Here is a 57,281-nt window from a genome sequence, read left to right as displayed (position 1 = left end):
CGTTAGAGTCGACGCATGAGCACTTCACCCGCCCACCTCGTCCGGGAGTTCCACCGCGCCTTCGGTCTCGACGCCCGCAGTACGCCGACGGAGGTGGACCCCGAACTGGCCGCGCACCGTGGCGAACTGCTCGCCGAGGAGGCCGCGGAGGTCGCCGAGGTCGCGGTCGACGGCCCGCTGGACAAGCTCGCGCACGAACTGGCGGACGTGGTCTACGTGGCGTACGGCACGGCGCTGGTCCACGGCATCGACCTCGATCAGGTGATCGCCGAGATCCACCGGGCCAACATGAGCAAGGCCGGCCCGGACGGGCAGGTCGCCCGCCGGGCCGACGGCAAGGTCCTGAAGGGGGAGCACTACCGAGCACCGGACGTGTCGTCCGTGCTGCGCGGCCAGGGCTGGATACCGGCGGCGCAGCCCTCTGCTTCGGAGCCGAGCGCCTAGGCGCGCCGAGCTGGAGCCGGGCGCCGAGGCGCGCTGCGCCGGAGCCGGGTGCCCGGCCGGCGTGCCCAGGTGAGTTGTCCCAGGACGTTGGTGAGGAGCCGTCGTTTTCCTTCGACCTGATCCGCCGGACGGTCCCTAGCCTGCCCGGAGGGTGCCGCCCGCCAGTTTCCACTCGCGGTTCAGGGTGCCGAGCGGGATGCTCCGCTGGACGATCGGTGTGCCGAAGACGGACAGCTGGAGCCGCAGGGTCCCGGACAGATCGACCCCGCCGTACACGCCCCAGGCGCCCCTGGTCTTCGCCCCGGCGCCGTCGGAGGAGGCGTTGACCGTGCCGGAGGCCTCGCCGCGCAGATAGGGAGCCAGGTCGGCGCTGACGCCCACGGTGCCGTAGAGGCCGACCGAGGCCTCGGCGCCGAGCGCCGTCTTGAGGTTGCCGGCGGCGGTGACGGAGGTGTGCACGGGTGTGCTCGTCATGTCCGCGGAGCTGACCGGCGTCCAGCCCTTCGCCGGGCCGAAGGCGCCGCCCGCCTTGAAGCCGCCCTTGAGGTGCTGCTCGACATCGACGGTGACCCGCCCGTCGCCGCTGATCTGCACATAGGCGGTCAGGTCGAGGTTGACGACGACGGGGACGGGGCCGACCTGCAGGACGGGGTCGGCGTGCAGCTTGGCGAACGGGATCCGCAGCGGCGTGCCGGTGGCCGCGGCGGCCCGGCCCTCGACCGCCCAGCCGGAGGTCCAGTCGCCGGACACGCCGAGGTAGGCGGAGCCGGGCGGCGCGTCGGTACCGGTGCCGCCGTAGGCGAAGTCGACCTGCGGGGCGACCTGGACGAAGCCGTGCACCGAGGCGGAGGCCGAGGCAGGGGCGCCCTGGGCCGTCGGGATACCGGCGCTCACATCGAGCCGCAGGCTGCCGAGCGGCAGCGTCGCGCCCTTCGGGCCCGCGTGCACGTCACCCGCCTTCGACCAGGACACCTTCACATCGGGCAGCAGCTTGTCGACGGCGAAGGACGACGGGTCGACCGGTACGGCGCCCTTCGCTGTGTCGTCGCCGAGCAGCGCGTTGAGTGTGGCCGGTTCCGTCTGCACCGCGGTGCCGCTGTCCGTCTCGCCGATCACCTTGGTGACCTTGGCGAGCAGCCCATGCGGAGCCCCGGGCGCGGGCGCACTGGCGATCACATCGCCGACGGCGGCGCGATGCGGGGTGCCGGTGGGGGCGGGTGAGGGGGAGGGGGCGGGGGAGGGGAGGTCGTCGGGGAGGCGGATGAACTCCCTTGGCGGGCGGGCTTGTCGGAGAGGACGGCCCGCCGGGTGTGGCTGTCGTATGCGCTGACGGCGAGCGCCGTTCGGCGCGCCCGCTGTCCGGAACCGGCCGGTCCCGCCGTGGCGGTCGCGGTGGTGGCGGGAGCGGCGGCGACGGCGAGCGAGTGGTCCGTGCCGTCGGCGGGCCGGTCGGCGACCTCGACGTGCCGGCCGTGCCCGGCGGTCGCCGACGGTTCGGCGTGCGGTGCGGACGAGGAACAGGCCGCGGCGAGGAAGACGGTGGCAACGGCGAAGGCGGGCAGCAGGGCACGTCTGTGCCGCATGCGTCTGTGCATGATCGGTCCCGTGTGAGGTGGGGGGTGGCAGAGAGGTACCGGGCGTACGGGCTACTCAGAGGTAGTACCGGCTGGTAACTCGATGTGATCCATGAGCATGCCACGCCCCTGTGCATGGTTCCCTCACAATCCGGCCACATCTCAACGTGAGCTGTGCCACGGCGAGTTCAGGTCGGCGGAAGGCTGAAACCGCCTGTGCGGGACGGGTGTTGAGGGCCGGCGCACAGGAGCAGGGAGGGAATGGGAGAAGGGGAGCCGATGCACCGCGGCAGGCTCAGTGACCGGCCAGGCCGGTGCCGCCGAGGCGGGTCAGCAGAGTCGACAGCAGCCCGGTGTCCTCGGCCTTCCACGCCGGTGCGGCGAAGACCTCTGCGGCGGTCTCCTCGGCCGTGGCGCGCATCTCCTTGAGCCGCTGTCTGCCCGTCGCGGTCAGGGACGCGTACGCCACGCGCGCGTCCCGGGCATCCGCTTCGCGGGTCACCAGCCCGATCCGCTCCAGCGGAGCCAGCCCGCGGGTGACCCCGGACGCCGTCAGGCCCAGTGCCTCGGCGAGGTCCACCCGGCGCATCCGGCCGCCGGGCGCCTCGCTCAGCCTGAGCAGCAGGGTGAAGTCGGCGAGACTGACGCCGTGCAGGCCGCTCAGCCGGGAGTCGAAGCGTCGTACGAGCGCGGCCTGGGCACGCACCAGCCGCAGTGCCGCGTCCAGGGTGTCACTCATCGCCGCCGCTCACCTCCCGCCCCGGGCGTGCCACTCGGTCACTCATTGCTCTCTCCTTGAGTGCGCAAGTTTATCCGCTGTCGGAACGCCTCGCTTCATGAGCCGATGGAGCGTGCCGCGCGTCGCTGCCGCTTGCCCATCGGCGCCTGGGAGAGGTCCTCGGCGGTGGAGCGGAGGTTCTTGAAGCCGTAGCCGCGCTCGGTGAGCCAGGCCTGCGCCGCCGCCTCGGCCCGCTCGGTCGCCTCCAGGATGTCCTCCTCTTCCGCACCGGTGTCGGAGAAACGGAAGACGAAGGCCGGCCGGGCGGCGATGTCGTAGGTGAGGGTGCCCTCGGGCGTGAACGCGGAGCGCAGCACGTCGTGTTCGGCGGCCTCGGCCAGCAGCGCGGCCCGTTGAGCGTCGGTGAGGTTGTCGAAGGTGCCGCGGACGGTGATCCGGAAAGTGCGAGTACTCATTGCCCGACCATAGGCGCAGCGGAGCCGGCGTCTCCAGCGGGTTTCTCCCGACGGGCGCCTACGCTTGAACCATGACCAACGGCAGCGAACGGTGCCCCACCGTGGACCTGCGCAGCTAGCCGACCGACTGCTCGGGCCCGTACGGGAAGGCGGTGGCGTTCCATGCGGTACGTGACGGTGAGCGCGCTGAGCCATCCCGGGCTGCTCCGCGAGCGGAACGAGGACAGCCTCGTCGTCGGGCCGTGGACGCTGTGCGCCACGGTGACGGAGAGTCCGCAGACCCTGGTCTTCCCGATCGGCACGCCCCTGGTCGTCGCCGTCGCCGACGGGCTCGGCGGGCATCCCGGCGGCGAGGTGGCCAGCGCCCTGGTGGCTCGCCGGATCGCGTCCCTCGGACCGGCCCTGAGCAGCGAGGATGCCGTCCTCGACGCCTTGAGCGCCTGCAACCGCGCCGTGTACGAGGCCGCCGGCGGCGACGCGGGAGGCGAGCTGGCGGCCATGGGGACGACGATCGCCGGCATCGTCGTACAAGCCGGCTCCCTGCTGGTGTTCAACGTGGGCGACAGCCGGGTCTTCGCAGCCTCCACCGACGGGCTGCGCCAGGTGAGCGTCGACGACAGTCCTCCGCTCGAACCCGGGCGGCGCACCACGTCGATCGTCACCCAGTGCCTGGGCGGCAGCCGCTCGTACCGCGCCGTCCGCCCCCATGTGAGAGCGGAGTCCCTGTCTCCCGGCGACCGCTATCTCATCTGCACCGACGGTCTGACCGACCCCGTGCCGCAGGATGAACTCGACGAGCTGATGCGGGAGCACGACGACGGCCGGGCGGCTTTCGAGCTGTGGAAGGCCGCGATCGCGGCGGGCGGCCCCGACAACATCACGCTGGCGGTCGTACGCGTCGCGGACGCATAGGGGGCGACGGGCCGACGGGCCGACGGGAGGAGGCGGAACTCCGTGCCGCCCCCAACTCCGCCTCACTCCGCCTCGTCCGGCGGGAAATCGGCCGGCGGGAAATCGTCTGGCGGGATTTCGTCCGGCGGGAAGTCGTCTGACGGAAAGCCGTATCGCCCCTGCAGCCGGACGAAGCAGGCCGGGGTCAGCACCCGCAGCCATGCCAGCCCCGACGCGGTGCGCTCGAAGCACACCACCTGCTCGTGCCCGCCCGGCCCGATCGGCTGCACCAGGCGGCCGCCCGGCCTCACCTGGGCGACCAGCGGCGAGGGCACCTCCGGGAACGCGGCCGACACGAGAACGGCGTCGTACGGAGCACGGTCCGGCACCCCGCCGCTGCCGTCGCCGACCCGCAGCTCCACGTTCCGCACGCCCTGACGTGCGAGGTTCACCCGTGCCTGGCGGGCTATGTCCGGCCGTATCTCGATGCTGACCACGTCCGCGGCCAGCCCGGCGAGCAGCGCGGTCTGGAAGCCGAGACCCGTACCGACCTCCAGCACGTGCTCGGATCCGCCCAGACCCAGGCCCTCGATCATCATGGCGGACAGCGAAGGCTGCGTGGTGACCTGCCCCTGCCCGATCGCGACGGGTACGTCCCGGTAGGCGGCAGCCGCCTGACCTGCCGGGACGAACCCCGCCCTGGGCGTCGTCCGCACGGCCGCGAGCAGCCGTTCGTCCCGGACCCCGGCGGCTATGAGCGCCCGCACGAGATCATCCGGTTCACCGGGTACGACGTTCACGGCACGCGCCGTTCGGTCTCGTGACCGCCTACCGTGGAGACATGCCCGAGATCGTCGTCTACGAAGTCGACAAGCCCGTGGCGGCGCGTTCCTCCCCGGGACCGCCGGGTGGGGCGGAACAGCGCGTCCGCAAGGTGCACGCGGCCCCCGCAGCGCCGGGGTCGCGCACCACCGCGGGACCGCGGACCCTCTGCGGCAAGGACACCTTCGCCATGCAGACGGCCCGCTGGAAGCCCTCCGAGGACCCCGGAGCGCCCTGGTACCCCGCCGAGTACGCCTCCGTGGTCTGCCCGGATTGCGACGCAGTGCTGGAGATCTGAGCGGTGTACCGACTGCTCGGCAGCGTTGATCCCGCCGTGTGCTGAGCCTGCCGCGTTTATGCCGCTCAGCCCCGTTCCACGTACTCCTTGAAGTGCTCCAGATCGCTGCGTACGAGCCGTTGGATCGCGTTCGTCTGGGCGAAGCCCTTCGGCCCGCCGAAGGCGTCCCGGACCGTGCTCGGGTCGTACTCCAGCCGTGCCTGGATCCGGGTGTGGTTCTGGTCGATCGGCTGGACCGAGAAGGAACCCGTCAGCTCGGGAGCGCTCGTGGTGAGCCACTCCATCACGCGCTCGCCGCGGTCGCTGACCTCGGCCTCGACCTCGCGGGCCCGGCCCCCCGCCTCGACGTCCAGATGCGCTCGGCCCCCCGCCTCCGTACGCGCGCCCCGCACTCCCTCCACGAAGCGCGGATAGTTCTCCACTCGGTGCAGCGTCTCCCAGGCCTTGTCGACCGGAACCCCGACGTCGACGTGTAGCTCGAGGGTGCTCATGGCTCACCTCCAGGTGCGGCTCATGGTGCATGCCCTTCCACTTCCAGTGTGCGCCCGACGGGAGGGGAGACGAGCCGAGCGGCCACTTCTACGGCTTCTACGGTGGCACGGGCGGAGCCAATCAGCCGCGTTTCTCGCCGAGTTCAGGCACCGTAACCTGCAATCTTCATGCAGCTGAGGTCGGCGTACGGACGGAGGAGCTCACTTGTTACGACTTCAAGCAGTGAGTAAGCGCTATGGCCGTGGCGATTGGATCCTGAGTGACGTCGACGTGGAGGTCCCGGCGGGAGAGGTCGTGGCATTCACAGGCGGGAACGGTTCCGGAAAGTCGACGCTGTTGCGGATCGCGGTGGGCCTGTCCCGGCCGACCCGCGGCCGGGTGAGCGCGCGGCCACCGGTCGTGGGCTACGTGCCCGACCGATTCGCCCCCAACGAACGCATGTCGGCGGTGGCCTACCTGACCCATGTGGGACGCGTGCGCGGGCTGACCACCTCGGTTGCCTCGTCGCGGGCGGACAAGCTGCTGGACAGGCTGGCGCTGGTGGGCGGCAAGCAGGCCCCGCTGCGGAGCCTGTCCAAGGGCAACGCCCAGAAGGTCGCGGTGGCCCAGGCCCTGTTGGTGGAGCCCGGGCTGCTCGTCCTCGACGAGCCGTGGTCGGGGCTGGACGCCGACGCCCACGGCGTCCTGGCCGAGATCATCACCGAGGTCGCCGGCGCCGGAGGAACGGTGATCTTCACAGACCACCGCGAGTCGGTGACGCGGGCCCGCGCCACCCGCACCTACAGCGTCAGCGAGGGCCGGGTCTCGCTCCGCGCACCGGAGTCCCGGCCGGACGGGCACCGGCCCTCCTCCGACGTCGTCCTGACCGGGTACCTGGGCGGCCGCGTGCCTCAGGACCTCGTCTGGGAGGAGCTGGACGGCGTGCTGGCGGTGAGCCGCACGGCCTCGGGGGTCCGGGTGAGAGTGACCCGCGAGACCACCGACGCCCTGCTGTTCACCGCGCTTCAGCACGGCTGGTCCGTGGAACGGGTGGAAGGGCCGGCCGCGGACCTCCTTGCGCGGGACGCCGCCGCGAACGGAGGCATGCGGTGCACGAACGAAGGCATGCGGTGCACGAACGGAGGCATGCAGTGATCGCCCTCATCCGCTACACGTTCGCCACCGTGCTGCACACCCAGCGTTACGTCGCCCCATTGCTCCTGTTCATGGGCCTGCTGGGCGTGCTGACCGTGAACGGCAGCGGCCCCCTGCCTCCTGCCTACGCCTCCTCCGGCGGTGCGCTGTTCGTCTGCTCGACATGGCTGACCGTCGCGCTGATGAGCCTGGACGAACCGACACAGCGGGCCATCGTCGTCGTCGCGTCCGGCGGCCGGTCGCTGAAGGTTCTGCTCGCGGCGATCGGCACGGCTGTGCTGAGCTGTCTGGCGCTGATGGTCTTCGGCTTGCTCTTCCCGCTGTGGATGGGCCGCTACACCGTCACCATGGACGATCTTCTGCTGGGCATCGAGGCCCAGCTCACCTGCGCGTTCGTGGGTATCGCCATCGGCGTGCTGTGCTCGCGGCTGGTCTTCAGACGGCAGGGATACGCGGTGGTGTCCGCCGTCGCGCTGGTGATGGCAGCCCTCTTCGCCAAGGGCATGCCCCCGGTCAATCGGCTGCTCACCCTGATGTCGACGACGCCCCACGCGACGAAGCTGCTGGCTCCCACGGGGGGCATGCTGGCGATCGCGGCCGCGATCCTGGTCGCGTTCACGGCGGTCACCCAGTTCGTCGCCGTGCGGCGAGAGTGACCCGGGACAGGGCTCTCCCGACAGCAGCCGGGGCATGGGCAGACGGGGCGCGGCGCCTCATGGACGACGTCCCCCGCCTGGCATGCCGCATCCGCGCGGAAGCGCTCTCGGTGCGTCATGGCCAAAACCGGATACCTCCCCATTGTGGCGAAACGCTTCTGCTGGCACCATCTGGTCGCTGGCGGCACGCCATAGCGCGCCTTCTCGTGTCCGCGATCGAATCACGAGTGATAGATGAGAACGGCAATCCTCTTTCTCACGCACACCTTCGACGGCGAAACTGTCCACGCATTCGACAAGTTGGCAAGGGAAGCCGGGGTATTCGGTGATGTGAGGATTCTGGCCGATTCCCCGACCGCACCACCGGACAGGCTCGTGCACTGCTCCCAGTCCTTCGACTTCGAAGACCTCAAAGCGGGGTACCCGAGAACGCTCGCGCGGGACATCGTCCCCGGCAGCTGCCACCTGCCAGTCCTCGACTTCGCGCGAAACCACCCGTACGACGATTACTGGCTCATCGAATATGACGTTCGCTTCACGGGTGACTGGGCCGTCTTCTTCTCCGCCACCGCGGGCAAGCCGTGGAAGAGCATCTCCTGAGAGGCTGGTCCGGGCACTGCGAGTGCGTGATCCCGACGGTCAGACACCACGTTGGAATGGAGGTCGCCGACATCGGCGGTATCGGGCGGTTCGTACCGCCGGGGATGACCAACCGGTTCTATTCGAGCCTTTCCCGGCCGGACGGAAAGCTGGAGCACCTTGGCACGATGCGGTGGCGTCTCCGCCACACTCTCTGGCCGAAAAGGCCCAACACGCTCTACCACCCCGTCAAGCCCGAACCAGTGTCCTGGGCCTCATGGCTCAGTCTGCTCAGCACCAAGGCGGCGTTCGTTGCGAGCCAGTGGAGTTCTCGAAAGCGCTGCGGCGCATGCATACGAGGTCTGCGGTACGCCCGGTCTCCCATCCGTGACGGCAAGCTCCAGGCTCTCACCCAAAGCGACGCACCGCTGTGGGCAGGACCTGCACCCGACCATCACTATCGAGACGTCGGCTGTCCGAGACCAACAGGGAGTACCGCTGGCCCGTTTACGGGTGGACGATCAGCGTCGGCGGTTGCCGGCATGGAGGTATGAGGGTGCGTCAGTCGAGGCGTCTGCTCAGCACGGAGGACTACCTGTTCTCGTTCATTGACAGGACGCGGGCGCTGGCGGAACAGGACGGGCTGGCGCCGATCGTGCTGGGCGTGGGCGACTGCGATCTGCCGACACCGGAGCACATCGTCGCAGCGGTGCGTGAGGCGGTTGGGGACCCGCTGTACCACCGGTATCCGCCGTACGACGGCACACAGGAGCTGCGGGAGGCTGCCGCCGCGTTCCTGGCACGCCGCTTCGGGGTCCGGGCAGATGCCGAGACACAGGTGGTGGCGACGCTGGGCAGCAAGGAGGCGATGGCGCATCTGGCGCTGGGACTCGTCGACCCGGGCGACGTGGTGCTGGTGCCCGATCCGGCATACCCGGTGTACGCGACCTGGGCGCGCTGGTGCGGCGCCGACGTCGTACGTGTCCCGCTGTGCGAGAGCAACGGCTTCCTGCCGGACCTGGACGCCATCGGGCACGAGGTGGCCCGGCGGGCGAAGCTGTTCTGGGTCTGCTACCCGAACAACCCGACCGCCGCCCTCGCGACCACCGAATTCTTCGACCGGCTGGCCCAGTTCGCCTTGGAGCATGACATCCTCGTCGCCTCGGACCTCGCCTACAGCGAGATCTACTACGACTGCGCGCCACCACCCTCCTTCCTGGCTTCTCCCGGGGCGATGGACTGCGGCATCGAGTTCCATTCCCTGTCCAAGACGTACAACATGCCCGGCTGGCGCGTCGGATTCGCCGCAGGTGATTCCACCGCCATCACTGCCCTGCGCGCCATCAAGACGCAGACTGACTCAGGTACCTTCGGCGCGATCCAGCATGCCGCTGCCCGCGCCCTGACCGATCACACCGGCTATCCGGACCGCCTGCGCGCCACCTACCGTGACCGGATGCGGCTGCTGTGCGACGGTCTGGAGGCCGCCGGCCTCGACGTGCTCCGCCCGAAAGCCACCTTCTACTGCCTGGTGCGCACGCCCTACGGCCTGACCAGCGAGGGGTTCGCCAAGAAACTGCTCGAGGACGCCCGAGTGCTGGGCATTCCCGCTACCGGGTTCGGCCCCGGCGGCGAGGGTTACCTGCGGTTGACCGTCTGCGCCGACTCCTCACAAATCGTCGAGGCCGTCCGCCGGATCCAAGCCGTCCGCTGGCGCTGACGACGATGCTTCAAGGGACACCGCGGCAGGATGGACTTACCGGCGCGCACTTGCAGCGGTAGGACCCGCCGACATGCCCTGACTCACGACCGGAGCTGGAGTCGGATCGAGACGCTCACTCGCAGTGGCATGAGGCTCAACGCCTGAGATCTGTCACAGGACCTCGACGCGGCGCGTGCAGGCCCCTGCGCAGGGCGCGGACCAGCACCGACGGCTTCGGCCGACAGGGCTGCGCGGCTTGCGCGGGCCAGTTGATACGCCAGGATCCCGGCGTCCGGCAGTGCCGCCGGTCGCGGCTCGGCGAGCGTCCTGGCCGACCAGTGGTACAGCAGGTCGAGGCGCGGTGTGATGACGCCGTGGTCGAGCGGACGGCCGGGGCCGTCCTCGCGTGCGGCGCAGGTCCGACGCCCGGGCAGCTCCACCAACCCTCACGTGACGCTCGTCCGGGAGTACCTCCTGGCCGCCGCGAAGACATGGTGATCCACCAGCACGACCCCCCACAGGCCGCCTGAAACCGGAGGCACGGCTTCAGCCGGCAGGTGCCCGGTCTGCCGCGTCAGCGATGGTGACCGGCCCCTTCGTCGTCCTCGTGGGCATCGTGATCGCGGCCGACGGGGGTGCCCACCCGCGGCAATCTTCCTCATCGCCGGCGAGACGGCAGGCGTCGCGCCGCCCGTACAGCGTTCCTCGGGAGCCGTTGCAGGCCGTCTCCAAGGCGTGTCCGATGGGTCAGCTGAGACTCGCCAGCGAGATCATCCAACCGAGGGTCAGGACCCGGCTGATCGCAGAGAGGCCGGAACGCTCATATCGGCCGATTCCGGGTGGACGTCGGCCCCCGGCTCTGCCTGGGGGCCTCGTCGGCGGCCGTGAACTTGTCGAATATCGATATGCTCCTCTAGCCTTGGGCATATCGAAAATCGATAGGAAGGGGTGCGATGAACACACGACTCACAAGAACCCTGGCCTCGGTGACCTTTGCGCTGGCGGTTCTCTGCGGTCTCGCCTTCATCGGTACGGCGGTCACGCATATGCTCGACGACGGAGCGGTCTGCGTGCAGACGGACTTCTGGCACAATGCCTCGCTGGCGGACAACTTGCCGGTCGGCAAGGGCGTAAAGGGGTCCAGCAGTGCCACGCGCCTCTGCCAGGACAACCCCTCCGTGGGGCAGCGCGCCGCAGACCTCGGGGGCGAACTGCCCTGGCTGCTGTTCGGTTCCCTCGCGCTGCTGCTCTTCTCCCAGCTGCTCAAGGCCGTCCTGTCGCAGGGGCCGTTCACCGACGCGGTGTCGCGACGGCTCTCCGTACTCGGCTGGTTCGTTGCCGTGGGCACGCCGTTGGCCGGCCTCGTCGTCGGCTGGTCGCGGTCCTGGCTCGTCGGGAGCATGGCGCCGGTCGTGGGTTCCGGGCCGACGGTCTCCGGTCCGCTGGTGCTCGTCCTCGCCGGCCTCGCCGCAGTGATCATGGGGAAGATCATGCGCGAGGGCGTGCGCATGCGAGAGGACCTCGAAGGGACCATCTGATGCCCGAAGAGGAACTCCACGCGATCCAGATCCACCTCGACCGGCTCCTTGCCGAGCGTGGCATGACGCTCACCGAGCTGTCCGCACAAGTGGGCATCACCGTCGTCAACCTCTCCGTACTCAAGAACGGGCGGGCCAAGGCGATCCGCTTCTCAACCTTGTCGAGGATCTGCGATGTCCTCCGGTGTCAGCCGGGAGACCTGATCACCCACGACCCCGCCGAGCCGGCCTAGCCAGTCATCCTCAGCGGGGTCGTGGCGTCCTGGCCCGCGCGAGACGCTCCTGCTCGGCAGCGCGGTAAGGCTCGTCAGTGGTAGGTGCGGGGCTTCCGCTTCGGCGGGGTGGTGCCGGAGCCCTCGGCGGAAGAGTGTTCGGCGGGCCCGCGGCAGGCATGGTGGCTTTTGCGGCGGCGGTGGACCGCGCCGGCAACGGTGGCGGAGGCCAGTGCGGCGGCAGCTGTGGTCCACCACGGGCTGGACAGCCAGGCGCCGAGACCGGTGAGGGCGCCGGAGGCGATGAGCGCTGGGCCGGCGCAGCAGAGGGCCGTCAGTATGGCGATGCCGAGGCCGGCGATGTCGGTGCGGTTGCCGGAGCTGCCGGGATTCCGACGTGTGGGCGGGGCCGTGGGCATGGCTGATCAGCTCTGGTGGTCGGGGATGCGGGCGCAGCAGTCCAGGGCGGCGGCGTTGTCGGCGGCCAGGGAGCGGGCCAGGACGATCAGGTCGATCACACGCGGGTCGCCGACCGAGTACCGCAGTTTGCGGCCGTCGCGGCGGGCGGTGACATAGCCGCAGTCGACCAGGCAGGACAGGTGCACCGACACACGCGGCTGGGAGATGCCGATGTGCTCGACGCACTCGGCGGAGGTGCGCTCCCCGGCCAGGATGAACTCCAGCAGCTTCAGCCGGGTCGGGTCGCCGAGGGCGCGGAAGAAGCGGGCGGTCGTGTCCAGGTGGGTGCAGGGGGCGGCGGTCTGCGCGATGGCGGAAGGGGTGGCGGGGCGGGTCTGGCTCACGGGGTGCCTCCTCCACTGGACCTATTCGCCTATCCGCATAATATGGGAGCTGGACCTATTCGGCAATCCGTATAGGTCGCAGGGGTGGCTCATGTGGAGGTGGCTCCGTGACCACGAGGGACTCCGACGTCGACCTGGCGATCATCGGCTCGGGTTCTGCGGCGTTCGCCGCTGCCATTGCTGCCGCAGGCCAGGGCCGTCGGGTGGTGATGGTGGAGCGCGGCACGCTCGGCGGCACGTGCGTGAACGCCGGGTGTGTGCCGTCGAAGGCGCTGCTGGCCGCCGCCGATGCCCGGCACAGCGCAGCCGTGGCCGGTCGTTTCCCCGGCCTGGCAGCGGCGCGGCTGCCGCTGGATTTCCCGGACCTGATCGACGGCAAGGACACGCTGGTCTCCCAGCTGCGCGCCGAGAAGTACCTCGATCTCGCGGCCGACTACGGCTGGGAGGTCGTGCATGGCACCGCTGCCTTCGTCGGTGACGGCGACGATCCCCTCCTGGAGGTGGCAGGGGCCGATGGCGGCACCCGCCGTATCGAGGCCGCCCACTACCTGGTCGCCACCGGCTCCGTCCCCTGGGCACCGCCCGTCAACGGGCTGGCCGAGACCGGCTACCTGACCTCCACGACCGCGATGGAGCTGGACGCGCTGCCGGAGTCCCTGCTTGTGGTCGGCGGCAATGCGGTCGGCCTGGAGCAGGCCCAGCTCTTCGCCCGGCTCGGCACGAAGGTCACGATCGTGGAAGCCCTGGAGCGGCTGGCCCCGTTCGAGGAGCCGGAGGTGTCCGCTGCCCTCAAGGGCGTCTTCCGGGACGAGGGCATCGCCGTGCGCACCGGTGCGACACTGCGCGCCGTCGGCACCGGCGACGGCGCCAGAGCGGCGGTCCTGCGTGCGGCGGACGGCGCCGAGACCGAGGTGCAGGCCGACCAGCTGCTGATCGCGACCGGCCGCCGACCCGTCACCGCCGGTCTTGGCCTGGACAGGGTCGGGGTCATGACAGGGGCGCGCGGCGAGGTTGTCGTGGACGGCCATCTGCGCAGCACCAACCCGCGGATCTGGGCCGCGGGGGACGTCACCGGCGGGCCGCAGTTCGTGTACGTGGCCGCCGCGCAGGGCACACTGGCCGCCGACAACGCCCTGAACGGCGCCCGGCGCACCTTGGACTACACCGCGGTGCCGCGGGTCACCTTCACCAGCCCGGCGCTGGCAGCCGTCGGCCTGACCGAGGCGGAGGCGGTCGCGGCCGGGCTGCGGTGCGACTGCCGCACCCTGGACCTGGCGTACGTGCCTCGGGCGCTGGTGAGACGGGACACCCGCGGCCTGGTCAGGATCGTGGCGGAGGCGGGCACCGGACGCCTGCTCGGCGTGCACGCCGTCGCCGACGGCGCGGGCGATCTGATCACCGCCGCCACCTACGCCCTCACCGCCCAGATGACCGTCGGACAACTCGCCCGCACCTGGGCGCCGTACCTGACGACCGCCGAGGCGCTCAGGCTGGCCGCCCAGATGTACACCGGCGATGTTGCGAGGCTGTCCTGCTGCGCCGGCTGACACGCCGAGTGGCCGGGGAAGGGAGTTCGCGAGGTGTCGATGCGTAAGGACCGGGTCCGGCCGATGACGGTCGGGGACCTGGGACTGATCTGCACCCTTGGCCGCAGCCCGGCGAACTACCGGCTGTTGTACGCGCCCGAGGCCCTGTGGCGCGTGCGACGGATCGGCGAACTGCGCGGCCTCGGCCTCACGGAACGAGCACGAACTCGGGGCGATCATCGAGTACGGCATCGGCCACCCCGCCGTACGGTCCACGGCGTTCCAGCCCGTCACCCACTCCGGCCGGCACGTGCCGTTCGATCCGCTGAACCGGCTCACCGACACCCCGTACGGCTCCAAGACCGCACGCCCCACGCAGGACAGGTGACCCGCCGCCTCGCCGGCCCCTGGACCCGGCCGAGGACGGTCGTGTGCTCGAAGTGGCCTCCGGTCCCGGCACCACCGCCGTGCTCCTCGCCGGCGCCTACGGTGTGCGCGAGTTCGCCGACCGCCGCCTGCTCCGCCTGGCCGGCGGCCGCATCACTGTCCTCGACCCGGCCAGTCTCCTGGGCGAAGCCGGATAACCCGTCATAGGGGAGCAACGGGCGAGCAGCCCTCAGGGAGACGAGGACGATGACCGGACAGCTATTGACCGAGGTCAGCGCCGTCGTGTCGCCCGAGCGTGAAGCCGGCCTTGTCGCGGCCTACCGCGTCCTGGTCGCAGGCCCCCTCCCGCCGAGCTGGGCCCTGGCCATGAGGGCGGCTGTGGCCACCAGCGCCTGGCAGACCGCGCACCGGGGCGCGACGCTGGGGCGCTGGCTGGCATGACTCGACCGGGCCGTGCCGTCATGTCCCGGCATTGAACACGTCGGTGCCGAAGCGGCTGAGGCCCTTCTGTCCGGCGTAGCCCAGATACGGCAGTCCGAACCGGTCCTCGATGCTGGCGAGCAGCGAGTAGTGGTTGTACGGCGTCGTGCTCCAGGTGCCGCCCTTGGTGAAGGGGGAGAGCAGGAGTGCCCCCGTACGGCCGCCGCCGAGGCCGGTGATACCGGGCAGCGGAGTGTTCGGGGCCGGGCCCTCGCCGCAGCAGGCACTGGCGTCCTCCTGCGGACCGTCGGACTCGTCGAAGGTGATCATCAGCATGCCGTCCTTCTTGAAGGCCGGGGAGGAGGTGATGACCGGGACCCATTGCTTCAGCCAGGCGTCGGCGGAGACCAGCCCGCCCGGACGGCCGTCCACGCACGGGGAGTCATGGCCGTCGTCGCACAGGTCGGGGGTGATGTAGCTCAGCTCGGGGGTGGTCGCGGTGCTGTGCAGGTCGGTGGTGAGCGCGGAGAGGTCGACGACGTGCCGGGCGCAGCTGTCCTGCTGGTCGATGATCGAGTGGAAGTACATGAACGGGTTGTGGCGGGTGGCGTACTCGTCGCCGACCTTCGCCTTCTGGGTGTCGTCCACCGCGCCGAGGGCAGGGTGGCGGCACGGCGTGCCCATGTCCTCCATGTATCCCTTCCAGGTGTGCCCCGAGGCGTCCATCTGGTCGGCCAGCGTCTGCACGCCGGAGGGGTAGACGCAGCCCTGGCCGACGGCCTGGCCGGGGTCGACGGTTCCGGTCCGGACGAACGGCGCGAAGGTCTGGCAGTCGGACTGGGTGTCCGGGTTCGGGGCCTGTCCGGAGATCTGCGCGAGGTAGTTGTCCAGGCTGTTGTGGCCGATGCCGTAGTACTGCGACAGCAGCACGCCCTGGGACCGCAGCGTCCGGCTCAGATACGGCGCCTTGGAGCCGGCTCCCCAGGTCTCGTCGTACCCCTTGTTCTCCAGGTTGATCACGAAGACGTGGTGCGGGTCCGCGGTGGGTGCGGCCTCGGCCTGCATCGCCGTCAGGGTGCCGCCTCCGCCCGCCACGAGGGCGGTGAACGCGGCGGCGATGGTCAGCAGGCGGCGCCTGCCGCGCAGGAGACGGTGCTTCATGGGTTCGGGAGCTTCCATCCGAGGGACAGGGCGAGGTCGCGCAGGGCGTGCCACTGCTCGTAGTCGGGCAGTACGGCGGGCGGGCAGGGCGTGCCGAGGACGGGCGGCACGGACCACTGCGGGGCGTCGGTGTTGGGCGGGTTGGTGAAGTCGAGCACTTCGACGATGTTGTTCGCCGCGGCGTCCCGGGGGGTGAGGGCGGGCAGGTTCCAGCGCCACTCCATGGCCTTGAGGACCGAGGTGTGGTCGTACACACCGTGCGCGACGTGGCCGCGCTTCGCGCGCGGGGAGATCACCAGGCAGGGCGTGCGGAAGCCGCGCAGGCCCCAGTCGGGGTGGGCGTCGGGGGCGGTGGTGGGGGCCACGTGGTCGAAGAAGCCGCCCCATTCGTCGTAGTTGATCACCAGCAGGGTCCGTTCCCAGGCGGGGCTGGTGGTGACGGCGCGGTAGACCTCGTCGAGGAAGTGCTGGCCGGCGCGGATGTCGGCGTGCGGGTGGTCGTCGGCGGAGGTGCCGCTGCCCTCGTCGAGGAACTTGGGGTCCACGAAGGAGACCTGGGGCAGGGTGCCGGCGGCGCAGTCGGCGAGGAACTCGGTGTACGGGTGCGAGATGTCGAGGTGCTTGGTGCCCCACAGCGCGGTGAACGGCACGTCGTAGAAGTAGTACTTGCCCTGCAGGCCCGCGTCGGCGAGACGGTCCCAGATGGTGGGGAGCGTGGATATGGCGGTGGAGTTGTGGATGCGGTCGGTCTGCGCGGCGTGCTGGTAGAAGCGGTTCGGGTACGTCTCGGCCATGATCGCCGAGAAGTAGCGGTCGCAGACGGTCCAGGCGGGTGCGGCCTTGCCGTAGAAGTCGAGGTCCTCCGGCAGGTAGTAGCCGATGGAGAACGCGTCGTTGGTCCCGGCGCGCAGCCAGCCGTCGCAGGCGCCGCCGTTGTACTCGATCCGGCCGCCCTCGTAGCTGTGGTCGGGGTCGTTGTACTGGCAGCCCTGGGAGGTGTCCAGGCGGTGGGTGGGGTGGGCGACGCCGTCGCGGTCGGTGTAGGTCAGCCCGGCCTGCTTGCCGTCGGCGCCGGGCAGCCAGCCCAGGTAGTGGTCGAAGGAGCGGTTCTCCATCATCACGACCACGATGTGGTCGATGCCCGAGTCCTGCGGTGCCGGGAGGGAGGGGGTCTGCTGTGCGGAGGGGAAGGTCTGACCGGCGTCGGCCAGACCTTCCGTGACGAGGGGGGCGGTTGCCGTCGCGGCCGCGGCCCCGATGATCAGTCTTCTGCGGGAGATGCTCACAGGGTTCTTATAGCGGCTTCATATACCGGAGAGTAACAATCCGGTTCATGCTTCCACGGAAGTTCATCGCGCGTTCCGAGGGCCGCCGCAAGGTCTCCGTCAGGTATCCCGGTCCGTGGCCGGAATGTCCCCTCTGGGCGTGGCCGCGGCCCCGGCCACGGCTCGGGCTTCGATGCCCTTGCGTCTCCGGCTCGGTAGCGGGGCGGCTGCCGGTGCCTGCACGGTCGCGGCGCCGGATGCGCGGTGGCAGGGAGGTTCCTGCCCGGATCGCCGGTCCCGCCGGCAGTGCCGGCATCGGCTGCGACCTGCTGACGGAGAACGCAGGGGCTCCGGTGGCCATGGGGGTGAGGGAGGTGCTGAGCTCGGGTCTCTCAGGAGCACCTACCCTTGAGGCATGACCAGCAGCAGCCACCGGAGCCAGGCAGTGGACCTTCGTTCATCTATGACGTATGAGATCCGTACCTATGGGTGCCAGATGAACGTCCACGATTCCGAGCGCCTGGCCGGGCTGCTCGAAGAGGCCGGGTACGTGCGGGCGCCCGAGGGGGCGGACGGGGACGCCGACGTGGTCGTGTTCAACACCTGCGCCGTACGGGAGAACGCCGACAACCGGCTGTACGGCAACCTCGGCCGGCTCGCGCCGAAGAAGGCCTCGCGGCCCGGTATGCAGATCGCGGTCGGCGGCTGTCTCGCGCAGAAGGACCGCGACACCATCGTGAAGAAGGCGCCCTGGGTGGACGTCGTCTTCGGTACGCACAACATCGGCAAGCTGCCGGTCCTGCTGGAGCGCGCCCGCGTGCAGCAGGAGGCGCAGGTCGAGATCGCCGAGTCGCTGGAGGCGTTCCCCTCCACGCTGCCGACCCGGCGCGAGAGCGCCTACGCGGCCTGGGTGTCGATCTCCGTCGGCTGCAACAACACCTGCACCTTCTGCATCGTCCCGGCCCTGCGCGGCAAGGAGAAGGACCGCCGGCCCGGTGACATCCTCGCCGAGGTCGAGGCGCTGGTCGCCGAAGGCGTCTCCGAGATCACGCTGCTCGGCCAGAACGTCAACGCCTACGGCTCCGACATCGGCGACCGCGAGGCGTTCAGCAAACTGCTGCGCGCCTGCGGGAACATCGAGGGCCTGGAGCGGGTGCGCTTCACGTCCCCGCACCCCCGTGACTTCACCGACGACGTCATCGCCGCCATGGCCGAGACCCCGAACGTGATGCCGCAGCTGCACATGCCGCTGCAGTCCGGGTCGGACACGGTCCTGAAGTCGATGCGCCGGTCGTACCGGCAGGAGCGCTACCTCGGGATCATCGAGAAGGTCCGGGCCGCCATCCCGCACGCCGCGATCACCACCGACATCATCGTGGGCTTCCCGGGAGAGACGGAAGCGGACTTCGAGCAGACCCTGCACGTCGTCCGCGAGGCGCGCTTCGCGCAGGCCTTCACCTTCCAGTACTCCAAGCGCCCGGGCACCCCGGCCGCGACGATGGAGAACCAGATCCCCAAGGAGGTCGTCCAGGCGCGCTACGAGCGGCTCGTCGCCCTCCAGGAGGAGATCTCCTGGGAGGAGAACAAGAAGCAGGTCGGCCGCACGCTGGAGCTGATGGTCGCCGAGGGCGAGGGCCGCAAGGACGGTGCCACGCACCGGCTCTCCGGTCGCGCCCCCGACAACCGGCTCGTCCACTTCACCAAGCCTGAGCAGGAGGTCCGCCCCGGTGACGTGGTCACCGTCGAGGTGACCTACGCCGCCCCGCACCACCTCCTCGCCGAGGGCCCCGTCCTCGATGTGCGCCGTACGCGCGCGGGGGACGCCTGGGAGAAGCGCACCGCCGCCGAGTCCGCCAAGCCCGCGGGTGTCCTGCTGGGTCTGCCGAAGATCGGCGTCCCGGAGCCGCTGCCGGCCGCGACCGGCTGCGGCTGCGACTGACGGCGCGCAACGTGCCCGACGCCATCGAGAGCTGAGCCGGGCGTCGAACGGCGTTACCCTGCCGATCATGCTTGTCTCCGCCGCTGTCTGTCCCTGCCCTCCGCTGCTCGTGCCCGAGGTCGCCGCGGGCGCCGCGCCCGAAATGGACGCCGCGCGCGCGGCGTGCTCGGACGCGCTCGGTGTGCTCGCGGCCGCCCGCCCGGACCTCCTGGTCGTGGTCGGGCCCGCCGAGCAGAGCGGGCGCGGATCGTTTCCGCAAGGCGCCCGGGGATCCTTCCGCGGGTTCGGGGTCGACCTCGACGTACGCCTCGGGCCCGCGACGGACGCCCCGGGCGAGCGCGAGCTGCCGCCCTCGCTCGCCGTGGGTGCGTGGCTGCTGGAGCGGACCGGCTGGGCGGATGCCCCGATCGAGGGACTCGGGATCGGGGAAGCGCTCGCGCCCGAGCGGTGCGGCGACGTCGGACGGGAGACCGGCGCGCGAGCCGGGCGGGTGGCGCTGCTCGTGATGGGAGACGCCAGCGCGTGCCGCACGGTCAAGGCGCCGGGCTACCTGGACGAGCGGGCGGCACCCTTCGACGCGGAGGTCGCACGGGCGCTGGGCACGGCGGACCTGCCGGCCATCCGTGCGCTGGACCCCGAGCTGGCCCAAGAACTGAAGGCCTCCGGCCGGGCCCCCTGGCAGGTCCTGGCCGGCGCGGCCGAGAACACGGCCCTCAGCGGCTCACTGCTGTACGAGGCCGCGCCGTACGGCGTGGGGTACGTGGTGGCCGCCTGGTCGTAGCGTCGTAGCGGGGTGCGTGGCCGCCGGTCCCTGGTGGTCCTGGTGCGGGGCTGGGCTGGGCTATGCGGATGCGGCGGACGGGACGCTCTCACGCACGCGCCTACGCCGGCGCACGCGCATACGGCGGACGGCCGGGAGCCGGTGTCTGTACGACCGTCCCCGTGACCGTCCGCCGATCCGCATGCCGTTGAGGAGGCTCAGGAAGCCGGTGGCGGGCCCTCCGGCCTGGTGGGGGTCGTCGGGTCGCCGCTGGCCGTGTCCGGGCCGGGACCTTCCTTGTGCGCAAGGCGGTCCATCGCCTCCTTGGCCTTTCCGGTCCCTGCCTGGATCTTGTCGCTGTACTTGCCCTTGGTCCGCTCGTCCACGGCCTTCGCGGCCTTGTCGATGCCGTGCTGGACCTTGTCCCCGTGCTGCCGCGCGAGGTCCGACACCTTGTCCTTGGCCGGACCGAGCTTGGCCTTCATGTTGTCCAACAGACCCATGGTCCACCTTCCCTCACGGGGCAGTTACCTGCGGGCGCCCTCGCCGGCCTCGTTGTCGGCGGCCTCCTCGGCGGACTGCTGCTTGGGGATGCCGGAACCCTCGGACGCGTCGTCTGTGCCGGTGTCCGACGATACCGCCACGTCCTCGCTCCCGTCCCCGGCCGAACCCTTCGCCTCCGCCGACCCGGTCGCCTTCGCCTCCGCCGACTCCGCTTCCGCCGCCTCGGCCGCTTCCGGCTCCGCGCCGGCCTGCGCCTCGGCGGCCGACGCCTCCGGAGCCGGCTTCGACTTACGGAGGAGTCGTGCAAAAACGCCCATATCCACTCCATACGGTACTCGTGCGGGCGAATTCCCGCGTTACCCGGTGCGTACGGTTGCGCCGCCCGGGTCACCGCCTCCAATCTGCAGGAGGGCGGCATCTCGCCTCGGGCAACGACCCGGGACCCCACCCGTCACGTAACTCGTTCGAGGCATGGCCTGGAGGTTTGCGAGACTGGTGCGGTGAGCAGCGCACCCTCCACCCCCCGCGTCATCGCCGTCGTCGGACCCACCGCGGCCGGAAAGTCCGATCTTGGCGTCTTCCTGGCCCAGCAGCTCGGTGGGGAGGTCGTCAACGCCGACTCCATGCAGCTGTACCGAGGGATGGACATCGGCACCGCGAAGCTGACGCCTGAAGAGCGCGGCGGCATACCGCATCACCTGCTCGACATCTGGGACGTGACGATCACCGCCTCCGTCGCCGAGTACCAGAAACTGGCCCGCGCCCGGATCGACGCCCTGCTCGCCGAGGGCCGCTGGCCCATCCTGGTCGGCGGCTCCGGCCTGTACGTCCGCGGAGCCGTCGACAACCTTGAGTTCCCCGGCACCGACCCCGAGGTCCGGGCCCGCCTGGAGGAGGAGCTGGCCCTGCGCGGCTCGGGCGCGCTGCACGCCCGGCTGGCCGCCGCCGACCCCGAGGCCGCCCGCGCGATCCTGCCGAGCAACGGCCGCCGTATCGTCCGGGCGCTCGAAGTGATCGAGATCACCGGTCGGCCCTTCACCGCGAACCTGCCGGGACACGACTCCGTCTACGACACCGTCCAGATCGGCGTCGACGTGGCGCGCCCGGAGCTGGACGAGCGCATCGCGCTGCGCGTCGACCGCATGTGGGAGGCGGGCCTCGTGGACGAGGTGCGCGCACTGGAAGCGCAAGGGTTGCGCGAGGGGCGCACGGCGTCGCGTGCGCTGGGTTACCAGCAGGTGCTCGCCGCGCTCGCCGGGGAGTGCACCGAAGCGGAAGCGCGGGCCGAGACCGTACGTGCGACCAAGCGCTTCGCGCGCCGCCAGGATTCGTGGTTCAGGCGCGATCCCCGGGTGCACTGGCTGAGTGGGGCCGTCGCGGACCGGGGGGAACTTCCGCACCTGGCCCTGGCGTTGGTCGAACGACCGGTTACAGCCTGATCACGTCATGGCATCGGGATGCGCCGCCGGTCATCCCGGCCTTCGGGGCCGTGCCATCATCGAGCTTCGATCGACCAAGTGGAGCCTAGTTGGGAGGGCGCGTGGCGATGGAGGCCGGCCCTCGCGACACCGCACAAAGCGCCGAGCACGTCACCACCGACAGTGACGAACCGAACCGGGGCCAGGACCGTCTGACCGAGGACTGCCTGGGCGAGGACCGTCTGTCCGACGGCCGTGCGCCGGAGGGCCGACTGGTCCAGGACCGGTGGGTCGAGGACCGTATGCCCGAAGGCCGGGTAGTCGAGCAGCGGCTGCCCGAGGGACCCCTACCGGAAGGCCGGCTGGTCGAGGACCCGCTCACCGAGGACCCGCTCACCGAGGCCCGGCTGACCGACGACGGCCCCGATGAGATCCCCGGCGGCGTGACGGCCGACGGGCCGGAGCCCGAGGAGATGTACCCGGGCGGTCCGGAGGTCGAGGTCGAGCTGCGCCCGCAGCGCCGGCTGCGCATCTGGCAGCTCGCTCCGATCGTGGGCCTGTCCGCCGTCGGCTCCCTGATGTTCGCCTTCCCGCTCGCCTTCGACTTCGGTGACAGCGGCGCCGTCATCGCCATGCTGGGCCTGCTGATCTGCTCCTGCGCCGCCGGCTGGGGCATGATGGCCGCCCGCAAGGTGGGCTACACCTGGCCCGGCCTCCCGCCCCGAGGCTCGGCCCGCCGCCCCGACTGGAGGGTCGTACTCGGCTACGCCCTGCTGGTGGCCGTGGTCGTGATCCTGGCGGTGTGGCGGGTGGCAAGGCTCCGCTGAAGCCAACTCTTTCAGGGGCGCCGCGAACTGTGCGATCAGCCATGGACGACCCGCACCGCCCTCACCATCCGCACAGCCCCCACCATCCGCACCGCACCACCACCACCACCGCACCACCACCACCGTCGGCCGAACCCGGCGGAGCGCTCCCGTTACGATCGAGGCATGCGCACCCCCATCCCCTTCCTCAAGGGCCACGGCACCGAGAACGACTTCGTGATCGTCCCGGACCCGGAGAACGCCCTCGACCTGCCCCCGGCCGCCGTCGCCGCCCTGTGCGACCGCCGGGCCGGCATCGGCGGCGACGGGGTGCTGCACGTGGTGCGCTCGGCCGCGCACCCGGAGGCGACGACGATGGCGGCCGAGGCCGAGTGGTTCATGGACTACCGCAACGGCGACGGCTCGGTCGCCGAGATGTGCGGCAACGGAGTCCGTGTGTTCGCGCGCTACCTCCAGCACGCCGGACATGTGGGCGAAGGCGACCTCACGATCGCCACGCGCGCGGGCGTGAAGACCGTCCACCTCGCGAAGGACGGCGGCATCGCCGTCGGCATGGGCCGCGCCCGTCTGCCGGAGGGCGAGGTCACGGTGAGCGTCGGTGAGCACAGCTGGCCCGCCCGCAACGTGAACATGGGCAACCCGCACGCGGTCGCGTTCGTCGACGACCTCGCGCAGGCCGGCAACCTGTACGACCCGCCGCCGTTCAGCCCGGCAGCGGCCTACCCCGAAGGGGTCAACGTCGAGTTCGTCGTCGACCGCGGCCCCCGCCACGTCGCCATGCGCGTGCACGAGCGCGGCTCCGGTGAGACCCGCTCGTGCGGCACGGGCGCGTGCGCCGTCGCCGTGGCCGCCGCCCGGCGCGACGGCGCCGACCCGGCCGTCACCGGTACGCCGGCCACGTACACCGTCGACCTGCCCGGCGGCCGCCTCGTCATCACCGAACGGCCCGACGGCGAGATCGAGATGACCGGACCTGCCGTGATCGTCGCCGAGGGCGAGATCGACGGCGAATGGCTGGAAAACGCGCTTCGCTGACCAGGCGCGACCACGAACACAACGTCACTTGGCGCCCGGAGCAGCGGATTCCGGTGGCCGGAGGTGTTCGAAACCGCGGACGACCCCAGGGCATGTGGCGCAAACCCTAAACCTCTTTTGCATCGCTCGAATGGGTGATCCGTTTCACGCTCGGCGAGAGGCGGTCTGTCGGGCGTGGTGGGCTCGATAGCATCAAGCACCGGCACGGACGGGGGAACGTCGCCATCCCTGAGCCGCGTACGCCCTGGGGCCCCGTCCGCCGGTCCACGAGCCGGAGGTGCCCATGAGTGCGGAGGCCACGAACCCTGCGTCCCCTGGCCCGGTAGCCCCCACGGCGTCCGCGGCGGCCACCGCCCCCGCGGTGCCCAGGGCGGACCGCAGGAAGTCCCGGCCCCGGATCGATCTGCGCAGGCTCGGCCGGGCCGCGCTGCTCGGCCCCGCCGTCCGCGGCAAGTTGCCCGACGCGATCGGCCATGTCGTGGAGGCGCACCGCGCCCATCACCCCGACGCGGACCTCGACCCGCTGCGCCGCGCCTACGTCCTCGCGGAGTCCTCGCACCGCGGCCAGATGCGCAAGAGCGGCGAGCCGTACATCACTCACCCGCTCGCCGTGACCCTGATCCTCGCCGAACTCGGCGCCGAGACCACGACGTTGACGGCATCCCTGCTCCACGACACCGTCGAGGACACCGATGTGACGCTGGATCAGGTGCGGGAACAGTTCGGCGAGGAGGTTCGTTATCTGGTCGACGGGGTGACGAAACTGGAGAAGGTCGACTACGGAGCCGCCGCCGAGCCGGAGACCTTCCGCAAGATGCTCGTCGCCACCGGCAGCGACGTGCGCGTGATGTCGATCAAACTCGCCGACCGCCTGCACAACATGCGCACCCTCGGCGTGATGCGCCCGGAGAAACAGGCCCGGATCGCCAAGGTCACCCGCGACGTCCTCATCCCGCTCGCCGAGCGCCTCGGCGTGCAGGCCCTGAAGACCGAGATGGAGGACCTGGTCTTCGCCATCCTCCACCCCGAGGAGTACGAGCACACCCGCGAGCTCATCGCCGACAATGCCGCCCGCCCGGACGACCCGCTCGCCGAAGTCGCCGACGAGATGCGCAGGGTGCTGCGCGAGGCCGGCATCCAGGCCGAAGTCCTCATCCGCCCCCGGCACTTCGTCTCCGTCCACCGCGTGGCCCGCAAGCGCGGACAGCTGCGCGGCACCGACTTCGGCCGCCTGCTCGTGCTGGTGCACGAGGACGCCGACTGTTACGGCGTCCTCGGCGAACTGCACACCTGTATGACACCGGTCGTCTCGGAGTTCAAGGACTTCATCGCCGTACCGAAGTTCAACCTGTACCAGTCGCTGCACACCGCCGTCGCCGTCCCCCAGGCTCGAACCGACTCGCCCGGGGGCACCCCCATCGCCGCCCAGGTCGTCGAAGTCCTCATCCGCACCCACCAGATGCACAAGGTCGCGGAGGCGGGCGTCATCGCCCTCGGCAACCCGTACGCCCCGGCGCCCGATGCCACCGCTTCCGATGCCACCGCTTCCGGTGCCACCGTCTCCGATGCCAGCGCTTCCGACGCCCCCGCCGACGGCGAGCGCGCCGACCCCACCCGCCCCGGCTGGCTCTCCCGCCTCCTCGACTGGCAGGAGGCCGCGCCCGATCCCGACACCTTCTGGTCCACCCTGCGCGAGGACCTCGCGCAGGACCGCGAGATCACGGTCTTCCGTCCGGACGGCGGCACGCTCGGCCTGCCCGAGGGCGCCACGTGCGTGGACGCCGCCTACGCCCAGTACGGCGAGGACGCGCACGCCTGCATCGGCGCCCGCGTCAACAGCCGTCTGGCCACCCTCAGTACCGTCCTGAAGGACGGAGACACCGTCCAGCTCCTGATGGGCCAGGACCCCGCCTCCGAGCCCTCCCGTGAATGGCTGGAGCACGCCCACACCCCGGCCGCCCGCATCGCCATCCAGCGCTGGCTCGCGACGCATCCGAGCGGCGGCAGCGGGACGGACGACGGGAGCGGCCCCCGCAGCGAACCCGCCGAGGCCACCGCCTCCCAGCGCTCCGCGGGCGGCTCGCGCGCCGATGCCGCCGGGGCCACCGCCTCCGCCGATGCCCCGGGGGGAGCCGCCCCTGCCGAGCGCACCTCCGCAGCCCGCCCCAGAGGAGCCGACGTCCTGGTGGACCGGCCCGGAGCCGCCGTGCGGCTCGCCGGGTGCTGTACGCCCGTACCGCCGGACGAGATCACCGGCTTCGCGGTACGCGGGGGAGTGGTGACCGTGCACCGGCTGGAGTGCGCCTCGGTGGCGCACATGAAGGGCCGAGGGCGCACCGAGCTGGGCGTGCGCTGGGGGGACACCAGCGAGTGCCGGGTCACGCTGGTCGCTGAATCGTTCGGCCGCCCCCATCTGCTCGCCGACCTCACCGAGGCGATCTCCTCCACGGGTGTCGACATCGTCTCGGCCACCGTCGAACCGCCCAGCCAGCAGCGGGTGCGGCACACGTACACCCTCCAACTCCCGGACGCGGCCCACCTCCCGGCCCTCATGCGTGCCATGCGGGACGTCCCGGGCGTGTACGACGTGTCCCGCGCCCAGCACCAGGCCCCGCCCTCCTGAGCGACGCGGTGTGAGACATGGGTGTGAGACGGGCTGCGGCGGGTCCCTGCCTCGTACTGCTGGATCTGAGGCCACCCGACTTGATCCGGGGCCGCCCGACTTGGTGGGAAGCCCGTCCGACCGTGTACAGAAGGCCGTGGAGCCGAACCCGTTCGGGTGGGCCGGGCGCGCGTCGCCGTCGTAGCACGGGAGGGCACTGGTAGCGGTGGTCCATGCTGCTCACCCCCCGCGCCACGCGCCGCACCCGCACCCAGTCCCCGTCCCGGACCCGGCCGCGGATCTCCCGGCACCGGAAGGCGGCCCTGCTCGCCTCCGCCGTCTCCGTCTGCCTCCTCGCCGCCTCGTCCCCGGCCCAGCCCCTCGGCATCGGCGACCGGCTCTTCCCGTACCTGGGCAACCCGGGCTACGACGTGGCGTCGTACGACGTGTCCTTCACCTATCCCGGCACCAACGACAAGCCGCTCCAGGCCGTCACCACCATCTCCGCCAAGACCACCGCCGACCTGGAGCGGATCAACCTCGACTTCGCGCACGGCACCGTGCAGTCGGTCGAGGTCGACGGGCATCCCGCGGAATTCACCAGCGCCGGCGAGGATCTGGTCGTCACCCCGGAGCACCCCCTCTCCGAGGGCAGCTGGACCCGGATCACGGTGAAGCACACCAGCGATCCCGTCGCCGCCAAGGGTCAGGAAGGCGGCTGGGTGCGCACCACCGACGGCCTCGCCATGGCCAATCAGGCCGACGCCGCCCACCTGGTCTTCCCGTGCAACGACCATCCGTCCGACAAGGCGATGTTCACCTTCCACGTCACCGCCCCGAAGGGCTACACGGTCGTGGCCAACGGCGTGCCCACCGGAACGGAGCAGGCCGGCTCCGCCACCACCTGGACCTACCGCACCCGGCACCCCATGGCCACCGAACTCGCCCAGGTCTCCATCGGCCACTCCGCCGTGCTGCACCGTGCGGGCCCGCGCGGGCTGGCGGTCCGCGACGTCGTGCCCAGCGCCGACCGCAAGGCCCTCCAGCCGTGGCTCGACAAGACGCCCGCCCAGATCGCCTGGATGGAGAGCAAGGTCGGTACGTACCCCTTCGAGACGTACGGCGTGCTCATGGCCCAGGCCTCGACCGGGTTCGAGCTGGAGACGCAGACCCTCTCGCTCTTCGAGAAGGACCTCTTCACCGAGCCCGCCTACCCCAAGTGGTACATCGAGTCGATCATGGTGCACGAGCTGTCCCACCAGTGGTTCGGCGACAGCGTCAGCCCCCGGACCTGGTCCGACGTCTGGCTGAACGAGGGGCACGCCACCTGGTACGAGGCCCTGTACGCCGAGGAGACCGCGCACCGCCCCATGGTGGACCGGATGAAGGCCGCGTACACCGCATCCGACGGCTGGCGTGCGGCCGGCGGCCCGCCCGCCCTGCCCAAGGCGGCCGCCCCCGGCCAGAAGATCTCCATCTTCCGGCCCAACATCTACGACGGCGCGGCCCTCGTCCTCTACGCCCTGCGGCAGGAGATCGGCAAGCCGGCCTTCGAGCAGCTGGAGCGCGCGTGGGTCCAGGAACACCGGGACTCCACGGCCTCCACCGCCGACTTCATCCGGCTGGCCTCGACGGTCTCCGGCCGCGACCTGAGCGGCTTCCTCAAGGGCTGGCTGTACGACGAGAAGACCCCGCCGATGCCCGGCCACCCGGACTGGAAGTCGGCGGATCCCACGAAGGCGCCGAAAGCGGGCCGGCAGCCGTCGGGACCGGGCGCGTCGCCGAGAGCGGGCCGGAAATCACCGGGCCCGGTCACGTCGCCGAAATCGAGCCGGAAGGTCTCGGACCCGGTCGCGTCGCCGGGAGCGGCCGAGCCGCAGACCCGGTGATAACACGGTGACGAGACGTGCCGCCTCGTGCGACCATCTTCGGGTCGGCACGAGACGGCACACGGGAATCTCCCGGGGTGCTCGTGCGTTGAACCTCTGAGCGGTCCGGCAGGACCGCGGTACCGACGCCCTGACGGCATCCCATCGACGTAAGGATCCAATGACCTCCTCTTCTTCCCCTTCCCAGGACACCAAGCGCCTCGCGCACGCCTATCCCGAGGGTCTTCGGGCCGATGCCCTGATGGAAGAGGACGTCGCCTGGAGCTACGAGATCGACGGCGAGCGGGACGGCGACCAGTTCGACCGCTCCGAGCGCGCGGCCCTGCGCCGCGTGGCGGGCCTGTCCACCGAGCTGGAGGACGTCACCGAGGTCGAGTACCGCCAGCTCCGCCTGGAGCGGGTCGTGCTCGTCGGCGTGTGGACCACCGGCACCGTGCAGGACGCGGACAACTCCCTCGCGGAGCTGGCCGCCCTCGCCGAGACCGCGGGCGCGCTCGTGCTCGACGGCGTCATCCAGCGCCGCGACAAGCCCGACCCGGCCACCTACATCGGTTCCGGCAAGGCCCAGGAGCTGCGCGACATCGTCATCGAAACGGGCGCGGACACCGTCATCTGCGACGGTGAGCTGAGCCCCGGCCAGCTGATCCAGCTGGAGGACGTCGTCAAGGTCAAGGTCATCGACCGTACGGCCCTGATCCTGGACATCTTCGCCCAGCACGCCAAGTCCCGCGAGGGCAAGGCGCAGGTCGCGCTCGCGCAGATGCAGTACATGCTGCCGAGACTGCGCGGCTGGGGTCAGTCGCTGTCCCGTCAGATGGGCGGCGGCAAGGGCGGCGGCCTCGCCACCCGTGGCCCCGGTGAGACCAAGATCGAGACGGACCGGCGGCGGATCCGCGAGAAGATGGCGAAGATGCGCCGGGAGATCGCGGAGATGAAGACCGGCCGCGAGATCAAGCGCCAGGAGCGCCGGCGACACAAGGTGCCGTCCGTCGCCATCGCGGGCTACACCAACGCCGGCAAGTCCTCCCTGCTCAACCGCCTCACGGGCGCCGGCGTCCTGGTCGAGAACGCCCTGTTCGCGACCCTGGACCCGACCGTCCGCCGCGCGGAGACACCGAGCGGCCGGCTGTACACCCTGGCCGACACGGTCGGCTTCGTCCGGCATCTGCCGCACCACCTGGTCGAGGCGTTCCGCTCCACCATGGAGGAGGTCGGTGACGCCGACCTGATCCTGCACGTGGTGGACGGCTCGCACCCGGTGCCGGAGGAGCAGCTGGCCGCCGTGCGCGAGGTGATCCGGGACGTCGGCGCCACCGACGTGCCCGAGATCGTCGTGATCAACAAGGCGGACGCGGCCGACCCGCTGGTCCTCCAGAGGCTGCTCAGGGTCGAGAAGCGCTCGATCGCCGTCTCGGCCCGCACCGGCCGCGGCATCGAGGAACTGATCGGCCTGATCGACAACGAGCTGCCGCGCCCGTCGGTCGAGATCGAGGCGCTCGTGCCGTACACCCACGGCAAGCTCGTCGCCCGCGCCCACACCGAGGGTGAGGTGATCTCCGAGGAGCACACCGCGGAGGGCACCCTGCTCAAGGTCCGGGTGCACGAGGAACTGGCGGCGGACCTGGCGCCGTACGTACCGGTGCCGACGACCTGACGACAAGGCATGACGAAGGCCCGCTCCCTGTTGGCGCTTTCTAGGGGGCGGGCCTTCAGCGCCCCCTAAGGGGCGCGGGGCCGTATCGATATGCGGCTCCGCCACGATCGGGCTCCCCCGGGTTCGAGCGAAGCCGAGAACTTGGGGGGGGCGGCCCAGCGACGACCGTTGGCCGCCGATGGGCCGCCCCCCCGCAGACGAGATGGCGAAGCCAACCGCCCTTACTGCCCGGCGAACTTCTTGCTCACCGACTGATACACACCCTTGGCCACGTCACCAAACCGCGGACCGGCCAGCCACCCCGAACTCACCGGACCGATGGACGTGTTGGAAACGAGCGCCGGCTTGCCGTCCGCACCGGTCTCCACCCAGCCACCTCCGGAGGAGCCCGCCGTCATCGTGCAGCCGATCCGGTACATCGTCGGGTCCGCCTTGTTGATGGACAGCCGGCCCGGCTTGTCCTTGCACTGGTACAGCAGCTGACCGTCGAACGGCGCCGCCTCCGGATAACCGGACGCGGTGATGGTGCTGACCTTCGGCACGGCAGGCGCGTTGAAGTTCACCGGCAGCGCCCCGCCGACCGTCTCCTCCAGCGACTTGCCGCCGTTGCCCTGCTCCGGCGTCACATGGATCACCGCGTAGTCGTACGAGGCACCGTTGCCGCCGGTCTCACCGCCCTGGTCGATCCACTGCTGCGAGGTCTGCGCCGCGTCGGCCCACCAGACGCCCAACGGGGCGATCTCGGACCTGCTGGCATTCTGCAGCTGGGCGGCCGGCTTGCCGGAGTTGTTGTACGACGGCACGAACGCCATATTGCGGTACCAGCCGCCGTTCTTGCCGGCGTGCACACAGTGACCCGCCGTCCAGACCAGGTTGGACTTGCCCGGGTGCGCGGGGTCCTCCACGACCGTGCCCGAGCACACCATGTGACCCTCGGGGGAGTCGAAGAACACCTTGCCCGAGGTGGCTGCGTTGGTGTGGTACGGCGGCGCGACGGCCTGAGCCTTCACCGGCTGCGGGGTCGGGTCCGTCACGCCCTGGTCACCGGAGATGTCGTTGTCCTTGACACCCTTGTTCGGGTCGTTGGCGTGGCGCATCCGGTTCGGGTCCCACAGGCCCTTGATGATCGGGTTGATGAAGTCGTTGGCCTCGCGCAGCCAGTCCTGCTTGTTCCAGTTCTTCCAGGCGCCGTTCTTCCACTTGTCGAGGTCGATCCCGTGTTCCTTGAGCTTCTGCTTGAGGTCGTCCGGGATCCTGATCTTGCCGTCGCCGGCACCGGCTGCGGTCGCTGAGGCGGTCGGCTTGCCGTCGGCGTTGTCGTCGCCGTTGCAGGCGGTGGCGGTCAGTGCCAGCGCCGAGGCGAGGGTGACCGCCGCGAGCGAGGTGGAGGTGCGGCGGGTGCCCCTCTCTCGCCGAACAGTGAACGACGGTCGTATGGATCGCATGCTCTTGTACTCCCCCTGCTGTGAAGGAATTCGGCGCTTCGGCCGCGCCACCGGCCGCGAACTCATGGTGAGTTCATGCCGGTCTCACGACCGTCTGGGAACGGCGTCCCAGACTATGCGCTTGCTGTGGGGGAGTTCCGACGGAACGGCAACGGTTCGGCTACAAGCCGTCTGACCTGGCCAGTCCTCCATAGATTTACCGATTTGGCGCCCCTTCGCCGCAACCCCCCGTGATCCAAGGGCTCTTCCCCCCTCCGCCAGTCCGCCCTCCTGCGGTGCCTTGTGAAACGTGTCATCTCCCCGCCTTGGAAACGATCTTGCCGGAACCCGTAACCCGTCGAACGGTCCACGGTTGTAGCGGTGGGGGGCCAGCTGCCTGCACCCGGTCCCCGTGGATCAACTCGCCTCTGAACAGCGGGGAGGACAGCGACCGGTGGCCGTTACGGAGTCGATGGCTGGAGGCATGCCCGGGGAAGCGCCGGCTGTGCACGAGGGGATCCTCAGACGCCAGTCGGCGCGTGAATCCTCCGCCCGCACCTATGCCCGGGCCCTGCCCATCGTCCCGGTCCGGGCGCGAGGGTTCACCATCGAGGGAGCCGACGGGCGCCGCTATCTCGACTGCCTCTCCGGCGCCGGCACACTCGCCCTCGGCCACAACCATCCTGTCGTGCTGGAAGCCATCCGCAGGGTCCTCGACTCCGGCGCTCCCCTCTCCGTCCTCGACCTGGCGACCCCTGTCAAGGACGCCTTCATCACCGAGCTGTTCCGCACCCTTCCGCCAGGTCTCGCCGACCGCGCCCGGGTGCAGTTCTGCGGGCCGGCCGGAACCGACGCCGTGGAGGCCGCCCTCAAACTGGTCCGGGCCGCGACCGGCCGCACCGGCCTGTTCGCCTTCACCGGTGCCTACCACGGCATGACCGCCGGCGCCCTGGCCGCTTCCGGCGGCGCCCGTGACACCCGGGTCGCCCGGCTGCCGTATCCGCAGGACTACCGCTGTCCCTTCGGTGTCGGCGGACCGCGCGGCGCCGAACTCGCCGCCCGCTGGACCGAGTCCCTCCTCGACGACCCCAAGTCGGGCGTGCCCCTGCCCGCCGGGATGATCCTCGAACCCGTCCAGGGCGAGGGCGGAGTGATCCCCGGACCGGACGACTGGCTGCGCCGTATGCGGCAGCTCACCGCGGCCCGGTCCATCCCGCTGATCGCCGACGAGATCCAGACCGGTGTCGGCAGGACGGGCGCCTTCTGGGCCGTCGACCACAGCGGCATCACCCCCGACGTCATGGTCCTGTCCAAAGCCATCGGCGGCAGCCTCCCGCTGGCCGTGATCGTCTACCGCGACGATCTCGACGTCTGGCAACCCGGCGCCCACGCGGGAACCTTCCGCGGCAACCAACTCGCCATGGCGGCGGGCACCGCGACCCTCACCCATGTGCGGGAGAACAGGCTCGCCGAACGAGCCGCCGCCCTCGGCGCCCGCATGCTCGGTCAACTCGGGGAGCTGGCCGACACGTTCGCGTGCGTGGGGGAGGTACGGGGGCGTGGGCTGATGATCGGGGTCGAGCTGGTGGACCCGGAAGGCGCCCGAGCCGCACCCGACGACCATCACCTCACATCCTCCGGCCCGGAGCCCACCCGCACCCCGCACCCGGCCGCGCCCGAACTCGCCGCGGCCGTTCAGCGGGAGTGTCTCCAGCGCGGATTGATCGTCGAACTCGGCGGTCGTCACTCGGCCGTGGTCCGGCTGCTTCCCCCGCTCACGATCAGCGACGAGCAGGCGGCAGCCGTTCTGGACCGCCTGGCGGACGCGGTCGCGGCGGTGGCCCGCACGCACGAGGAACACGGCCCACACCGCAGCCCACACCACGGCCCTGCCCAGCCCACCGGCTGACAGCCCCAGCCCTCTCGTGCCCGCCCGCTCTCCCCGCCGACCTGGTCCTCCGCCGCATCCGACCCCACCGTCGACGCCACCGAGGCCACCGAGACAACTGCCGGCAACGGGGAAGGACGACCGAGCGGCAGCACGAGCCCCGCACCACCCAGTCGGCCACGAGGAGTCGTCATGAACGCCACCCCCACTCCCGACGGCAGCTCCGGTGCCCCCGACGAACAGGGAGACTCCGGCACCCCGGCCTCTCCCGTGCCGCTCGCCGAGTCGGTTCCCCCGCAGAAGAGGCGCACCGCGGATCTCACCCGAGTGACCGAGCCCGGCGCCGAGCTGCTGGAACACCCCGACCCGCGCACCGCAGCCCAGGCCGCCGCCGTGGAGAACCTGTTGCGGTGCTGGGTACGCGAGACCAGCCTCGCCGCCCCCGTCAACGGCATCCTCCACGTCCCGCTCCCGGCCAGCGGCACCGCCCTGCTCGTGCCGGTCCGCTACTGGTCACCGACCGGCTGGCACCGCTTCGGCCCACCGCGCCTGGTCAGCGCCCCTGAAGCCGCCCCCGCCGTAGACGCCGTCACTTTGGCGGCGCTGCTCACTCGGGAGACGACCGGCGACCCGGGCAGCAGCTCCCGCACCCAGAACCCCACCGCCGACAGCCTCGGCGACGACGGCTGCAGGCGCGACGGCCATGACCCCGCCCACGACGACCCCGGCCACGACGGCCACGGGCGTGACGGTCACAGCCATGACGGCTGCGACCATGGCCACGGCTACGACGGCGACGTCGACCTCGTGGCCCGGGTGGCCGACTCCGTCCGCCGCACCGCGACCTTCATCCACGACCGGCGCGAGGACCCCGCCGACGGCCCCGACCTCTTCCTCTCCGCCGAGCAGGCCCTCCTCCTCGGACATCCCCTGCACCCGACCCCCAAGAGCCGGGACGGCCTGACCGAGGCCGAAACCCGTCTGTACTCACCAGAGTTGCGCGGCTCCTTTCCCCTGCACTGGATGGCTGTCTCCCCCTCCCTCCTCGTCACCGATTCGGCATGGACCGAGCGCGGCCGCCCCGTCCCCGCCGACCACCTCACCCGGCGCCTCGCCGAAACCGGTCTCCCGCTGCCCGACGGCTACGCCGCTCTTCCCCTGCATCCGTGGCAGGCTCGCGAGCTGCGCCACCGCGCACCCGTCGCCGCCCTGCTCGACTCGGGCCTCCTCCGCGACCTCGGCCCCCTCGGGCCCTGCTGGCATCCCACCTCCTCCGTCCGCACGGTCCACCGATCCGGTGTCCCTGCGATGCTCAAGCTGTCGCTCGGCCTGCGCATCACCAACTCCCGCCGGGAGAACCTGCGCAAGGAACTCCATCGGGGAGTCGAGGTGCACCGGCTGCTGCGCACCGGCCTGTCCAAGCAGTGGCAGGCCGTACACCCCTCCTTCGACATCGTCCGCGACCCGGCCTGGCTCGCCGTCGACGGTCCGGACAGGCGGCCCGTCACCGGGTTCGACGTACTGATCAGGCACAATCCGTTCGCGCCGACCGACGATGTCGGCTGCGTCGCCGGACTCGTCTCGCCCCGGCCCGTTTCCGAACCCGGCACCAACTCCCCGACTCAGCAGCCCGCTTGGCCGATCCACTCCCGGCTGGCCCAACTCGTCGGGCGGCTCGCCGCGCGCACCGGCCGGCCCGTCGGTGCCGTTGCCGTGGAGTGGTTTCTCCGGTACCTGGAGCAGGTGGTCCGTCCCGTGCTCTGGCTGGACAGCGAGGCCGGCATCGCCCTCGAAGCCCACCAGCAGAACACGCTGCTCCTGCTCGACCGCGCCGGCTGGCCCGCCGGCGGCCGCTACCGCGACAACCAGGGCTACTACTTCCGCGAGTCCCGGCGCACCGAACTGGATGCCCGGCTGCCAGGTATCGGCGAGCGCAGCGACACCTTCGTCTCCGACGAGGTCACCGACGAACGCTTCGCCTACTACCTCGCCATCAACAATGTGCTCGGTCTGATCGGTGCGTTCGGCTCCCAGCGCCTTGCCGACGAGCGACTCCTCCTCGCGGCCTTCCGCCGCTTCCTTACGGATGTCGCCGCAGGACCCGCCGCACTGCGCACCCCACTGCCCCGCCGCCTGCTCGACTCGCCCGTCCTGCGCTGCAAGGCCAATCTGCTGACCCGGCTGCACGGTCTCGACGAACTCGTCGGCCCGGTCGACACCCAGTCCGTCTATGTCACCATCGCCAACCCCCTTCATTCCTGAGCGAATTGCCCCGTCTCCCCGCACTTCCGAGGAGCCTGACCCACCTCGTCTCCTGAGAGGAGCGCACTGTGCCTCCCACCGACGCGAACGTCGGCCCCGGCGCCGACCCTGCCCATCCGGGCGCCTCCGTCCACCCGGGTGCCCCTGTTCTCCGGGATGCCGGCGGCCCCCGAATGGACGGCACGGGCAGCAGACGGGCCGCACCGTTCACCGGGTTCGCCATCGAGGACGACGACGGGGACTGCGAGGACACGCTGGACCTGCAGCTGCCCACCGAGTTCCTCGCCCTCTTCGCCGGAGGGACGGCCTACCTCTTGGACCAGCTCCATACGTGGGGTTCGGTGGTCACCCCTGTCGGCTCCTTTCAACTTCAGCCCGTGTGCATCGATGAAGACCTGCCGCTCATCCATCGGTGGATGAACGACCCCGCCGTCGCGCCTTTCTGGGAGCTGGCCGGGCCCCGGAACCGGACGGAGGACCATCTGCGCGCGCAGCTCGACGGGGACGGACGCAGCGTGCCGTGTCTAGGCGTGCTGGAGGGCACACCGATGAGCTACTGGGAGATCTACCGGGCGGACCTGGATCCGCTGGCCCGCCGCTTTCCGGCCCGTCCGCATGACACCGGGATCCACCTTCTCGTCGGTGCGGCCCCGGACCGCGGGCGTGGGCTGGGATCCGCCCTGCTCCGGGCCGTGGCCGACCTGATCCTCGACCGGCGTCCCGCATGCGCACGGGTCGTAGCAGAGCCCGATCTTCGCAACACCCCCTCCGTCGCGGCGTTCCTGAGCGCCGGATTCCGATTCGCGGACGAGGTCGACCTGCCCGGCAAGCGGGCCGCCCTCATGATCCGGGACCGTGTCCTGCGCGATGTCTTGTAGCGCTGAGTGACGACGTCTTCACAGATTGAACGTGTCCCGAGCCGGCGGGGTTCCCGCCCGACCGGAGAAAATCTCGGAGAAACCCGTGGAGCCCGGGACAGCGGGGTATGCCGGGGAACGCGAGGTGCCCCAGCAGTCTCACCGGCCCGGGAAACCTGAGAAAAGTCCACCCTTCCGCGACCCTCATTCCGCTCAGGAGCCCGACCGTGACCCCGCCCCGCCTTCCTGCCTTGACCGCCCGATTGTCAGTGCCGGGCCGTAGGGTGGTCGGGCTATGACGAAGCCCTCACTCCCCGAACTCCTCCACGCCGCCGTCGCCGCTGTCGGCGGCACGGAGCGCCCCGGCCAGGTGACCATGGCTGAAGCGGTCGCCGAAGCGATCGACGACGGATCCCATCTGCTGGTCCAGGCCGGCACCGGCACCGGTAAGTCGCTCGGCTACCTCGTGCCGGCGCTCGCGCACGGGGTGGGGGTCCCCCCGGCCGAAGGCTGGGGGAGGGTGGTCGTGGCGACGGCCACCCTCGCACTGCAGCGCCAGCTCGTGGAGCGCGATCTGCCGCGCACGGTCGACGCACTGCATCCGCTGCTGCGCCGCCGCCCGGAGTTCGCGATGCTCAAGGGCCGGTCGAACTATCTGTGCCTGCACCGCCTGCACGAGGGCATGCCGCAGGACGAGGAGGACGGACTCTTCGACCAGTTCGAAGCCGCCGCCCCCACGAGCAAGCTGGGCCAGGACCTCCTGCGGCTGCGGGACTGGTCGGACGAGACGGAGACCGGCGACCGGGACGACCTCACTCCGGGCGTGTCGGACCGTGCCTGGGCGCAGGTGTCGGTGTCGTCGCGCGAGTGTGTGGGCGCGTCGAAGTGCGCCTACGGTGCCGAGTGCTTCGCGGAGATGGCCCGCGAGCGCGCCAAGCTCGCCGAAGTCGTGGTCACGAACCACGCGCTGCTCGCCATCGACGCCATCGAGGGCGCGCCGGTGCTGCCGCAGCACGAGGTGCTGATCGTGGACGAGGCCCACGAACTCGTCTCCCGGGTCACCGGCGTCGCGACCGGCGAACTCACGCCCGGCCAGGTCAATCGCGCGGTGCGCCGCGCCGCCAAGCTGGTCAACGAGAAGGCTGCGGACCAGCTCCAGACGGCCGCCGAGGGCTTCGAGCGGCTGATGGAGCTGGCCCTGCCGGGCCGTCTGGAGGAGATCCCGGAAGACCTCGGCTACGCCCTGATGGCGCTGCGGGACGCCGCCCGGACGGTCATCTCCGCGATGGGCGCGACGCGCGACAAGTCGGTGCAGGACGAGGACGCGGTCCGCAAGCAGGCGCTGGCCTCGGTAGAGGCGGTGCACGACGTGGCGGAGCGGGTCCTGAACGGCTCCGAGTGGGACGTCGTCTGGTACGAACGACACGACCGCTTCGGCGCGTCCCTGCGCGTTGCTCCCATGTCGGTCTCGGGTCTGCTCAGGGAGAAGCTTTTCGCGGACCGCTCGGTCGTCCTCACCTCGGCGACCCTCAAGCTGGGCGGCGACTTCAACGGCGTCGGAGCCTCCCTGGGACTTGGCCCCGAGGGTGCGGAGGGCGAGGATCTGCCGCAGTGGAAGGGCGTCGACGTCGGCTCACCCTTCGACTACCGCAAGCAGGGCATCCTCTACGTCGCCAAGCATCTCTCGCGCCCGGCGCGGGACGGCGAGCGCTCCGACATGCTCGACGAGTTGAGCGAACTCATCCAGGCGGCAGGGGGCCGCACCCTCGGGCTGTTCTCGTCCATGCGGGCCGCGCAGCTCGCGGCGGAGGAACTGCGCTCGCGGATCCCCGAGTTCCCGATCCTGCTCCAGGGCGAGGAGACCCTCGGCGAACTGATCAAGAACTTCGCGGCCGACCCGAAGACCTGTCTCTTCGGCACCCTGTCCCTGTGGCAGGGCGTGGACGTCCCGGGTCCCAGCTGCCAGCTGGTCGTCATGGACAAGATCCCGTTCCCGCGTCCCGACGATCCGTTGATGAGCGCCCGGCAGAAGGCGGTGGAGGACGCCGGCGGCAACGGCTTCATGGCGGTGGCCGCCACACACGCGGCCCTGCTCATGGCCCAGGGCGCCGGCCGGCTCGTCCGTGCGTCGGGGGACCGGGGCGTGGTCGCCGTACTGGACCAGCGGCTGGCCACCGCGCGCTATGGCAGCTATCTGAAGACGTCGCTGCCGGACTTCTGGTACACCACGGATCGCAACCAGGTCCGCAAGTCGCTCGCCGCGATCGACGCTGCGGCGAAGGAGACGGAAGCGCAGCCGACCGGGGCGGAGTGATCGCGGGGTAGCCTGACCGGCGCCGGTCAGGCTACCCCGCGATGCGAAAGCGCCCGGGGCCCACCCTCGGCCTGGCACGGCCCCGGGCCCGGACACAGCAGGACCCCGGAACCGGCGCAGGGGTTCCGGGGCCCGGTCAGGGAGCGAGCAGCCGTACGAGGCCCGCCCGCCGCAGGCGTCACACGCGCCGCAGCACCGCGACGACCTTGCCCAGGATGGTCGCGTCGTCGCCGGGGATCGGTTCGTAGGCAGCGTTGTGCGGGAGGAGCCAGACGTGGCCGTCTTCGCGCTTGAAGCGCTTGACGGTGGCTTCGCCGTCGAGCATGGCCGCCACGATGTCGCCGTTCTCGGCGACGGGCTGACGGCGCACGGTGACCCAGTCGCCGTCGCAGATCGCGGCCTCGATCATCGAGTCGCCGACGACCTTGAGGACGAACAGCTCACCGTCGCCGACGAGCTGACGGGGGAGGGGGAAGACGTCCTCGACGGACTCCTCCGCGAGGATCGGGCCACCGGCGGCGATCCGGCCGACCAGCGGGACGTACGACGCGGCGGGTTTGCCGGCGGTGTCCGTGGGCTGCACGGACACCGCCTGGTCCGAGCCGCGCACCTCGTACGCGCGCGGTCGGTGCGGGTCGCGGCGCAGGAAGCCCTTGCGCTCCAGCGCCATCAGCTGATGCGCGACCGAGGAGGTGCTCGACAGACCGACGGCCTGGCCGATCTCGCGCATCGACGGCGGATAGCCGCGCCGCTGTACGGAGTCACGGATGACTTCGATCACGCGGCGCTGCCGGTCGGTGAGTCCGGAGCTGTCCGCCCGGATTCCCGGAGGTCGGCCCGGCAGGGAGCGCTTGTGTCCCTCGGGATTCGTGGCTTCGTTCATCACGTGTACCGGCTCGACTCGGCCCTGGGAGCGGTCCTGGGCGGTGATGGTGGCACTGTCTGCGGTGGTGGTCACGTCGGCCCCTCTCGATGGTCTCCCTGCTGGACAACGGTAGTTGCTTTCGAAAGGTTGCGCCAAACACACGTTCGAGTGAAAAAGTGCGATTCGCCTGACGCGATCATGTGTCTGGGTGTATTGCTAACGCCCCACCTGGCGGACAAAAGCGCCCATTGTTGTACTCTTCTCCGCCGGGGTTGCCGACCTCGTGGGTCGTCGCCCCAGTCTGCCATCCGGAATCCGCGCATCCGGGCTCCGGGTCCCTTCTGTGCCGGAGTCCCACGCGTCCTCCGTGCGGCGCCCACGGTATCTCCGTAAGCGCCATAGTGATACGGCTCTGCGTCCGCGTGTCCTCGGCCAGGCTGCCTGCATGTCGGGCGTCCGCGGCTCTTCAGCCGTGGCGCACGTGACTTTCTGTTGCAGTGAATGTGGCCGCCTGTTGCGACACGCGTGACTGCCTGGGTGTATGGGCCAAGCCCCACATCTAGTGGTTGGATGGCTACAGCAGCCCACAAGTTGTGGTCCCCCGGGTCTGAAGCAGCTCCGAGATCGCCTATGCTTAAGGCTGCTTCGCGGGGCCCATGGGTCCGGTGAGGTTGTTGAGTCTGCTGTGAGGAGGGTTGGAGATCATGCACTGCCCCTTCTGCAGGCACCCCGACAGCCGCGTGGTCGACAGTCGTACGACCGACGACGGCACGTCCATCCGCAGGCGCCGCCAGTGCCCTGACTGCTCCCGTCGTTTCACGACCGTGGAGACATGCTCGCTCATGGTGATCAAGCGGTCCGGGGTCACCGAGCCTTTCAGTCGTACCAAGGTCATCAACGGCGTGCGCAAGGCATGCCAGGGACGGCCTGTCACCGAGGACGCACTCGCCCAGCTCGGCCAGCGGGTCGAGGAGGCGCTGCGGGCCACCGGAAGCGCCGAGCTGTCCACCCATGACGTGGGGTTGGCCATACTCGGCCCGTTGCAGGAGCTCGACCTCGTCGCCTATCTGCGATTCGCCTCCGTCTACCGGGCGTTCGACTCGCTCGAGGACTTCGAGGCCGCCATCGCGGAGCTGAGGGAGACGGTGAGGGGCCCCGCCTCGGACGAGGTAGACGCGGGAGCGGGGAGCCAGGAAGACGAACGCGGGCCCGGCGGGACCACTCAGGTTCCCGTGCCCGCCCACGCCGCCGACTGACCGGCGGGCCGGAAACCGGGAGGAGGTCCGGATTCCGGCCGGAAGGTGGCGACCAAGACCTGTTGCGGGTGGCAGCTGAGGGTGCCCGCAACTCAAGACAGAACACCGTGCCACGGGAACAAACGGGGCACTTCAGGGCGTTTTTGCCCGTAGAGGGAGGCGGCATGACAGAGACGGCGAGCGGTCCGGCACGAGGTTCCCGAGCCAAGGGCGCCAAGGCCACCAAGGGGCTGCGTATCGAGCGCATCCACACCAACCCCGGCGTACACCCGTACGACGAGGTCGAGTGGGTGAGCCGTGACGTCGTCATGACCAACTGGCGCGACGGCTCGGTCAACTTCGAGCAGCGTGGCGTCGAGTTCCCCGACTTCTGGTCGGTGAACGCGGTCAACATCGTCACCAGCAAGTACTTCCGCGGTGCCGTCGGCACCCCGCAGCGCGAGACCAGCCTCAAGCAGCTGATCGACCGCATCGTGAAGACGTACCGCAAGGCCGGTGAGGACCACAAGTACTTCGCCTCGCCCGCCGACGCCGAGATCTTCGAGCACGAGCTGGCGTACGCCCTCCTGCACCAGATCTTCAGCTTCAACAGCCCCGTGTGGTTCAACGTGGGCACCACGCAGCCCCAGCAGGTCTCCGCCTGCTTCATCCTGTCCGTCGACGACTCCATGGAGTCGATCCTCGACTGGTACAAGGAAGAGGGCATGATCTTCAAGGGCGGTTCCGGCGCCGGCCTGAACCTCTCCCGCATCCGCTCCTCCAAGGAGCTGCTCTCCTCGGGCGGCAACGCCTCCGGTCCGGTCTCCTTCATGCGCGGCGCCGACGCCTCCGCCGGCACCATCAAGTCCGGCGGTGCCACCCGCCGCGCCGCCAAGATGGTCGTGCTCGACGTCGACCACCCCGACATCGAGGACTTCATCGAGACCAAGGTCAAGGAGGAGGAGAAGATCCGCGTCCTGCGCGACGCGGGCTTCGACATGGACCTGGGCGGCGACGACATCACCTCCGTCCAGTACCAGAACGCCAACAACTCGGTCCGGGTGAACGACGAGTTCATGAAGGCGGTCGAGGACGGCGGCAACTTCGGCCTGCGCGCCCGGATGACCGGTGAGGTCCTCGAAGAGGTCGACGCCAAGGCGCTCTTCCGCAAGATCGCCGAGGCTGCCTGGGCCTGCGCCGACCCGGGCATCCAGTACGACGACACCATCAACAACTGGCACACCTGCCCCGAGTCCGGCCGGATCACCGCGTCGAACCCGTGCAGCGAGTACATGCACCTGGACAACACGTCCTGCAACCTGGCCTCGCTGAACCTGATGAAGTTCCTGAAGGACGACGGCAAGGGCAACCAGTCCTTCGAGACCGAGCGCTTCCAGAAGGTCGTCGAGCTGGTCATCACCGCGATGGACATCTCGATCTGCTTCGCAGACTTCCCGACCCAGAAGATCGGCGAGAACACGCGCGCGTTCCGCCAGCTCGGCATCGGCTACGCCAACCTCGGCGCCCTGCTGATGGCCACCGGCCACGCCTACGACTCCAACGGCGGCCGCGCCCTCGCCGGCGCCATCACCTCCCTGATGACGGGTACGGCCTACCGCCGTTCCGCCGAGCTGGCCGCGGTCGTCGGCACGTACGACGGCTACGCCCGCAATGCCGACGCCCACAAGCGCGTCATGGCGCAGCACGCCGACGCCAACGGCAAGGCCGTCCGCATGGACGACCTGGACACCCCGGTGTGGGCCGCCGCCACGGAGGCCTGGCAGGACGTGCAGCGTCTCGGCGAGAAGAACGGTTTCCGTAACTCCCAGGCGTCCGTGCTCGCCCCGACCGGCACCATCGGCCTCGCGATGTCCTGCGACACCACCGGTGTCGAGCCCGACCTGGCTCTCGTGAAGTTCAAGAAGCTGGTCGGCGGCGGCTCGATGCAGATCGTCAACGGCACCGTCCCGCAGGCCCTGCGCCGCCTGGGCTACCAGGAGGAGCAGATCGAGGCGGTCGTCGCCCACATCGCCGAGCACGGCAATGTGATCGACGCCCCCGGCCTGAGGCACGAGCACTACGAGGTGTTCGACTGCGCCATGGGCGAGCGCGCCATTTCCCCGATGGGCCACGTCCGCATGATGGCCGCGATCCAGCCGTGGATCTCCGGCGCCATCTCCAAGACGGTCAACATGCCGGAGACGGCGACCGTCGAGGAGGTCGAGGAGATCTACTTCGAGGCCTGGAAGCTGGGCGTCAAGGCGCTCGCGATCTACCGCGACAACTGCAAGGTGGGTCAGCCGCTCTCCGCCAAGACCAAGGAGAAGGAGAAGGAGGAGGCCGCGGAGAAGGCCGAGGCGACCATCCGCGAGACGGTCGAGAAGGTCATCGAGTACCGCCCGGTCCGCAAGCGCCTCCCGAAGGGTCGTCCCGGCATCACCACGTCCTTCACCGTCGGCGGCGCCGAGGGCTACATGACCGCCAACTCCTACCCGGACGACGGTCTCGGTGAGGTCTTCCTGAAGATGTCCAAGCAGGGTTCCACCCTCGCGGGCATGATGGACGCCTTCTCCATCGCGGTCTCCGTCGGCCTCCAGTACGGCGTGCCCCTGGAGACGTACGTCTCGAAGTTCACCAACATGCGCTTCGAGCCGGCCGGCATGACGGACGACCCGGACGTGCGGATGGCGCAGTCGATCGTCGACTACATCTTCCGCCGCCTGGCGCTGGACTTCCTGCCCTTCGAGACCCGTTCCGCGCTCGGCATCCACTCCGCCGAGGAGCGTCAGCGGCACCTGGAGACCGGTTCCTACGAGCCGGCCGACGACGAGGTCGACGTCGAGGGCCTGGCCCAGTCGGCGCCGCGCGCCCAGGAGCTGAAGGCGGTCGCCACGCGGAAGCCGGAGTCCGAGGCGGCCGAGCCCGCCCCGAAGCAGGCTCACACCAGCGCCGAGCTGGTGGAGATGCAGCTGGGCATCCAGGCCGACGCCCCGCTGTGCTTCTCCTGCGGTACGAAGATGCAGCGGGCCGGTTCCTGCTACATCTGCGAGGGCTGCGGCTCGACCAGCGGCTGCAGCTGAAACCGGGCGGAACTGCATCTGCCGCAAACCTTCGGCAGCTGTAGCTGATCCGCCCGAGCAGCACTCAGGAGGGGGTGCCGAGTCCTGACTCGGCACCCCCTCGCCGTGTGAGCGCATGGGCATGTCGAAGGGCGCTTTTCATCACCACTTCGGATCGATGCCGAAGTGCTGGACCCGACTGCTCGACCGCTTTGAGGCCAAGTGCACCACGGCGGTCATCGATGGGGTGGAAGCGTCCGGCACGCTGCAGGCCCGGGAACGGCTTTATCTGATGTTGGTCGGGGCAGAGCACCTCATGCCTCTGCTCCCGAAATCGGAGTTGCGCGGCATGTACAAGTTGCTGATGCTGCTCCTGGACCGGCCGGCCTTCTGACTCCGCAGGCGACCAGGTGGGCACCCTGAGGCGCTCGCTGCCGCTGTGGTGCACATGATGGTGGGCGTCATCGCGGCATACACGCACCGGAGCGGCATCGTCTCCGACGGGCTGTGGAACACCGTCCACAACGACACCATGTCCGCATGACGGCCCTGTGGTTCATGATCAGCGGGATGGCCTTCTTCGGTCCCCGTGCGCTGCCCGTTGGGATGTCGCGGCGTGACCGTTCCTCGACGCGTGAAGTGAGGTAAGGGGCGCCGGCCATGGTCGGCGCCCCTTACCTATGCTGAGCCCTGTCACTCACCGAGCCCTGTTACGGCTGCTGCGCCCTGCCCATGACCCGGGTGAAGGTCGCCGGGTCCTCATCGAAGCCGTGCACGCCGGGCCGGAACCTCCACTCCCCGGAGTCGTCACGCGCGAACTCGGCGATGGTGGCCGCCGTCGCCCAGGGCACCGAGCCGAAGTCGTCCTCGGCGAGCACGGTGTAGCCCTCCCGGACGCGCATGGCCGGATTCAGCACGTCGACGAACGTCTTGTGTCCGGACCCCTGTTGGATGACGACACCGACCACCACGCGCGCGTACCGGCCGTCGAGCCGGTCCAGCTCCAGCGTCATGACCTCGTCCCAGCCGAAGCCCTTGCCGTCGGTGCTGTCCCGGTTGAGGAAGATCGTGCCGTCGGGCGAACGGCTGTCGAAGTGGACCAGATAGGCCGGCGTCCCGTACGCGTCGCCCGAGACGAACGTCGCGGCGATGATGTCGAGATCGGTGGGCGGCTGACCCGTCGGGCTGGGGTCCCACTTGAGCCCGGCCTCGACCTTGCGGATTCCCTTGCTGAACCCGGTCAACAGGCTTCCCCTTCCCCCCTGGTGGTTGCCTCGTCCCCCAACTCCGCTGACGTCGGGGCTTCTTGTCCATCGTGCCACGCGTGCGGGGGCGCATGCGCGGGTGATCTCCGCCGGAGCGTGACCGACGCCACGCCCGGTGGCCTTACGATGGCGCGGTGCTGGTCAAGTGGATTCGCTGCACCGTGGTGGACCGCCGCGGCTTCGAGCGAGGGCAGCGAAAATGGGCGGGGCTTCTGGGGGAGCCGGGATTCCGGGGGCAGGGAGGCGGTTGGAGCCGGCAGCGGTCGGGCGTGGCGCACATCTTCGCCTTCTGGGAGAGCCGCGCCTTCTACGACTCCTTCATGGCCCGCTCGCACGACCGCCTGGCGTCCGCCCAGTCCGGCACGTTCAAGGACGCGCAGGTCAAGCTGTTCGAGTACCGCTTCGATGTGAAGACGGGCTTCGAGCCGCGGTTCACCGACGCCGATCTGATCCGTGTGGCCCTGTGCCGTATCCACGAGGAGCGCGTCGAGCACTTCACCCTCATGCAGGAGAAGGTGTGGAACCCGGCGATGGCCGGTTCGCCCGGCATGATCCGCGGCATGTTCGCCGAGGCGCCCGAGCAGGAGTTCCTGATCCTGTCGATGTGGCGGTCGGCGGCCGAGCACGGCAAGTACCGCACCGAGCGCGTGGAGCGTCTCGCGCTGCGAGCCCAGACGGAGGCCGACGTGGCGGCACTCTCCGGTGACATCGTGGACATGGAGACGTCTTGGACGGTCTGACGCCACCCTGTGGGTTTGAATATCAAACCAGCACCCGCGGATGTCGCACCGGGGAGGTGTCGGGCGTCGCACTGGGGTGTGCTGGGTGTCGCACGGGGTGCCCTGGAGTGGCTCGGAACGCCGGATTCGTGTGACCTACGCCGTATGAGGCCCGTCTGAGTCCTCGACCCTGCCTCGTACGATCTAGGGTTTTGGCATGGCACGACCACGGCGCATCGTCCTTGTCCGGCACGGCGAGTCCACGGGCAACGTCGACGACTCCGTGTACGAGCGCGAGCCCGACCACGCCCTCGCGCTGACCGAGCGCGGCCGGAGACAGGCCGAGGAGACCGGGAAGGAAATCCGGGAAATCTTCGGCCGGGAATGCGTGAGCGTGTATGTCTCCCCGTACCGCCGGACACACGAGACGCTCCGCGCCTTCCACCTCGATCCGGATCTCATACGTGTCCGGGAGGAGCCCCGCCTTCGCGAACAGGACTGGGGCAACTGGCAGGACCGCGACGACGTACGCCTGCAGAAGGCCTACCGCGACGCGTACGGTCACTTCTTCTTCCGGTTCCCGCAGGGCGAGTCCGGAGCCGATGTGTACGACCGGGTCGGCGGCTTCCTGGAGAGCCTGTTCCGCAGCTTCGAGGCACCGGATCATCCACCGAACGTCCTGCTGGTGACGCACGGACTCGCGATGCGGCTGTTCTGCATGCGCTGGTTCCACTGGACGGTCGCGGAATTCGAGTCGCTTTCGAACCCCGGGAACGCCGAGATGCGGATGCTCGTTCTCGGGGAGGACGGCCGGTACACGCTCGACCGGCCCTTCGAGCGCTGGCGGGAACCGATGCCGTACTGGGCGAACGGATAGAGTGGCAGTGCGATGACCGCTGACTCCTCTTCCGTCGGGCGCCTGGAGCGCGCGCTGGCGAGCCTGCGCGGACTGGCCGTGGGGGACGCCCTGGGCTCCCAGTTCTTCGTTCCGGCGCACTACCCCCTGCTGAAGCGACGCGAGCTGCCCGCCGGGCCCTGGCACTGGACGGACGACACCGAGATGGCCTCCTCCGTGGTCGCCGTCCTCGCCGCCCACCGGCGCATCGACCAGGATGAGCTGGCCCGCTCCTTCGCCGAGCACCACGACCTCGACCGGGGGTACGGCCCCGTCGTCGACCGCCTGCTGAGACTCGTCCGGGAGGGCGAGGACTGGCGTGAGCTGGCCGCCGGGCTGTTCAACGGCCGAGGGTCCTGGGGCAACGGAGCGGCGATGCGGATCGCACCTCTGGGCGCCTGGTATGCGGACGACCCGGAGCAGGCGACCCACCAGGCGGAGATCTCTGCCTACCCCACCCATCAGCACCGCGAGGCCGTCGTCGGCGCCATGGCCGTCGCCGCCGCGGCGGCACTGGCCGGCTCCCCGGACGGCCCGCCCGGCCCCGAGGCACTCCTCGACGGAGTCATCGCCCTGGTGCCCAAGAGCGCGGTCGGCCAGGGACTCCGGCGCGCCCGGGACATGCTCGACTACGGCGACGCGGGCACCGTCGCGGCGGTGCTGGGCTGCGGCCGGCGCACGACCGCCCATGACACCGTCCCCTTCGCTCTCTGGTCCGCCGCCCGGAGCCTCGGTGACTACGAGACGGCGTTCTGGACGACGGCCGGCGTGGGCGGCGACATGGACACGACCTGCGCGATCACGGGAGGTGTGCTCGCCTCCGGCAAGGCGGGGACCCCGCCCGCCGAGTGGACGCAACGCACCGAGGCGCTGCCGGAGTGGGTGCCGACGTCGCTCTGACGGGTCCGGGGACGTAGGCCAGAGCCGGTCCTCCGGCCGTACTTCCCGCCGCCTGTACCCATGCTCCCTCCTGCCTGAGCGGCTTTCCCCTGCCCAGGCCCATGTTCCCTTCTGCCCGGGCACAGGCCTCCTCCTGCTTGAGCCGGTGCGTGCTGAGCCCGGGGCCGATCGGCTGCGAACTCTCCGTGCCCGCCGGGAACTCTCCGTGACCATCGCCCGTTCTTCCCATATCCGCCGTGGGTCGCGGCCTTCGGCGGCAGGGTCGAAGAGATTCGGAGAGTGACGGTCGGAGGGGGGTGGCGATGGCAGGCGCGGTGCTGGTTCTGATGGTGATTCCCGTCCTGGCGCTCGTGGGGACGTCGGTGGAATCGGCCCACGCCCGGGCCCGCCACGTCCTGATGCGTCTTGACGAACCGGGCCTGCTGCTCCGTCGAGCCGTCGGTGAGGAAGTTCGGCAGCTGCTTCCTCGTCTCGTCCTTCGCGGCCGAGCCGAACACGGTCGTCAGGATGGACAGTCCGAGCGAACCGCCCACCTGCTGCCTGGCGTTGAGGAGCCCAGAAGCCGCACCTGCCTCGTGCGGGGCAACGCCAGACACCGCCGTGACGGTGGCCGTCACGAATTTCAGGCCCGTCCCGAAGCCGAACACCAGCATCGGCCCGAGCACCCTGCTGAGGTAGGAGCTGTCCGGACGGATGAAGGTCCGCCAGACCAGCCCGGTCACCACGAGCCCCGTGCCGGCCGTTGTGAACGGCCACGGGCCGAACGTCGGAAGGAAGCGCTGGGACAGGCCCGCACCGACCGCGATCGCGACCGCCACGGGGAGGAAGGCCAGACTGGCCTTGATAAAGGAGCCGAGAGTGAGGCCGTCCCGCCAGTCGTCCTCCGAGGCGCGGATGAACCCGTAGACCAGCGATGCCATGCCCTCCGTCGAGGTCGGCGCACCCGTGATGTCGAAGCGCCCCGGATGCCGCTGGGACTCGTTGATGTACAGCGGCTCGAGCGACGCGATCAGCACGCCGATCGGTACGTTGACGAACAGCACCCGGCGCCAGTCGAGCCAGTCGGTGAGCATGCCGCCCACCAGCAGGCCGATTGCGCCACCGCCCGCGGACACGGCGGCGAACACGCCGAAGGCCCGCGCGGCAGAATGCCGGTCGTGAACACTCGGCGACGGCCGAGGGCGCCACCGGCGCGCACCGAGCAGCAGCAGACCGCCGAAGGTGAGCGTGTAGGCGCTGACCGCCCAAATCAGTTCCATGGTGCTGAACTTGAGCGCCTCTTGAATGTGCGGCAGCGTGATGTTCACAATCGTCGCGTCGGGAACCGCTGGCTCGTGTGTTCTGGGGTTCCGAGTTCAGCTCTCGTCCTGACCTGCGGCTCTCGCCCCTCCTTTACAGCAGCAAACTCTCTCCTTGAGATCCGGACGCTGTTGGCCGATTCGGAGTCTCTCCTGCTAGCCAGGGGCTCGATCGTGCCTGGAGCGCGCGATTCGCGGCCTTGGGACGACACCGTCTCTCGCTGCCTGGCTTTGCCAGGGTTGCGACCGCTCCCCGCCCTGGAATGAGCGGGGAAGCAACGGGTTGCTGCACCGTGACGGGCCGCCAGGGAGGCTGCTCCTTAGACACAGAGAGGGAGGTTGAGGATGTACCCCGGAAGACAGGGATCACTGTCTGCCGGAGCTGCCGACATGGTCGCGACGGAAGTGTGTGCCGCAGGGGCTGCGGCGGCGACACCTCCCGTGAGGACCCCGGTGGTGATCAGCCCGGTGAGGATGATGGCGATGGGCCTGAGCATGTGCGTCCTCCATCTGTGGTCGGGAGTGATTTCGACCGTAGGCACGGCGCCGCCACATCGGTGGCATTTGGTGGTGGACTGTCCGGGTGGTGATGGACGATCTGTGTGTTGCCATTCAGCCGTCCGTCCATCGACGCCCCCAAAGGACAGCGTCGGTGTCCAAAACCCGGTGTGTTCTTGGAGACCGACATCACGCCGAGCCCCGAATTGGCCAACAGCGTCTTGACATCCAGGAGGGGCTTCTTGCGGTTCTGATGCCGATCAGACGGTGATACCGGCCCGGTTGGCCAACTTGGTGAGCCGCTCATTGCTGCGCCTGTGCCTGGACACCAGGACGCGCGTCAGCTCCAGACTGGTCGGGTGATCCGCTGCCATCTCCGGGGCGATCCCCCAAGCCTTCTCCAGGCTTTCCAAGGTCTCGTCAGCGGGACCTTGGCTGGCTGGCTCCGCGCGTGGCGCCGGACGGCCGTGTCATGGCCGATCACGCCCGCGTGACGCGAAACGAATGAACCGGGGGCTCTTGGAACCGATCACACCCGTGGCTCGCGAGAAGCAGACCCCGGCGCGCTGGGTGACGGCGAATCAGGACTCAGCGCGTCGGCTGCCCCGTCTGTGGCTCTGCCGTCGGGGGGCATGGGCCGGGGCTCTCTGCTGTTTGAGCCTGTGGTGTGGTGGCGTCGCGCGTGGGCACGCCGCTGGCCGTAGCAGCTTTTGGGCCGGAGACGCCCATGGGGCGAGTGAACAGGGGGCCTTACGCTGCTTGGCCGGATCGGACAGTCTTTGGGGCCAGCCCGCAATGGCCCTATCGGCCCCTGTCCTTCGAGGCTCGCTCCATGGTGGCTGCCTAAAGCCTCGTAGGCCGTCGGCCCCAGCCCAAGAGGGGGGCGCGTGGCATGTTGCGCAACCGGCTGGACAGGCACCCCGCTGGCCCTCGAAGGAGGATCTCGTCGTGGATGCCTTGGTGGCCGTTCTGCCTCGGGTGGAGGCGGCTCCGGACCTCGGCAGCGTGCGCGAGGACCTCCTCGCCCTCTGTCGGCAGGTGCGTCAGATCATCACTCGCCGCCCGGTGTGGCACTGTGCTCGGTGATTCACGAATGCGATGAAGTTCAGGCGGACCGTTTTCGGGAGACGATCGCCGGAGGCGTGGTGGAGCCGACCTTCAAGCTCCTCGGTGAGATCCTCGTCCATGGAATAGAGAGGGGGGAAGAGGTTCGTCCGGACGCCGCCAACTGCTATGTCATGGACGCCGTCCCGGTCATGATGATGTACCGCTCGAAGATGTGCGCCAGCGAATGTAGTGGCCGGGAACTCGAGGAGATGATCGACCAGCTGGTGCTCCCGCTGCTCCGGCCGTACGGAGTCTGATCCCGCGCGCCGGTCATCTGTGCGGCGGTTGGGCGACCGGGGTGTCGGGTGACGATCGCGGCGGCGTAGGCTGGGGGCGCCATGCCGTACGAACCGCCTACTCACACTGTCGAGCGCTCCCTGCGCGCCACGACCGGAGCCAAGGTCATCGCCGGTGTCGACGAGGTGGGGCGCGGCGCCTGGGCCGGACCTGTCACCGTCTGCGCCGCGGTCACCGGACTTCGCCGTCCGCCCGAGGGGCTGACCGACTCCAAGCTGCTGACGATCAAGCGGCGCACGGAACTGGCCGAGGTCCTGCGGGCATGGGTGACGGCCTACGCGCTGGGGCATGCTTCCCCCGAGGAGATCGACGACCTGGGGATGACGGCGGCACTGCGGCTCGCCGCGGTTCGCGCGCTGGACGCCCTGCCGGTCCGCCCCGACGCCGTGATCCTCGACGGGAAGCACGACTATCTCGGCGCCCCGTGGAAGGTGCGCACGGTGATCAAGGGCGATCAGTCGTGTGTGGCCGTGGCGGCAGCGTCGGTGATAGCCAAGGTTCAGCGCGACAAAATGATGGCCGTACTGGGTGTCGACCATGCAGACTTCGGGTTTGCGGACAACGCCGGGTATCCGTCGCCCGTGCACAAGGCCGCACTGGAGGAGTGGGGGCCCACCCCGCACCACCGCTTGTCGTGGGCGTATCTTGATGCGTTGCCTCAGTGGCGGCACCTCAAGAAGGTCCGCAGCTGGGCGGACGGAAGCGTTCCGGAAATCGAGGGCCAGCTCGGCTTCGATTTCTGACGGTTCCGCTCGCACTGATGTGCCACCCGGTTGCCCGCGCCGCACCAATGTTTGATAAATATCAGCTCATGCCTCTCATTCCCGAGGAGCCTCAGATTCACGAGAGTGCCCAGGGTCCCCGCGCCACTCCGGCCAGTGGCCGTACCGCGCCGACCCCCCGCCCCGTACCCGGCCCCCGTCCCGCGGCGTCCCGCCCCGGTCGTCCCGGCCCTCAGCGGCCGGTGCCGCCGGTGCAGCGCACGCCGCGTGACGTGGCTCCGGCCAAGCCGGGCCCCTCGGGCCCGGCCGCTACCGCTGCTCCGGCGGCGACCCCGCAGATCCAGCTGATCCCGGCTTCGGCCGGCGGTGCGCTCGACGCCGCCGACGAGGCGGTGGATCTCCTCCTGGACTCGGGTCGTGCCCCGGGCGACGTGCTCGTGATCACCACTGGTGCCCAGCACCCGTGGGCGGAGCACGAGCTGTCCTTCGGTGAAGCCGCCTACTGGGCGCAGCACGACGCCGGTGACGACGTCTTCTACACGGACGCCGCCGTCGCCTCCCGTGCCGCGTCCCGCCCCGTGGTCGTCGTGGCCGTCAACGGAGGACCCGCCTCCGCTGCCGCCTCGGCTCTTCCGCTGGCTCACGCCCGGGCTGGTGCCCTGCTGATCGTCTGCGGCGATCCGCAGCAGATCAACACGGTGCTGGGCGCCGGCGTCTGAGCCGCGTCCGGCGCCTCGGGGCACCGGGGCGACGCGACAGCCGCTTCGGCGGCATCCGCACGGCGTGCCCTTTGGCATGCCCGGACGACCGGCGGCCGTTCCGCTCGTGGGGCGGCTTCCCGGCGCCACGCCGAGGAGACGCCGGGCGCGGAGCAGCGGTGGCCGGGCGTCGGCGCAGGCCGGACCGACCGGACCGCCCCGCGCCGCGTTCCCCGGCCCGGCATGGGTCCGCGCAGTCTCCGCGTCCCCGCGGCTGGCCGAGGAGCGGGCGTACGCCGGACTGATGTGCCGACCGAGGCCGTCATACTGAGGCGGCCGTCTGGTGACGGCCGGGGGACTGTGGCTGCTGTGTTCTTCAGCGAGCCGCCGCGCGGCGCAGGACCTCGGAGACCGGGCCGCCGGTGCGCGGTGTGAGGGGCGGGGCCTCCGACAGAGCGAAGGGCTCCGGCTCGGAGTCGGCGTTGGGGCGGCGGCCACTGCGGCCCTCACCCAGCACATGCCAGCCGTCGTGGGTCAGCGTGATGTACGCCCCGCACCGCAGGCCGTGCAGCGTGCAGGCGTCACGCAGGCCCCACATCCAGGCACCGTCCTCCTCCGTCCAACGTGCGTCGCCCTCACGGCAGTAGACCAGAATGGCCGTGCGCACCGGGGTCCGGCGCCGTAGGTCGTGCGGGATGATCCGGCGCAGCTGGGCGAGCAGCGCGTTGCGGAACATCCAGCCGTCGGCCGGGGCCTCGCGGCGCGTGAACGACGCGCTGGCGCACAGCCGCTCCTCCGGATCGAGCACGGCCACGATGGCCGTCGAGATTCTCGGCCGATGGCGGGCGTGCAGTCCGCTGACGACCTCACGGGGGTTGCGCAGCAGAGGGATTCCGGCGGCGGCCCATTCGGCCGGCTCGAGCAGGCGACTGGCGGAAGCGGCGGACGCGGACGTCGACAACGAGGCCGCCGAGGACGAGGCGAATCCGAAGGTCACGTTCCTCCCTTCGGCTACGCGCCCACACTGCGGGCGGGGTCGGACTTCGAGGGACCGCGCACCGCAGTAGGGCCCAACCGGATCACGGACGAGCCGTGCGGGGAGCGGACCTCAATTCTTCCTGCCGAACTTGGATGCGGCAACGAGCAATTGGGGCCACCGACGCTTATCTGGTGGTGCGTGGCTTATATCCTTACCCAAAGGTTGGACCGCTGACGCCTGAGGTGACGGTTCGTGCCCCGTACGGCTGCCGGGACCGGGCGCGTGGTCAACCCGGGATGGCCTGGAAAGCTCGGGCGGGACCGCGTTGCCGGCGTCCTCGGCTGATGCCCGGCGGAGACACCGATCATGCGTCGACCGCACGCCGCTCACGCTGAGTGAATTGGCCGACGGCCTGCGGAATCGGGTTGCATGGGGGCATGGACACCCTGGAGCTGCGCGCTGAAGCCGATGCCGTCCTTGCCGAGCTCGTCGGTGCCCCGGAGGGCTCGGCACGGTTGCGGGAGGACCAGTGGCGGGCGGTGGCGGCCCTGGTCGAGGAGCGCCGGCGTGCGCTGGTGGTGCAGCGCACCGGCTGGGGCAAGTCGGCGGTGTACTTCGTCGCCACCGCCCTGCTGCGGCGGCGCGGAGCGGGCCCGACGGTGATCGTCTCGCCGCTGCTGGCGCTGATGCGCAACCAGGTCGAGTCGGCGGCCCGGGCCGGTATCCGGGCGCGGACGATCAACTCGGCCAACCCGGAGGAGTGGGACGCGATCCACGAGGAGGTCGAGCGCGGCGAGACCGACGTGCTCCTCGTCAGCCCGGAGCGCCTCAATTCCGTGGACTTCCGCGAGCAGACGCTGCCCAGGCTCGCGGCCACGACCGGCCTGCTGGTGGTGGACGAGGCGCACTGCATCTCCGACTGGGGCCACGACTTCCGTCCCGACTACCGCAGGCTGCGCGCGATGCTGGCCGAGCTGGCCCCCGGCGTGCCGGTGCTGGCCACCACCGCGACCGCCAATGCGCGGGTCACCGCGGACGTGGCCGAACAGCTCGGTACCGGCGCCGGCGAGGCCCTGGTGCTGCGCGGCCCGCTGGACCGGGAGAGCCTGCGCCTCGGGGTGGTCCAACTGCCGGACGCCGCGCATCGCCTGGCCTGGCTCGCCGAGCACCTCGACGAGTTGCCGGGCTCCGGAATCGTCTACACGCTGACGGTGGCCGCCGCCGAGGAGGCCACCGCCTACCTGCGGCAGCGCGGCTTCGAGGTGGCGTCCTACACGGGCCGCACGGAGCACGCCGACCGGCTGCAGGCCGAGGCCGACCTGCTGGAGAACCGGGTCAAGGCGCTGGTCGCGACCTCCGCGCTGGGCATGGGCTTCGACAAGCCCGACCTGGGCTTCGTCGTCCATCTCGGCTCGCCGTCCTCGCCGATCGCCTACTACCAGCAGGTGGGCCGGGCCGGGCGCGGGGTGGAGCACGCCGACGTACTGATGCTGCCGGGCAAGGAGGACGAGGCGATCTGGCGCTACTTCGCCGACACGGCCTTCCCGCCCGAGCAGCAGGTTCGCCAGACCCTCTCGGCCCTCGCCGACGCGGGACGGCCGCTGTCCGTGCCGGCCCTGGAGGCGGCGGTGGACCTGCGCCGTACCCGGCTGGAGACGATGCTGAAGGTCCTCGACGTGGACGGGGCGGTCAAGCGAGTGAAGGGCGGCTGGGAGAGCACCGGGCAGCCCTGGGTGTACGACACCGAGCGGTACGCTTGGGTGGCGCGGCAGCGGGCGGCGGAGCAGCAGGCCATGCGCGAGTACGTGCACACGTCCCGGTGCCGGATGGAGTTCCTGCGCCGGCAACTGGACGACGAGGGGGCGGCCCCGTGCGGCCGGTGCGACAACTGCGCCGGCTCGTGGATCGAGGCCGCCGTGTCGGCCGAGGCACTGAAGGGCGCCACGGAGGAACTGGACCGCCCGGGGACGGAGATCGAGCCGCGCCGGATGTGGCCGACGGGGATGCCCGCCCTGGGCATCGACCTCAAGGGCCGTATCCCGGCCGGCGAGCAGTGCTCCACCGGGCGCGCCCTGGGTCGGCTCTCGGACATCGGCTGGGGCAACCGGCTGCGCCCCCTGCTGGCGGAGAACGCACCTGACGGCCCGGTCCCCGACGACGTCCTGCAGGCCGCGGTGGCCGTCCTCGCCGACTGGGCGCGCTCCGCGGGCGGCTGGGCGCCGGACGTCCCGGACGCCTCGGCCCGGCCCGTCGGAGTCGTCTCGGTACCGTCGCTGACCCGACCGAAGCTGGTCAGCTCCCTCGCCCAGGGCATCGCGGCCATCGGCCGCCTTCCCCACCTGGGCAGCCTGACGTACACCGGGCCGAACGGCGCGCACGCGGCACGCCGCAGCAACTCCGCGCAACGCCTCAGGGCGCTGTCGGGCAGCTTCACCGTCCCGGAGGACCTGGCCGGAGCCCTGGCCGCCTCTCCCGGACCCGTCCTGCTCGTGGACGACTACACCGAGTCCGGCTGGACCCTCGCGGTCGCGGCCCGCCTGCTCCGCCGGGCCGGCAGCGGGCCGGTCCTTCCGCTGGTCCTCGCCGCGGCGGGCTGACACGCCCCGCCGACCCCTTCATGCCGTACGGCGCGGTGCCCACCCCTGTCGTACGGAGCCCATGTCACGGTTCCGCCTCCGGCTGCGTCGGTCGTGGTGAAGCTCCCCACACGACTACCAACGAGAGGCCACGGGAAGGGCAACGCACCCAAAGCGCGGCGGCGAAACCCCTGGCTGGCGCTGGCGGTACTCTGCGCGAGCTTCTTCATGACGCTGCTGCTCTCCGGACGGCTCGGCGACCGGTTCGGGCCGCAGCGGGTCTTCGCCGCCGGACTTGCGATCTTCACCGTGGCCTCCGCGGTGTGCGGCCTCGTGGACACTCCGGGTCAGGCGATCGCGACCCGAGCGGTCCAGGGGCTCGGCGCCGCGGTGATGATGCCGCAGACCCTGGCCCTGATCAGCGCCGTCTTCCGGCTGAGCGCCGCGGCGCGGCCTTCGGCGTGTGGTCGGCGGTCGCGGGCCTCGCCACGGTCGCCGGTCCCGCGGCCCGCGGCGCGCTGGTCTCCGGCCCGGACTGGCGCTGGATCTTCTTCATCAATGTCCCGATCGGCGTGCTGGACCTGGTGGGCACGCTCCTCGTGGTGCCCGACGTCCGCACGGGGCAGCAGTCCTCGCTCGGCCTGCTGGGCGCCGCACTGTCCACGGCGGGCCTCAGCCTGATCGTGCACGGGCTGATCGAGGGGCAGCGCTACGACTGGGGCACCATCACGTCCTTCCTCAGCATCCCGCTGGTCCTCGCGCTCGGCGTGGTGTTCCTCGGGGTCATCGCGCCGCATCAGCGCTCCCGTCAGGACAGCCGTCCGCCGGTGCCGTTCGAGCTGTTCCGCCGCCGTGGGTTCACCGTCTCGGCTGCGCTCTGCGTGATGCTGCTGTTCGAGTCCATCGGCGTGCTGCTGCTGCTCACCCTCTACCTGCAGTCCGTGCTCGGGCTCTCCGCGGGCAAGGCCGGTCTCGCCCTCGTACCGGGACCGCTGGTCTCGCTGTTCGTGGCGCCCGTGGCCGGTATCGCGGTCGGCAGGCCGGGCGGCCGGAAGATCCTCGTCCCCGGACTGCTGATCTTCGGCGGTATCGCCCGCACGGCGGTCATGGCCAAGGCGGACTCCAGCGTGTGGACCGTCATCCCCGGCCAGATCGTCTTCGGCGTCGGCATGGGCCTCGTGTTCGCGCCCACCAGCACGCTCGCGATGCAGGAGATCCCGCCGCGGCTGACCGGTGCGGCCTCCGGCATGTTCACCACGTTCCGGCAGATCGGCGGCGTCGTCGGGGCGGCCGCGGTCGGCACCCTGCTGCAGAGCCGGCTCGCAGCCGAGGGCGTCCCGGAGGCGGTACGGCAGCAGGCCGGGCGGCTCGCGGACGCGGCGTACGCCGGCGGACTCACCAACGCGGTGCGCCATGGCCTGTTCCTGCCGGTCGCGGTGGCCGTCGTCGCCTCCGCATCGGCGTGGACCTCACCGGCGCCATGCTGGAACAGGCCGAAGACCGCGTACGGCGCGCTGGCTCCCCCAGGTCTCCCTGATGCAGGGGAGACCTGACGACCTATCAGTACCCGGAGGGCGTACGCGGGATCATCGCCTGCTTCTCCCTGACCCTCATCGGCGAGTACGCCAAGGTGATCGAGCGCGGTGACGAGGCGCTCGGCCCCCGCCGGCGCTGGCCCGGCGCGCCGTACGCGGTCC

49 protein-coding genes and 3 pseudogenes are annotated in these 57,281 nt (G+C 70.5%); 35 read left to right on the top strand and 17 right to left on the bottom strand.

What is annotated here, in order from left to right; all coding sequences use genetic code 11:
• Positions 1-15: 15 nt before the first annotated feature.
• Positions 16-444 carry a pyrophosphohydrolase domain-containing protein gene (locus tag M878_RS60315; RefSeq protein WP_023546195.1) on the top strand — a complete coding sequence of 143 codons (429 nt, stop codon included), beginning with the start codon at positions 16-18 and terminating at the stop codon, positions 442-444.
• A gap of 135 nt (positions 445-579) precedes the next feature.
• Here the strand turns inward: M878_RS60315 and M878_RS60310 are convergent, their stop codons facing one another.
• The 4 genes from M878_RS60310 to M878_RS60300 all read right to left on the bottom strand — a co-directional run bounded on the left by M878_RS60310 (position 580) and on the right by M878_RS60300 (position 3,212).
• On the bottom strand, positions 580-1,620 hold the full coding sequence (locus M878_RS60310; protein ID WP_023546194.1) for a hypothetical protein: 1,041 nt from the start codon (positions 1,618-1,620) through the stop codon (positions 580-582).
• Entirely contained in the window at positions 1,617-2,027 is a 411-nt protein-coding gene (locus M878_RS99755; protein ID WP_023546193.1) for a hypothetical protein, read from the bottom strand. Before M878_RS99755 ends, M878_RS60310 begins: the two co-directional genes overlap by 4 nt.
• Positions 2,028-2,313: 286 nt before the next feature.
• A complete protein-coding gene (locus M878_RS60305; protein ID WP_023546192.1) occupies positions 2,314-2,757 on the bottom strand; it encodes a MarR family winged helix-turn-helix transcriptional regulator in 444 nt (147 codons plus the stop codon).
• Positions 2,758-2,852: 95 nt separating this feature from the next.
• Positions 2,853-3,212, bottom strand: coding sequence for a DUF6204 family protein (locus tag M878_RS60300; RefSeq protein ID WP_023546191.1), 360 nt, complete (start codon positions 3,210-3,212; stop codon positions 2,853-2,855).
• Between the two features lie 162 nt (positions 3,213-3,374).
• Here M878_RS60300 and M878_RS60295 point away from each other — a divergent pair, with 162 nt between their 5' ends.
• Positions 3,375-4,124 (top strand): PP2C family protein-serine/threonine phosphatase, encoded by a 750-nt coding sequence (locus M878_RS60295; protein WP_023546190.1) that lies wholly within the window; start codon positions 3,375-3,377, stop codon positions 4,122-4,124.
• A 62-nt stretch (positions 4,125-4,186) separates the two neighbouring features.
• On the opposite strand, the gene M878_RS60290 is transcribed toward M878_RS60295, so the two are convergent.
• Positions 4,187-4,903 carry a protein-L-isoaspartate O-methyltransferase family protein gene (locus M878_RS60290; protein WP_023546189.1) on the bottom strand — a complete coding sequence of 239 codons (717 nt, stop codon included), beginning with the start codon at positions 4,901-4,903 and terminating at the stop codon, positions 4,187-4,189.
• 41 nt (positions 4,904-4,944) lie between these two features.
• Here M878_RS60290 and M878_RS60285 point away from each other — a divergent pair, with 41 nt between their 5' ends.
• A complete protein-coding gene (locus M878_RS60285) occupies positions 4,945-5,223 on the top strand; it encodes a hypothetical protein (RefSeq protein ID WP_023546188.1) in 279 nt (92 codons plus the stop codon).
• 65 nt (positions 5,224-5,288) lie between these two features.
• On the opposite strand, the gene M878_RS60280 is transcribed toward M878_RS60285, so the two are convergent.
• A complete protein-coding gene (locus M878_RS60280) occupies positions 5,289-5,714 on the bottom strand; it encodes an SRPBCC family protein (RefSeq protein ID WP_023546187.1) in 426 nt (141 codons plus the stop codon).
• Positions 5,715-5,919: 205 nt separating this feature from the next.
• On the opposite strand from M878_RS60280, the gene M878_RS60275 reads away from it, so the two are divergent.
• The 6 genes from M878_RS60275 (at position 5,920) to M878_RS60250 (ending at position 11,557) form a co-directional block, all read left to right on the top strand.
• Positions 5,920-6,849, top strand: coding sequence for an ATP-binding cassette domain-containing protein (locus tag M878_RS60275; RefSeq protein WP_051430076.1), 930 nt, complete (start codon positions 5,920-5,922; stop codon positions 6,847-6,849).
• Entirely contained in the window at positions 6,846-7,505 is a 660-nt protein-coding gene (locus tag M878_RS60270) for a hypothetical protein (RefSeq protein WP_023546185.1), read from the top strand. The genes M878_RS60275 and M878_RS60270 overlap by 4 nt, the downstream gene beginning before the upstream one ends.
• 234 nt (positions 7,506-7,739) lie before the next feature.
• On the top strand, positions 7,740-8,105 hold the full coding sequence (locus M878_RS60265) for a hypothetical protein (protein WP_023546184.1): 366 nt from the start codon (positions 7,740-7,742) through the stop codon (positions 8,103-8,105).
• 535 nt (positions 8,106-8,640) lie between these two features.
• Complete coding sequence (locus M878_RS60260; RefSeq protein ID WP_023546183.1) at positions 8,641-9,804, top strand: aminotransferase class I/II-fold pyridoxal phosphate-dependent enzyme; 1,164 nt, start codon at positions 8,641-8,643, stop codon at positions 9,802-9,804.
• 935 nt (positions 9,805-10,739) lie between these two features.
• A complete protein-coding gene (locus M878_RS60255) occupies positions 10,740-11,324 on the top strand; it encodes a DUF2975 domain-containing protein (RefSeq protein WP_031224659.1) in 585 nt (194 codons plus the stop codon).
• A complete protein-coding gene (locus M878_RS60250) occupies positions 11,324-11,557 on the top strand; it encodes a helix-turn-helix domain-containing protein (protein ID WP_023546181.1) in 234 nt (77 codons plus the stop codon). The genes M878_RS60255 and M878_RS60250 overlap by 1 nt, the downstream gene beginning before the upstream one ends.
• Before the next feature lie 74 nt (positions 11,558-11,631).
• On the opposite strand, the gene M878_RS60245 is transcribed toward M878_RS60250, so the two are convergent.
• Together M878_RS60245 and M878_RS60240 are read right to left on the bottom strand one after the other, a co-directional pair.
• Positions 11,632-11,955, bottom strand: a complete 324-nt coding sequence (locus tag M878_RS60245) for a hypothetical protein (protein WP_023546180.1) — start codon at positions 11,953-11,955, stop codon at positions 11,632-11,634.
• 6 nt (positions 11,956-11,961) lie between these two features.
• On the bottom strand, positions 11,962-12,339 hold the full coding sequence (locus M878_RS60240; RefSeq protein WP_023546179.1) for an ArsR/SmtB family transcription factor: 378 nt from the start codon (positions 12,337-12,339) through the stop codon (positions 11,962-11,964).
• Between the two features lie 107 nt (positions 12,340-12,446).
• On the opposite strand from M878_RS60240, the gene merA reads away from it, so the two are divergent.
• From merA to M878_RS60225, 3 genes are all read left to right on the top strand, one after another.
• A complete protein-coding gene (merA, locus tag M878_RS60235) occupies positions 12,447-13,886 on the top strand; it encodes a mercury(II) reductase (RefSeq protein ID WP_023546178.1) in 1,440 nt (479 codons plus the stop codon).
• Between the two features lie 410 nt (positions 13,887-14,296).
• Positions 14,297-14,449 carry a hypothetical protein gene (locus M878_RS99745; RefSeq protein ID WP_023546176.1) on the top strand — a complete coding sequence of 51 codons (153 nt, stop codon included), beginning with the start codon at positions 14,297-14,299 and terminating at the stop codon, positions 14,447-14,449.
• A gap of 49 nt (positions 14,450-14,498) precedes the next feature.
• Complete coding sequence (locus M878_RS60225) at positions 14,499-14,693, top strand: hypothetical protein (protein WP_023546175.1); 195 nt, start codon at positions 14,499-14,501, stop codon at positions 14,691-14,693.
• Between the two features lie 18 nt (positions 14,694-14,711).
• On the opposite strand, the gene M878_RS60220 is transcribed toward M878_RS60225, so the two are convergent.
• Entirely contained in the window at positions 14,712-15,833 is a 1,122-nt protein-coding gene (locus M878_RS60220; RefSeq protein WP_023546174.1) for an alkaline phosphatase family protein, read from the bottom strand.
• Positions 15,830-17,119, bottom strand: coding sequence for an alkaline phosphatase family protein (locus M878_RS60215; RefSeq protein ID WP_023546173.1), 1,290 nt, complete (start codon positions 17,117-17,119; stop codon positions 15,830-15,832). The genes M878_RS60220 and M878_RS60215 overlap by 4 nt, the downstream gene beginning before the upstream one ends.
• A gap of 394 nt (positions 17,120-17,513) precedes the next feature.
• Here M878_RS60215 and miaB point away from each other — a divergent pair, with 394 nt between their 5' ends.
• Complete coding sequence (miaB, locus tag M878_RS60210) at positions 17,514-19,037, top strand: tRNA (N6-isopentenyl adenosine(37)-C2)-methylthiotransferase MiaB (protein ID WP_031224656.1); 1,524 nt, start codon at positions 17,514-17,516, stop codon at positions 19,035-19,037.
• A 67-nt stretch (positions 19,038-19,104) separates the two neighbouring features.
• A complete protein-coding gene (locus tag M878_RS60205; protein WP_023546171.1) occupies positions 19,105-19,818 on the top strand; it encodes a class III extradiol dioxygenase subunit B-like domain-containing protein in 714 nt (237 codons plus the stop codon).
• 197 nt (positions 19,819-20,015) lie between these two features.
• On the opposite strand, the gene M878_RS60200 is transcribed toward M878_RS60205, so the two are convergent.
• Positions 20,016-20,300, bottom strand: coding sequence for an antitoxin (locus M878_RS60200; RefSeq protein ID WP_023546170.1), 285 nt, complete (start codon positions 20,298-20,300; stop codon positions 20,016-20,018).
• A gap of 24 nt (positions 20,301-20,324) precedes the next feature.
• On the bottom strand, positions 20,325-20,618 hold the full coding sequence (locus M878_RS60195) for a hypothetical protein (protein ID WP_023546169.1): 294 nt from the start codon (positions 20,616-20,618) through the stop codon (positions 20,325-20,327).
• A 183-nt stretch (positions 20,619-20,801) separates the two neighbouring features.
• On the opposite strand from M878_RS60195, the gene miaA reads away from it, so the two are divergent.
• The 6 genes from miaA to hflX all read left to right on the top strand — a co-directional run bounded on the left by miaA (position 20,802) and on the right by hflX (position 29,726).
• On the top strand, positions 20,802-21,740 hold the full coding sequence (gene miaA, locus M878_RS60190) for a tRNA (adenosine(37)-N6)-dimethylallyltransferase MiaA (RefSeq protein ID WP_023546168.1): 939 nt from the start codon (positions 20,802-20,804) through the stop codon (positions 21,738-21,740).
• Between the two features lie 281 nt (positions 21,741-22,021).
• Positions 22,022-22,546, top strand: coding sequence for a hypothetical protein (locus M878_RS000000101390; protein ID WP_425347928.1), 525 nt, complete (start codon positions 22,022-22,024; stop codon positions 22,544-22,546).
• A gap of 165 nt (positions 22,547-22,711) precedes the next feature.
• Positions 22,712-23,581 carry a diaminopimelate epimerase gene (dapF, locus tag M878_RS60180; protein WP_023546166.1) on the top strand — a complete coding sequence of 290 codons (870 nt, stop codon included), beginning with the start codon at positions 22,712-22,714 and terminating at the stop codon, positions 23,579-23,581.
• Positions 23,582-23,864: 283 nt separating this feature from the next.
• Positions 23,865-26,204, top strand: coding sequence for a RelA/SpoT family protein (locus M878_RS60175; RefSeq protein ID WP_023546165.1), 2,340 nt, complete (start codon positions 23,865-23,867; stop codon positions 26,202-26,204).
• A gap of 212 nt (positions 26,205-26,416) precedes the next feature.
• Positions 26,417-28,072 (top strand): M1 family metallopeptidase, encoded by a 1,656-nt coding sequence (locus M878_RS60170; protein ID WP_023546164.1) that lies wholly within the window; start codon positions 26,417-26,419, stop codon positions 28,070-28,072.
• Between the two features lie 160 nt (positions 28,073-28,232).
• The gene (gene hflX / locus M878_RS60165; RefSeq protein WP_023546163.1) at positions 28,233-29,726 is read left to right on the top strand and encodes a GTPase HflX; all 1,494 of its coding nucleotides are present in this window, start codon (positions 28,233-28,235) and stop codon (positions 29,724-29,726) included.
• Positions 29,727-29,947: 221 nt separating this feature from the next.
• On the opposite strand, the gene M878_RS60160 is transcribed toward hflX, so the two are convergent.
• Entirely contained in the window at positions 29,948-31,171 is a 1,224-nt protein-coding gene (locus M878_RS60160) for a trypsin-like serine peptidase (RefSeq protein WP_023546162.1), read from the bottom strand.
• Between the two features lie 463 nt (positions 31,172-31,634).
• On the opposite strand from M878_RS60160, the gene M878_RS60155 reads away from it, so the two are divergent.
• The 4 genes from M878_RS60155 (at position 31,635) to M878_RS60140 (ending at position 38,471) form a co-directional block, all read left to right on the top strand.
• Positions 31,635-33,059, top strand: a complete 1,425-nt coding sequence (locus tag M878_RS60155; RefSeq protein WP_106962695.1) for a diaminobutyrate--2-oxoglutarate transaminase family protein — start codon at positions 31,635-31,637, stop codon at positions 33,057-33,059.
• Between the two features lie 171 nt (positions 33,060-33,230).
• Positions 33,231-35,300: an IucA/IucC family protein gene (locus tag M878_RS60150; RefSeq protein ID WP_023546160.1), complete on the top strand. Its 2,070-nt coding sequence runs from the start codon at positions 33,231-33,233 to the stop codon at positions 35,298-35,300.
• 68 nt (positions 35,301-35,368) lie between these two features.
• A complete protein-coding gene (locus M878_RS60145) occupies positions 35,369-36,178 on the top strand; it encodes a GNAT family N-acetyltransferase (protein WP_031224651.1) in 810 nt (269 codons plus the stop codon).
• A 274-nt stretch (positions 36,179-36,452) separates the two neighbouring features.
• Entirely contained in the window at positions 36,453-38,471 is a 2,019-nt protein-coding gene (locus M878_RS60140; protein ID WP_023546158.1) for an ATP-dependent DNA helicase, read from the top strand.
• Positions 38,472-38,649: 178 nt separating this feature from the next.
• Here the strand turns inward: M878_RS60140 and lexA are convergent, their stop codons facing one another.
• Positions 38,650-39,429 (bottom strand): transcriptional repressor LexA, encoded by a 780-nt coding sequence (lexA, locus tag M878_RS60135; RefSeq protein WP_023546157.1) that lies wholly within the window; start codon positions 39,427-39,429, stop codon positions 38,650-38,652.
• Between the two features lie 611 nt (positions 39,430-40,040).
• Between lexA and nrdR the strand changes: the two genes are divergently transcribed.
• From nrdR to M878_RS60120, 3 genes are all read left to right on the top strand, one after another.
• Entirely contained in the window at positions 40,041-40,592 is a 552-nt protein-coding gene (gene nrdR, locus M878_RS60130) for a transcriptional regulator NrdR (protein WP_031224650.1), read from the top strand.
• Between the two features lie 164 nt (positions 40,593-40,756).
• Positions 40,757-43,651, top strand: coding sequence for a vitamin B12-dependent ribonucleotide reductase (locus tag M878_RS60125; RefSeq protein WP_023546155.1), 2,895 nt, complete (start codon positions 40,757-40,759; stop codon positions 43,649-43,651).
• Between the two features lie 115 nt (positions 43,652-43,766).
• Positions 43,767-44,024, top strand: coding sequence for a hypothetical protein (locus tag M878_RS60120; protein WP_023546154.1), 258 nt, complete (start codon positions 43,767-43,769; stop codon positions 44,022-44,024).
• A 316-nt stretch (positions 44,025-44,340) separates the two neighbouring features.
• Here M878_RS60120 and M878_RS60115 read toward each other — a convergent pair whose 3' ends face one another.
• Entirely contained in the window at positions 44,341-44,874 is a 534-nt protein-coding gene (locus M878_RS60115) for a TerD family protein (RefSeq protein ID WP_023546151.1), read from the bottom strand.
• A gap of 155 nt (positions 44,875-45,029) precedes the next feature.
• Between M878_RS60115 and M878_RS47510 the strand changes: the two genes are divergently transcribed.
• From M878_RS47510 to M878_RS60105, 3 genes are all read left to right on the top strand, one after another.
• Positions 45,030-45,635 (top strand): YdbC family protein, encoded by a 606-nt coding sequence (locus M878_RS47510; protein WP_031224649.1) that lies wholly within the window; start codon positions 45,030-45,032, stop codon positions 45,633-45,635.
• A gap of 196 nt (positions 45,636-45,831) precedes the next feature.
• Entirely contained in the window at positions 45,832-46,491 is a 660-nt protein-coding gene (locus M878_RS60110) for a histidine phosphatase family protein (protein WP_023546149.1), read from the top strand.
• 12 nt (positions 46,492-46,503) lie between these two features.
• Positions 46,504-47,409, top strand: a complete 906-nt coding sequence (locus tag M878_RS60105) for an ADP-ribosylglycohydrolase family protein (RefSeq protein WP_023546148.1) — start codon at positions 46,504-46,506, stop codon at positions 47,407-47,409.
• A 395-nt stretch (positions 47,410-47,804) separates the two neighbouring features.
• Here the strand turns inward: M878_RS60105 and M878_RS94025 are convergent.
• Positions 47,805-48,734: pseudogene (locus M878_RS94025) on the bottom strand (MFS transporter); the annotation flags it as partial.
• A 1,392-nt stretch (positions 48,735-50,126) separates the two neighbouring features.
• Here M878_RS94025 and M878_RS60100 point away from each other — a divergent pair.
• From M878_RS60100 to M878_RS60090, 3 genes and pseudogenes are all read left to right on the top strand, one after another.
• A pseudogene (locus M878_RS60100) lies at positions 50,127-50,569 on the top strand (TetR-like C-terminal domain-containing protein); the annotation flags it as partial.
• An 81-nt stretch (positions 50,570-50,650) separates the two neighbouring features.
• Positions 50,651-51,352 carry a ribonuclease HII gene (locus tag M878_RS60095; protein WP_023546141.1) on the top strand — a complete coding sequence of 234 codons (702 nt, stop codon included), beginning with the start codon at positions 50,651-50,653 and terminating at the stop codon, positions 51,350-51,352.
• A gap of 68 nt (positions 51,353-51,420) precedes the next feature.
• The gene (locus tag M878_RS60090) at positions 51,421-52,050 is read left to right on the top strand and encodes a hypothetical protein (RefSeq protein WP_106962694.1); all 630 of its coding nucleotides are present in this window, start codon (positions 51,421-51,423) and stop codon (positions 52,048-52,050) included.
• A gap of 355 nt (positions 52,051-52,405) precedes the next feature.
• On the opposite strand, the gene M878_RS60085 is transcribed toward M878_RS60090, so the two are convergent.
• Positions 52,406-53,026, bottom strand: coding sequence for a hypothetical protein (locus M878_RS60085; RefSeq protein ID WP_023546139.1), 621 nt, complete (start codon positions 53,024-53,026; stop codon positions 52,406-52,408).
• A gap of 419 nt (positions 53,027-53,445) precedes the next feature.
• Between M878_RS60085 and M878_RS60080 the strand changes: the two genes are divergently transcribed.
• Both M878_RS60080 and M878_RS60075 read left to right on the top strand, forming a co-directional pair.
• Complete coding sequence (locus M878_RS60080; RefSeq protein ID WP_023546138.1) at positions 53,446-55,605, top strand: RecQ family ATP-dependent DNA helicase; 2,160 nt, start codon at positions 53,446-53,448, stop codon at positions 55,603-55,605.
• A gap of 207 nt (positions 55,606-55,812) precedes the next feature.
• Positions 55,813-57,137, top strand: a pseudogene (locus M878_RS60075) (MFS transporter).
• Positions 57,138-57,281: the final 144 nt, after the last annotated feature.

The sequence above is a fragment of the Streptomyces roseochromogenus subsp. oscitans DS 12.976 genome (genome assembly GCF_000497445.1).
Lineage (GTDB): Bacteria > Actinomycetota > Actinomycetes > Streptomycetales > Streptomycetaceae > Streptomyces > Streptomyces oscitans.
Note: the sequence above shows the minus strand (reverse complement) of the source record. Positions and strands in the feature narration are given on the sequence as shown.

What these genes read in the sequence shown, in the direction of transcription:
- M878_RS60315 (WP_023546195.1), top strand. Translation starts at nt 16, where the DNA reads ATGAGCACTTCACCCGCCCACCTCGTCCGGGAGTTCCACCGCGCCTTC.
- M878_RS99755 (WP_023546193.1), bottom strand. Translation starts at nt 2,027, where the DNA reads ATGCGGCACAGACGTGCCCTGCTGCCCGCCTTCGCCGTTGCCACCGTC.
- M878_RS60305 (WP_023546192.1), bottom strand. Translation starts at nt 2,757, where the DNA reads ATGAGTGACACCCTGGACGCGGCACTGCGGCTGGTGCGTGCCCAGGCC.
- M878_RS60300 (WP_023546191.1), bottom strand. Translation starts at nt 3,212, where the DNA reads ATGAGTACTCGCACTTTCCGGATCACCGTCCGCGGCACCTTCGACAAC.
- M878_RS60295 (WP_023546190.1), top strand. Translation starts at nt 3,375, where the DNA reads ATGCGGTACGTGACGGTGAGCGCGCTGAGCCATCCCGGGCTGCTCCGC.
- M878_RS60285 (WP_023546188.1), top strand. Translation starts at nt 4,945, where the DNA reads ATGCCCGAGATCGTCGTCTACGAAGTCGACAAGCCCGTGGCGGCGCGT.
- M878_RS60280 (WP_023546187.1), bottom strand. Translation starts at nt 5,714, where the DNA reads ATGAGCACCCTCGAGCTACACGTCGACGTCGGGGTTCCGGTCGACAAG.
- M878_RS60265 (WP_023546184.1), top strand. Translation starts at nt 7,740, where the DNA reads ATGAGAACGGCAATCCTCTTTCTCACGCACACCTTCGACGGCGAAACT.
- M878_RS60255 (WP_031224659.1), top strand. Translation starts at nt 10,740, where the DNA reads ATGAACACACGACTCACAAGAACCCTGGCCTCGGTGACCTTTGCGCTG.
- M878_RS60250 (WP_023546181.1), top strand. Translation starts at nt 11,324, where the DNA reads ATGCCCGAAGAGGAACTCCACGCGATCCAGATCCACCTCGACCGGCTC.
- M878_RS60245 (WP_023546180.1), bottom strand. Translation starts at nt 11,955, where the DNA reads ATGCCCACGGCCCCGCCCACACGTCGGAATCCCGGCAGCTCCGGCAAC.
- M878_RS60225 (WP_023546175.1), top strand. Translation starts at nt 14,499, where the DNA reads ATGACCGGACAGCTATTGACCGAGGTCAGCGCCGTCGTGTCGCCCGAG.
- M878_RS60220 (WP_023546174.1), bottom strand. Translation starts at nt 15,833, where the DNA reads ATGAAGCACCGTCTCCTGCGCGGCAGGCGCCGCCTGCTGACCATCGCC.
- miaB (WP_031224656.1), top strand. Translation starts at nt 17,514, where the DNA reads ATGACCAGCAGCAGCCACCGGAGCCAGGCAGTGGACCTTCGTTCATCT.
- M878_RS60205 (WP_023546171.1), top strand. Translation starts at nt 19,105, where the DNA reads ATGCTTGTCTCCGCCGCTGTCTGTCCCTGCCCTCCGCTGCTCGTGCCC.
- M878_RS60200 (WP_023546170.1), bottom strand. Translation starts at nt 20,300, where the DNA reads ATGGGTCTGTTGGACAACATGAAGGCCAAGCTCGGTCCGGCCAAGGAC.
- M878_RS60195 (WP_023546169.1), bottom strand. Translation starts at nt 20,618, where the DNA reads ATGGGCGTTTTTGCACGACTCCTCCGTAAGTCGAAGCCGGCTCCGGAG.
- M878_RS000000101390 (WP_425347928.1), top strand. Translation starts at nt 22,022, where the DNA reads ATGCCCGAAGGCCGGGTAGTCGAGCAGCGGCTGCCCGAGGGACCCCTA.
- dapF (WP_023546166.1), top strand. Translation starts at nt 22,712, where the DNA reads ATGCGCACCCCCATCCCCTTCCTCAAGGGCCACGGCACCGAGAACGAC.
- M878_RS60175 (WP_023546165.1), top strand. Translation starts at nt 23,865, where the DNA reads ATGAGTGCGGAGGCCACGAACCCTGCGTCCCCTGGCCCGGTAGCCCCC.
- M878_RS60170 (WP_023546164.1), top strand. Translation starts at nt 26,417, where the DNA reads ATGCTGCTCACCCCCCGCGCCACGCGCCGCACCCGCACCCAGTCCCCG.
- hflX (WP_023546163.1), top strand. Translation starts at nt 28,233, where the DNA reads ATGACCTCCTCTTCTTCCCCTTCCCAGGACACCAAGCGCCTCGCGCAC.
- M878_RS60160 (WP_023546162.1), bottom strand. Translation starts at nt 31,171, where the DNA reads ATGCGATCCATACGACCGTCGTTCACTGTTCGGCGAGAGAGGGGCACC.
- M878_RS60155 (WP_106962695.1), top strand. Translation starts at nt 31,635, where the DNA reads ATGCCCGGGGAAGCGCCGGCTGTGCACGAGGGGATCCTCAGACGCCAG.
- M878_RS60150 (WP_023546160.1), top strand. Translation starts at nt 33,231, where the DNA reads ATGAACGCCACCCCCACTCCCGACGGCAGCTCCGGTGCCCCCGACGAA.
- M878_RS60140 (WP_023546158.1), top strand. Translation starts at nt 36,453, where the DNA reads ATGACGAAGCCCTCACTCCCCGAACTCCTCCACGCCGCCGTCGCCGCT.
- nrdR (WP_031224650.1), top strand. Translation starts at nt 40,041, where the DNA reads ATGCACTGCCCCTTCTGCAGGCACCCCGACAGCCGCGTGGTCGACAGT.
- M878_RS60125 (WP_023546155.1), top strand. Translation starts at nt 40,757, where the DNA reads ATGACAGAGACGGCGAGCGGTCCGGCACGAGGTTCCCGAGCCAAGGGC.
- M878_RS60120 (WP_023546154.1), top strand. Translation starts at nt 43,767, where the DNA reads ATGGGCATGTCGAAGGGCGCTTTTCATCACCACTTCGGATCGATGCCG.
- M878_RS60110 (WP_023546149.1), top strand. Translation starts at nt 45,832, where the DNA reads ATGGCACGACCACGGCGCATCGTCCTTGTCCGGCACGGCGAGTCCACG.
- M878_RS60105 (WP_023546148.1), top strand. Translation starts at nt 46,504, where the DNA reads ATGACCGCTGACTCCTCTTCCGTCGGGCGCCTGGAGCGCGCGCTGGCG.
- M878_RS60095 (WP_023546141.1), top strand. Translation starts at nt 50,651, where the DNA reads ATGCCGTACGAACCGCCTACTCACACTGTCGAGCGCTCCCTGCGCGCC.
- M878_RS60090 (WP_106962694.1), top strand. Translation starts at nt 51,421, where the DNA reads ATGCCTCTCATTCCCGAGGAGCCTCAGATTCACGAGAGTGCCCAGGGT.
- M878_RS60080 (WP_023546138.1), top strand. Translation starts at nt 53,446, where the DNA reads ATGGACACCCTGGAGCTGCGCGCTGAAGCCGATGCCGTCCTTGCCGAG.